54 protein-coding genes, 3 pseudogenes and 1 riboswitch (2 of these 58 only partly in view) are annotated in these 56,732 nt (G+C 68.1%); of the genes and pseudogenes, 28 read left to right on the top strand and 29 right to left on the bottom strand.

Going from position 1 to position 56,732, the window contains the following annotated elements; genetic code table 11:
• The 5 genes in view from ACQ95T_RS10770 to ACQ95T_RS10750 are tightly spaced (each overlapping or abutting the next) and all read left to right on the top strand, a layout consistent with a single transcriptional unit that may run on beyond the window.
• Positions 1-760 carry the 3' portion of a helicase-related protein gene (locus ACQ95T_RS10770; protein WP_431472913.1) on the top strand. It extends 1,055 nt beyond the left edge of the window, so only the last 760 of its 1,815 coding nucleotides appear in the window; the start codon falls outside the window, past its left edge; the stop codon is at positions 758-760.
• A complete protein-coding gene (locus ACQ95T_RS10765) occupies positions 757-2,331 on the top strand; it encodes a hypothetical protein (protein WP_431472912.1) in 1,575 nt (524 codons plus the stop codon). The genes ACQ95T_RS10770 and ACQ95T_RS10765 overlap by 4 nt, the downstream gene beginning before the upstream one ends.
• The gene (locus tag ACQ95T_RS10760; RefSeq protein ID WP_431472911.1) at positions 2,268-3,575 is read left to right on the top strand and encodes a hypothetical protein; all 1,308 of its coding nucleotides are present in this window, start codon (positions 2,268-2,270) and stop codon (positions 3,573-3,575) included. The genes ACQ95T_RS10765 and ACQ95T_RS10760 overlap by 64 nt, the downstream gene beginning before the upstream one ends.
• A complete protein-coding gene (locus tag ACQ95T_RS10755; protein WP_431472910.1) occupies positions 3,572-4,309 on the top strand; it encodes a hypothetical protein in 738 nt (245 codons plus the stop codon). The genes ACQ95T_RS10760 and ACQ95T_RS10755 overlap by 4 nt, the downstream gene beginning before the upstream one ends.
• The gene (locus tag ACQ95T_RS10750) at positions 4,264-6,513 is read left to right on the top strand and encodes a DUF499 domain-containing protein (protein ID WP_431472909.1); all 2,250 of its coding nucleotides are present in this window, start codon (positions 4,264-4,266) and stop codon (positions 6,511-6,513) included. The genes ACQ95T_RS10755 and ACQ95T_RS10750 overlap by 46 nt, the downstream gene beginning before the upstream one ends.
• 191 nt (positions 6,514-6,704) lie before the next feature.
• On the opposite strand, the gene ACQ95T_RS10745 is transcribed toward ACQ95T_RS10750, so the two are convergent.
• The 3 genes from ACQ95T_RS10745 to ACQ95T_RS10735 all read right to left on the bottom strand — a co-directional run bounded on the left by ACQ95T_RS10745 (position 6,705) and on the right by ACQ95T_RS10735 (position 10,486).
• Positions 6,705-8,465: an IS1634 family transposase gene (locus tag ACQ95T_RS10745; protein ID WP_425943877.1), complete on the bottom strand. Its 1,761-nt coding sequence runs from the start codon at positions 8,463-8,465 to the stop codon at positions 6,705-6,707.
• 198 nt (positions 8,466-8,663) lie between these two features.
• On the bottom strand, positions 8,664-8,975 hold the full coding sequence (locus ACQ95T_RS10740; protein ID WP_425943987.1) for an integrase core domain-containing protein: 312 nt from the start codon (positions 8,973-8,975) through the stop codon (positions 8,664-8,666).
• A 389-nt stretch (positions 8,976-9,364) separates the two neighbouring features.
• Entirely contained in the window at positions 9,365-10,486 is a 1,122-nt protein-coding gene (locus ACQ95T_RS10735; RefSeq protein WP_425943879.1) for a DUF5655 domain-containing protein, read from the bottom strand.
• 465 nt (positions 10,487-10,951) lie between these two features.
• On the opposite strand from ACQ95T_RS10735, the gene ACQ95T_RS10730 reads away from it, so the two are divergent.
• Both ACQ95T_RS10730 and ACQ95T_RS10725 read left to right on the top strand, forming a co-directional pair.
• On the top strand, positions 10,952-11,527 hold the full coding sequence (locus ACQ95T_RS10730; protein ID WP_425943881.1) for a hypothetical protein: 576 nt from the start codon (positions 10,952-10,954) through the stop codon (positions 11,525-11,527).
• Positions 11,528-12,393: 866 nt separating this feature from the next.
• The gene (locus ACQ95T_RS10725) at positions 12,394-13,809 is read left to right on the top strand and encodes a sugar ABC transporter substrate-binding protein (RefSeq protein WP_431472908.1); all 1,416 of its coding nucleotides are present in this window, start codon (positions 12,394-12,396) and stop codon (positions 13,807-13,809) included.
• Between the two features lie 494 nt (positions 13,810-14,303).
• Here the strand turns inward: ACQ95T_RS10725 and ACQ95T_RS10720 are convergent, their stop codons facing one another.
• From ACQ95T_RS10720 to ACQ95T_RS10710, 3 genes are all read right to left on the bottom strand, one after another.
• Positions 14,304-14,519, bottom strand: coding sequence for a hypothetical protein (locus tag ACQ95T_RS10720; RefSeq protein ID WP_425943885.1), 216 nt, complete (start codon positions 14,517-14,519; stop codon positions 14,304-14,306).
• Positions 14,520-14,631: 112 nt separating this feature from the next.
• Positions 14,632-16,122, bottom strand: coding sequence for a hypothetical protein (locus tag ACQ95T_RS10715; RefSeq protein WP_425943887.1), 1,491 nt, complete (start codon positions 16,120-16,122; stop codon positions 14,632-14,634).
• On the bottom strand, positions 16,119-16,469 hold the full coding sequence (locus ACQ95T_RS10710; protein ID WP_425943889.1) for a hypothetical protein: 351 nt from the start codon (positions 16,467-16,469) through the stop codon (positions 16,119-16,121). Before ACQ95T_RS10710 ends, ACQ95T_RS10715 begins: the two co-directional genes overlap by 4 nt.
• 259 nt (positions 16,470-16,728) lie before the next feature.
• Between ACQ95T_RS10710 and ACQ95T_RS10705 the strand changes: the two genes are divergently transcribed.
• A complete protein-coding gene (locus ACQ95T_RS10705) occupies positions 16,729-17,628 on the top strand; it encodes a hypothetical protein (protein ID WP_425943891.1) in 900 nt (299 codons plus the stop codon).
• Between the two features lie 130 nt (positions 17,629-17,758).
• On the opposite strand, the gene ACQ95T_RS10700 is transcribed toward ACQ95T_RS10705, so the two are convergent.
• From ACQ95T_RS10700 to ACQ95T_RS10690, 3 genes are all read right to left on the bottom strand, one after another.
• Positions 17,759-18,328, bottom strand: coding sequence for a hypothetical protein (locus ACQ95T_RS10700; protein WP_425943893.1), 570 nt, complete (start codon positions 18,326-18,328; stop codon positions 17,759-17,761).
• On the bottom strand, positions 18,325-18,936 hold the full coding sequence (locus ACQ95T_RS10695) for a hypothetical protein (protein ID WP_425943895.1): 612 nt from the start codon (positions 18,934-18,936) through the stop codon (positions 18,325-18,327). The genes ACQ95T_RS10700 and ACQ95T_RS10695 overlap by 4 nt, the downstream gene beginning before the upstream one ends.
• Before the next feature lie 515 nt (positions 18,937-19,451).
• Complete coding sequence (locus ACQ95T_RS10690) at positions 19,452-19,793, bottom strand: histone-like nucleoid-structuring protein Lsr2 (RefSeq protein WP_425943897.1); 342 nt, start codon at positions 19,791-19,793, stop codon at positions 19,452-19,454.
• Between the two features lie 557 nt (positions 19,794-20,350).
• Between ACQ95T_RS10690 and ACQ95T_RS10685 the strand changes: the two genes are divergently transcribed.
• The 5 genes from ACQ95T_RS10685 (at position 20,351) to ACQ95T_RS10665 (ending at position 26,457) form a co-directional block, all read left to right on the top strand.
• A complete protein-coding gene (locus ACQ95T_RS10685) occupies positions 20,351-21,658 on the top strand; it encodes an ISL3 family transposase (protein WP_425943899.1) in 1,308 nt (435 codons plus the stop codon).
• Positions 21,659-21,754: 96 nt separating this feature from the next.
• The gene (locus tag ACQ95T_RS10680; protein ID WP_431472907.1) at positions 21,755-22,567 is read left to right on the top strand and encodes a hypothetical protein; all 813 of its coding nucleotides are present in this window, start codon (positions 21,755-21,757) and stop codon (positions 22,565-22,567) included.
• 872 nt (positions 22,568-23,439) lie between these two features.
• Positions 23,440-24,789 (top strand): DEAD/DEAH box helicase, encoded by a 1,350-nt coding sequence (locus ACQ95T_RS10675; protein ID WP_431473821.1) that lies wholly within the window; start codon positions 23,440-23,442, stop codon positions 24,787-24,789.
• The gene (locus ACQ95T_RS10670; RefSeq protein WP_431473913.1) at positions 24,719-25,774 is read left to right on the top strand and encodes a hypothetical protein; all 1,056 of its coding nucleotides are present in this window, start codon (positions 24,719-24,721) and stop codon (positions 25,772-25,774) included. The genes ACQ95T_RS10675 and ACQ95T_RS10670 overlap by 71 nt, the downstream gene beginning before the upstream one ends.
• Positions 25,775-25,830: 56 nt before the next feature.
• The gene (locus tag ACQ95T_RS10665; protein ID WP_431472906.1) at positions 25,831-26,457 is read left to right on the top strand and encodes a hypothetical protein; all 627 of its coding nucleotides are present in this window, start codon (positions 25,831-25,833) and stop codon (positions 26,455-26,457) included.
• A gap of 146 nt (positions 26,458-26,603) precedes the next feature.
• On the opposite strand, the pseudogene ACQ95T_RS10660 reads toward ACQ95T_RS10665, so the two are convergent.
• The 9 genes and pseudogenes from ACQ95T_RS10660 to ACQ95T_RS10620 form a co-directional block, all read right to left on the bottom strand.
• A pseudogene (locus ACQ95T_RS10660) lies at positions 26,604-27,918 on the bottom strand (ISL3 family transposase).
• A gap of 237 nt (positions 27,919-28,155) precedes the next feature.
• Complete coding sequence (locus tag ACQ95T_RS10655; protein WP_431472905.1) at positions 28,156-28,599, bottom strand: hypothetical protein; 444 nt, start codon at positions 28,597-28,599, stop codon at positions 28,156-28,158.
• Between the two features lie 28 nt (positions 28,600-28,627).
• Entirely contained in the window at positions 28,628-29,524 is an 897-nt protein-coding gene (locus tag ACQ95T_RS10650; RefSeq protein WP_425943907.1) for a TIR domain-containing protein, read from the bottom strand.
• A 664-nt stretch (positions 29,525-30,188) separates the two neighbouring features.
• Positions 30,189-30,266: a hypothetical protein gene (locus tag ACQ95T_RS10645; RefSeq protein ID WP_431473820.1), complete on the bottom strand. Its 78-nt coding sequence runs from the start codon at positions 30,264-30,266 to the stop codon at positions 30,189-30,191.
• A gap of 223 nt (positions 30,267-30,489) precedes the next feature.
• The gene (locus ACQ95T_RS10640) at positions 30,490-31,200 is read right to left on the bottom strand and encodes an Imm52 family immunity protein (protein ID WP_425943911.1); all 711 of its coding nucleotides are present in this window, start codon (positions 31,198-31,200) and stop codon (positions 30,490-30,492) included.
• Positions 31,201-31,212: 12 nt separating this feature from the next.
• Positions 31,213-31,701, bottom strand: coding sequence for a DUF7668 domain-containing protein (locus tag ACQ95T_RS10635; protein ID WP_425943913.1), 489 nt, complete (start codon positions 31,699-31,701; stop codon positions 31,213-31,215).
• Positions 31,702-32,034: 333 nt separating this feature from the next.
• Positions 32,035-32,808: a DUF7668 domain-containing protein gene (locus ACQ95T_RS10630; protein WP_425943915.1), complete on the bottom strand. Its 774-nt coding sequence runs from the start codon at positions 32,806-32,808 to the stop codon at positions 32,035-32,037.
• On the bottom strand, positions 32,792-33,256 hold the full coding sequence (locus ACQ95T_RS10625) for a DUF7668 domain-containing protein (RefSeq protein ID WP_425943917.1): 465 nt from the start codon (positions 33,254-33,256) through the stop codon (positions 32,792-32,794). Before ACQ95T_RS10625 ends, ACQ95T_RS10630 begins: the two co-directional genes overlap by 17 nt.
• Positions 33,257-34,080: 824 nt before the next feature.
• Positions 34,081-34,776, bottom strand: a complete 696-nt coding sequence (locus tag ACQ95T_RS10620) for a GNAT family N-acetyltransferase (protein WP_425943919.1) — start codon at positions 34,774-34,776, stop codon at positions 34,081-34,083.
• A gap of 635 nt (positions 34,777-35,411) precedes the next feature.
• Between ACQ95T_RS10620 and ACQ95T_RS10615 the strand changes: the two genes are divergently transcribed.
• Positions 35,412-36,698, top strand: a complete 1,287-nt coding sequence (locus tag ACQ95T_RS10615) for an IS256 family transposase (RefSeq protein ID WP_425943921.1) — start codon at positions 35,412-35,414, stop codon at positions 36,696-36,698.
• A gap of 29 nt (positions 36,699-36,727) precedes the next feature.
• On the opposite strand, the gene ACQ95T_RS10610 is transcribed toward ACQ95T_RS10615, so the two are convergent.
• Both ACQ95T_RS10610 and ACQ95T_RS10605 read right to left on the bottom strand, forming a co-directional pair.
• The gene (locus ACQ95T_RS10610; RefSeq protein ID WP_425943923.1) at positions 36,728-37,624 is read right to left on the bottom strand and encodes a trypsin-like serine protease; all 897 of its coding nucleotides are present in this window, start codon (positions 37,622-37,624) and stop codon (positions 36,728-36,730) included.
• A 466-nt stretch (positions 37,625-38,090) separates the two neighbouring features.
• Positions 38,091-39,026, bottom strand: a complete 936-nt coding sequence (locus tag ACQ95T_RS10605) for an ornithine cyclodeaminase family protein (protein WP_425943925.1) — start codon at positions 39,024-39,026, stop codon at positions 38,091-38,093.
• A gap of 46 nt (positions 39,027-39,072) precedes the next feature.
• Between ACQ95T_RS10605 and ACQ95T_RS10600 the strand changes: the two genes are divergently transcribed.
• Positions 39,073-39,726 carry a VOC family protein gene (locus tag ACQ95T_RS10600; protein WP_425943927.1) on the top strand — a complete coding sequence of 218 codons (654 nt, stop codon included), beginning with the start codon at positions 39,073-39,075 and terminating at the stop codon, positions 39,724-39,726.
• Between the two features lie 18 nt (positions 39,727-39,744).
• Here ACQ95T_RS10600 and ACQ95T_RS10595 read toward each other — a convergent pair whose 3' ends face one another.
• Genes ACQ95T_RS10595 through ACQ95T_RS10585 form a run of 3 tightly spaced genes read right to left on the bottom strand, consistent with a single transcriptional unit; the run spans position 39,745 to position 41,997 of the window.
• On the bottom strand, positions 39,745-40,308 hold the full coding sequence (locus ACQ95T_RS10595; protein ID WP_425943929.1) for a hypothetical protein: 564 nt from the start codon (positions 40,306-40,308) through the stop codon (positions 39,745-39,747).
• Between the two features lie 10 nt (positions 40,309-40,318).
• Positions 40,319-41,773, bottom strand: coding sequence for a sodium:solute symporter family protein (locus tag ACQ95T_RS10590; RefSeq protein ID WP_425943930.1), 1,455 nt, complete (start codon positions 41,771-41,773; stop codon positions 40,319-40,321).
• Positions 41,770-41,997, bottom strand: coding sequence for a hypothetical protein (locus tag ACQ95T_RS10585; RefSeq protein WP_425943932.1), 228 nt, complete (start codon positions 41,995-41,997; stop codon positions 41,770-41,772). The genes ACQ95T_RS10590 and ACQ95T_RS10585 overlap by 4 nt, the downstream gene beginning before the upstream one ends.
• Positions 41,998-42,459: 462 nt before the next feature.
• Here ACQ95T_RS10585 and ACQ95T_RS10580 point away from each other — a divergent pair, with 462 nt between their 5' ends.
• From ACQ95T_RS10580 to ACQ95T_RS10570, 3 genes are all read left to right on the top strand, one after another.
• Positions 42,460-43,737 carry an IS110 family transposase gene (locus ACQ95T_RS10580; RefSeq protein ID WP_425943934.1) on the top strand — a complete coding sequence of 426 codons (1,278 nt, stop codon included), beginning with the start codon at positions 42,460-42,462 and terminating at the stop codon, positions 43,735-43,737.
• A 633-nt stretch (positions 43,738-44,370) separates the two neighbouring features.
• On the top strand, positions 44,371-44,610 hold the full coding sequence (locus ACQ95T_RS10575) for a hypothetical protein (RefSeq protein WP_425943936.1): 240 nt from the start codon (positions 44,371-44,373) through the stop codon (positions 44,608-44,610).
• Between the two features lie 65 nt (positions 44,611-44,675).
• Positions 44,676-45,335, top strand: coding sequence for an alpha/beta hydrolase (locus ACQ95T_RS10570; RefSeq protein WP_425943938.1), 660 nt, complete (start codon positions 44,676-44,678; stop codon positions 45,333-45,335).
• A gap of 123 nt (positions 45,336-45,458) precedes the next feature.
• On the opposite strand, the gene ACQ95T_RS10565 is transcribed toward ACQ95T_RS10570, so the two are convergent.
• Positions 45,459-46,256 carry an acyl-CoA thioester hydrolase/BAAT C-terminal domain-containing protein gene (locus ACQ95T_RS10565; RefSeq protein WP_425943940.1) on the bottom strand — a complete coding sequence of 266 codons (798 nt, stop codon included), beginning with the start codon at positions 46,254-46,256 and terminating at the stop codon, positions 45,459-45,461.
• A 75-nt stretch (positions 46,257-46,331) separates the two neighbouring features.
• Complete coding sequence (locus ACQ95T_RS10560; protein WP_425943942.1) at positions 46,332-46,841, bottom strand: GNAT family N-acetyltransferase; 510 nt, start codon at positions 46,839-46,841, stop codon at positions 46,332-46,334.
• 137 nt (positions 46,842-46,978) lie between these two features.
• On the opposite strand from ACQ95T_RS10560, the gene ACQ95T_RS10555 reads away from it, so the two are divergent.
• Positions 46,979-47,704 (top strand): class I SAM-dependent methyltransferase, encoded by a 726-nt coding sequence (locus tag ACQ95T_RS10555; RefSeq protein WP_425943944.1) that lies wholly within the window; start codon positions 46,979-46,981, stop codon positions 47,702-47,704.
• A 34-nt stretch (positions 47,705-47,738) separates the two neighbouring features.
• Here ACQ95T_RS10555 and ACQ95T_RS10550 read toward each other — a convergent pair whose 3' ends face one another.
• From ACQ95T_RS10550 to ACQ95T_RS10535, 4 genes are all read right to left on the bottom strand, one after another.
• Complete coding sequence (locus ACQ95T_RS10550) at positions 47,739-48,125, bottom strand: cytidine deaminase family protein (protein ID WP_425943946.1); 387 nt, start codon at positions 48,123-48,125, stop codon at positions 47,739-47,741.
• Between the two features lie 60 nt (positions 48,126-48,185).
• On the bottom strand, positions 48,186-48,428 hold the full coding sequence (locus tag ACQ95T_RS10545) for a DUF6290 family protein (RefSeq protein ID WP_425943948.1): 243 nt from the start codon (positions 48,426-48,428) through the stop codon (positions 48,186-48,188).
• Positions 48,412-48,702, bottom strand: a complete 291-nt coding sequence (locus ACQ95T_RS10540) for a hypothetical protein (protein ID WP_431472904.1) — start codon at positions 48,700-48,702, stop codon at positions 48,412-48,414. Before ACQ95T_RS10540 ends, ACQ95T_RS10545 begins: the two co-directional genes overlap by 17 nt.
• Before the next feature lie 100 nt (positions 48,703-48,802).
• The gene (locus tag ACQ95T_RS10535) at positions 48,803-49,051 is read right to left on the bottom strand and encodes a hypothetical protein (RefSeq protein WP_425943952.1); all 249 of its coding nucleotides are present in this window, start codon (positions 49,049-49,051) and stop codon (positions 48,803-48,805) included.
• Between the two features lie 128 nt (positions 49,052-49,179).
• A riboswitch (TPP riboswitch) is annotated at positions 49,180-49,289 on the top strand.
• Between the two features lie 535 nt (positions 49,290-49,824).
• Here ACQ95T_RS10535 and ACQ95T_RS10530 point away from each other — a divergent pair.
• The 9 genes and pseudogenes from ACQ95T_RS10530 to ACQ95T_RS10490 form a co-directional block, all read left to right on the top strand.
• Positions 49,825-50,031, top strand: coding sequence for a YkoF family thiamine/hydroxymethylpyrimidine-binding protein (locus ACQ95T_RS10530; protein WP_431472903.1), 207 nt, complete (start codon positions 49,825-49,827; stop codon positions 50,029-50,031).
• Positions 50,032-50,034: 3 nt separating this feature from the next.
• Positions 50,035-50,682: an ECF transporter S component gene (locus ACQ95T_RS10525; protein WP_425943956.1), complete on the top strand. Its 648-nt coding sequence runs from the start codon at positions 50,035-50,037 to the stop codon at positions 50,680-50,682.
• A pseudogene (locus tag ACQ95T_RS10520) lies at positions 50,679-51,152 on the top strand (ATP-binding cassette domain-containing protein); the annotation flags it as partial. The gene ACQ95T_RS10525 and the pseudogene ACQ95T_RS10520, both read left to right, overlap by 4 nt.
• 110 nt (positions 51,153-51,262) lie before the next feature.
• On the top strand, positions 51,263-52,429 hold the full coding sequence (locus ACQ95T_RS10515) for an energy-coupling factor ABC transporter ATP-binding protein (RefSeq protein ID WP_431472902.1): 1,167 nt from the start codon (positions 51,263-51,265) through the stop codon (positions 52,427-52,429).
• Complete coding sequence (locus tag ACQ95T_RS10510; RefSeq protein WP_425943960.1) at positions 52,426-53,241, top strand: energy-coupling factor transporter transmembrane component T family protein; 816 nt, start codon at positions 52,426-52,428, stop codon at positions 53,239-53,241. Before ACQ95T_RS10515 ends, ACQ95T_RS10510 begins: the two co-directional genes overlap by 4 nt.
• A pseudogene (locus ACQ95T_RS10505) lies at positions 53,199-53,666 on the top strand (LLM class flavin-dependent oxidoreductase); the annotation flags it as partial. The gene ACQ95T_RS10510 and the pseudogene ACQ95T_RS10505, both read left to right, overlap by 43 nt.
• A 155-nt stretch (positions 53,667-53,821) precedes the next feature.
• Entirely contained in the window at positions 53,822-54,562 is a 741-nt protein-coding gene (locus ACQ95T_RS10500; protein WP_431472901.1) for an LLM class flavin-dependent oxidoreductase, read from the top strand.
• Between the two features lie 355 nt (positions 54,563-54,917).
• Positions 54,918-55,388: an Hsp20/alpha crystallin family protein gene (locus tag ACQ95T_RS10495; RefSeq protein ID WP_425943964.1), complete on the top strand. Its 471-nt coding sequence runs from the start codon at positions 54,918-54,920 to the stop codon at positions 55,386-55,388.
• 57 nt (positions 55,389-55,445) lie between these two features.
• Positions 55,446-56,732: the 5' portion of a Clp protease N-terminal domain-containing protein gene (locus ACQ95T_RS10490; RefSeq protein ID WP_425943966.1), read on the top strand. It continues 282 nt past the right edge of the window; the window shows 1,287 of its 1,569 coding nt (coding positions 1-1,287); it begins with the start codon at positions 55,446-55,448; the stop codon falls past the right edge of the window.

Raw genomic sequence — 56,732 nt, 5'->3', positions numbered from 1 at the left:
ATGGGAGACGCTCGCGAACCTCACGCCCACGTCCGACCCCGGCAAACCGCCCCACCCCGCACGGGACCTCGCCGCGGACGACGAGGCACGCAGGGCCGCCGAACGCGCCAAGACCGATTCCCAGACGGCTCGGAACAGTTGGTTCGCGGACGCCCGCAGGGACCTGTCCAACCTGCCTACCGACCTGACCCCCGCCACGTCGTTCCCGAACCGGGAAGAACGCATACACCTGCGGAGCACGCTCAAGGCCAAGACCGAGGACCGGCTGGCTGAGCTCCAACGCCTGTCCGTGGTGGACATCACCACCCCACGTCTCGTCGCCCGTATCCACGTGACCGCCGCCGGTGTGCCCGCCACCGTCGAGGAGAAGGACTCCGAGGCCATCTCAATGCGGCTCGTCGCCAACACCCTCACGACCGAGGGATGGGTCGTCGGAGACGTTCACCACGACAACGTGGGCTACGACCTGTACGCCCGCCGGGGGCGTGAGCACCGGCTCGTCGAGGTCAAGGGCGTGTGGGGGTCCGCGAGCTCGACCGGGGTGAAACTCACCGGCAACGAGGTCCTCATCGCGACCCAGCACAGCAAGGACTACTGGCTGTACGTCGTGGACGGTTGCTCGGACGGGAAGGGTCGCGTCTTCGGGACCTACCGAGATCCGGTCAGGGTGTTCGCTCCCGACATCACCGCCGACGCGGTGTTCCGCGTCCCCGGTTCAAGCCTCGCTCGCGCCGCTAACAAGGAGAACGACCCCGTATGACCCGCATGATCGAACGCTGGTTCCCCTGCGCCGAAGTGAGCGCCAACAGCGGGTCTGGTTGGGGCAGCGGGAACGCCGAGGTCGGCGTGATGACATGGTTCGCCAAGCGGCCCACCGCCCAGGCAAAAGCCGCCACGATCTGCTCCCTCCTTCCTTGGCCCGACGACCCTGCAGAGCAGGCACGCCTCCAGCAGTTGGTCCGCGACGCCATGTCCGGCAGGTACGAGAAGGGCGCGCAGGTCCGCGCCGAGATCGTCGCCGCCAACGGCCCCGGTGCCAGCACGCTCGACCCGTTCTCGGGGCGGGGACTCATCCCGCTGGAGACAGCACGGCTCGGTCTCACTGCCCACGCGATCGACTACAGCCCCGTAGCCGTCCTCGCATCCCGGCTGCTGACCGACTTCCCCGCCCGCGACTGGTCCGCCGAACCGCACCTGCCATATCGCGACTCCGACACCCTCGACGTCGGTACAGAGCGCCTGGTGGGGGACCTGGAGGCCACGATCGAGGAGGTCGGGACTCGGCACACCACGCACATGAGGACGTACTACCCGTCCGTGGATGGACAGCACGCCTGGGGGTACCTCTGGGCTCTCGCGATCCCCTGCCAAGAGTGCGGCCACCGCTTCCCGCTCATCGGCCAGCTCGCGCTCCGCCACGCCGGAATGCGGCGGGACCCGGAGACGGGGGTCCAGGTCCACGACGCCGGCCAGTCCTACTATGTCGACCCCGACCGGGCTACCGGCACCTCTTCCGTGGTCGTCCATGAGGGTGCCCCACGTCGCCTCCCGACCCGTCAGGTGCCCCCCGGTAAGAGCCGGTACGACAGTAACGGGCGCATCGCCGTGTGCCCGTTCTGCGACCACCCCCACGACCGTCACATCCTCACCCGGCTCTTCGACCAGGGGGAGGGAGCGGACGTACCCCTTCTTGCGGCCGACCTCGACCCCGTTTACGGCAAGACATACCGGGCCCTCACCGCCGTAGAGACCGACGCCGTGCAGGCCGCCCACGACCAGCTCGCCCGCGAGGAGCGGTTCTCGCCGTTCCTGTCAGCCGTCCCCGTCGAACGCATCCCCGACGGGAACTCGTGGACCGTCCAAGCCACCGTGTACGGCGCTCGGACGTACGGCGACATGATGAACGCTCGCCAGACCTTGTCGTTCGTCCGGCTCGCGAGGATCATCCGCGACCTGGGGAACGAGCTCCTGTCGAACGGTAACTCTGACGAGTACGTGCGTGCCCTGACCGGGTACGCCGCCGCCGCCATGTCTCGCAAACTCCGACGCGCGACCCGTGGGTGCACGCTCGACGTCAGCCGCGCGGGAGTCCACGACATCTTCGCCACCGAGTCCAGCCTGAACTTCTCCTTCGACTACTTCGAGGTGGGCCTCGCTGACGGTCCCGGAAGCTGGGCCTCCGTGGCCAAGGGCACTCTCAGGTCGGTCCGCAACACCATGCCCCCGCCGCGCGCGTCCCAGCCGACGTGGCACAAGGAACGGCCACCATGCTCCCGTTCCGGGACCGGAGCATCAGCGCCGTCGTCACCGACCCGCCCTACGACGCGATGATCGACTACAGCGACGCCAGCGACCTGTTCTACGTGTGGATCAAGCGCGCGCTGACGGACGCCTGGCCCGAGATGGGCCTCACCTCCCACGAGTTCGGCGTGCAGGAGAAGGGCGACGAGATCATCGTCAAGAAGGGCGGCACGAAGAACCACGACCACCGCACCCGCGAGCACTACGACCGGCTCATCACGCAGGCGTTCAACGAGGCACAACGTGTGGTGAAGGAGGACGGCGTGGTGACCATCGTCTTCGGGCACGGGGAGCCTGAGGTCTGGCAGCGCCTCCTGTCCGCCATTCGCGACGCCGGCCTGGTCCTCACGGGTGCTTGGCCCGCAAAAACGGAGGCCGGAGGGAAGGTCGGCTTCACTAACATCGTCACCACCCTCACCATGTCCTGCCGCCCCGCCCCCGCAGGACGCCCCATCGGGCGTAAGGGGGCCGTGGAGTCGGAGATCCGCAAGGTCGTCAAGAGCCGGGTGCCCGACTGGGAGCGGTGGGGGCTGGCGCCCGCTGACATGCTCATGGCCGCTGCCGGCCCGGCCATGGAGGTCGCGGGACGGTACAGCGCGGTGCTGGACGCGAGGGGCGAGGAGGTGGACATCTCGACGTTCCTCCCCCTGGCACGCTCGACGGTCCAAGACGCCATGGCCGTCGAAATCGACCACCAGCCTCTGGAGACGTTCGACGCCCGCACACGATTCGCCCTATGGTGGGCCCGACTCTACGGCCGCAACGTCCAACCCAAGTCCGAACTGCGCTGGCAGACGCTCGCGGCGTCCATGGAACTGACCGACGTGCGAGACCTGGTCCCAGACGCGTCCAAGGGCTGCCGGCTGGTCGAGTCCAAGTCCGTCAAGCCCCGCATCGACGGGGAATCGGCAGTTATCGACGTTGCCCTAGCCATGGCCAAGGAATGGGCGCACGGGTTGGACGCCGTGGGCGACGTGCTCGCCGCGTCTGGCCGCAGCACCGACGATCCCTACCTCTGGGCGGCCATCACCTTCCTCGCGGATCGGCTACCCGACAGCGACGCCGACGCGGTCGCGTGGACCGGCATCATCCGCAACCGACGCAACGTCACATCCGCCGCAGCGGGCGCGGAGCGCACCCGCCAGGACGCCCGCAACAAGGCCGACCAGCCCACCCTCGACCTCGGCACGTTCGACCTGTTCGGAGGACCCGAGCTGGGGGCCACCATCACCTCGGCAGCGCCGACCGACTCGACCCGTAGGAGCAACGGATGAAGAACAAGCCCACGCCTTGGTGGGAGGCGTTGAAGCTCCGGCCGGAGATCGTGGACGCCTCCGGTGCGATAGACGACGTGCAGATGAGCCTGCACGACGCGGTCTACGGCAAGGGTGTCACGCGGCCCGAGTACGCCAAAGTCGCCTACTACGGGGAGATCACCCATCCGACCGGGCAGCTCGCTGACCTGCTTGCCCAACTCGCGATCCGCCTCGGAGCCGGGCCCGAGGATTACACGAAGGTGCGCGCGCTCACGCGGCTTGATCAAGGGATGGGCGGCGGTAAGTCCCACGCCTGCATCGGTGCCTGGCACCTGGCCCAGCACCCATCCGAGTTCGCGGCCACGGACATCGGCAAGGCCGTCCACAAGGTCGCCCGAGACGTGCTCGGCAAGGCACTCCCAGCCGACCTGGGCGACCCCCGCGTGGTCGTCTTGCCGTGTGACTCCATGACGCCCGGGGCTCCAGTCCAGGAGCTCGACGGGCCAGCCACGAACCTGTGGGAGCGTTTCCTGTGGCGTCTCTTCGAGCGCGACTACGCCCGCTTCGAGGACTACCGTCCCTACTTCAACGACAAGTCCAAAGTGGTCGCCGCACTGCGGTCGGTCGGCCGGCCGGTCCTCATCATCGTGGATGAGGTCGTCAACTACATCGGGACGGCCTCGACGGAGCAGGCAACCCCGAACTGGTGGCGCAGGACATGGGGTTCCTACAGGTCCTGCTGGACGCAGTGAACGACGCCCCCAACGTCGCCATGCTGCTCGTGATGATCGCCTCCGACCGGGACACGATGGCCCTGAGCGCCGCGGGTGAGAGGCGCCGCGAGTCTTTGCAGTCGTTCATCGACCGCAACGGTCGCCTGGCGACGGTGAACGAGAACGCCGACTTCGCCGCGATCCTGCGCCGGCGGCTGTTCGATGCTGCGCCTGTCAACGAGGTCGTCAGCGCCACCGTGCGCTCGTTCGACTCTGTGCTGAGGGACAAGGGGTGGAAGAGCAAGGTTCTTGACCAGCTCTCTGCCGCATGGACCACGGACTTCGCGGCGCAGGTGGAACGGTCCTACCCGTTCCACCCCCAGCTCATGCACATCGCCGAGAACGAGTGGGCGAACTTGGCCGGTTTCCAGAAGGTCCGGTCGACGATCCAGGTGTTCGCCGCGACAGTGTGGGCGCTGCAAGCACGAGGCCGCGCCGGTGACTGGGTCCCGACGCTCATCGGGCCCGGGGACCTCCCGCTATCCGAGGCGACGGTCCGCGAGGCCATCCTCGGCAGCGGCCTCATCTCTGACACCAAGACGCAGGCGAACTACCGCGCGGTCGCACAGAACGACATCGTCTCCCTCGACGAGACTTCCGGCGCAGCGCGCCTACTGGACCTCCGCAGGGACGCGCCCCTTTGGAGCACCCTCAATCCGCGGGCGGCTGAACGCGCGGCGACCATGATCTTCCTCGCGTCTATCGTCGGTGCGCGCGGGCAAGGCCGACGCGGAGCCTCTGAGCCCGAGGCGAAGGCTGCGACCATCGTTCCCGAGCTCAACTACGGGATCGCGGACGCCGACGGGGTTATCCGTGACCTCGTGGACCCGGACACGGGCCTGGCCGCGGTCGAGCCGATCAAGGGCAGCGGAGGCACGGCCCCTCGCTACTACCTGTCGACGCGGCAGACGCTGAACATGCTCGCCAGGGCCATGCGCGGCAGCATCACCGACTCCGACAGGGACCGGACCGTCGCAGACGCTGTCGAAGGGATCGTGCCCGCGCCGAGCCCGTTCCGCACGAAGATCCTCGTCCGCGCGGAAGAGGGCAGGACGCCGCTGGAACTGCTGGAAGCGGCAGGACTGGACGAGGCAAGGACGACCCGGCTGGTCGTTCTTGACCCCGCCGCGTTCTCCCTGCGCAACGGCATGGAGAGGGACACGGTCGAGGCGCTGGAAGCCGCGCTGGGACTCGGGCCTGACCGGCTCACCTCTTCGTGGGCCTCCTCCATGGTGTTCGCCGTCGTCAACACGCAACGTCGTGGGCACGCCCGTGCGATCGCCAGCGAGTTCATCGCATGGGAGCGGGTGCTCATGTCGCCCGACGTGCAAGCTGACGACACGATGCGGGACGAGGCGAAGAAATCCCGCGACGAGGCAAAACGTCGTCTCGACAGCGCGCTCAAGCGGGCCTACCAGCACGTCGTCTATCTATCCCAGCCGGACCCCGACTCCGTTCGGGAACTTGGGCAGGTCACGTTTGACGATGACGCCCAGACATCGCTGAACGGCGCTCTCGTCTGGAAGGCCCTGGTCGCCCAGGAGAAGGCGTTCGACCAGGGCGAGTTCAACGCCCGTGCCCTGCTGCACCAGCTCCGTGACAGCGACTACGGACGCCCTCTGATCGAGATCCGGGACTCGTTTTGGCAGGCGCCGCGACTGCCCCTTCTCCACGAGGGAGAGGCCGAGCTCCGGCACGCGATCTATGACGCGGTAACGGCTGGGGACATGCGAGTCGTGAGCCGCGACGGCAGCGAGGTCGTGGTCACAGGCCCGAACGAGATAAACCTCCAGTCAGCTTCGCTCACCCTGCAGAAGCCAGCTGAGGTTGTGCCCGACTCCCAGCCGGGACCGGATGACGCGCCCGGTGTCCAGCCCGGCACGGGCCGCGGGGACAGCCCTGCTCCGTCACCGGGCCCAGGAGGCGGCGGCACGACGTCTCCCGGACCGGACACGCTTGTGGAGAAGGAGGTCAGCCTCTCCATCCTCAAACGTTTCGAGGGCGACGAGGAGGCAAGCGACAGCACGGCGGCCATGCTCCGTCTCATCTACGAAGCAATCGAGTCGAATGGGTCGTCCTTCGCTCAGGGCCAGTTGCGCGTTGTCGCGCATGAGTCGTGGGCCGAGCAGATAGCGGACGCTGCGCGGCAGGCGGGAATCTCGGTTGTGCTTCGGGACATGTAGCGAGGCACGGCGTACGGGCCCCTTAGTCTTGATGCGGTTGTGGGCGTGGACGGTACGGTCGTCGCGCGTGTCTCTGGCCTGAGTTCCGCAGCTGAGTGACTGCTTGGGGGCGCGGTTGTGGGGGTTGACCTGCGGAAACGCGTGTTTGGCCGGTGACACGGCGTGTCACTAGCCCTGTCCCGGCGGGAGGATCAGCCCGCGGTGGCGAGGTCCAGGATCCGGGGCGGGGCGGTGATGTCGAGCTGGGCGAGGATCTTGGCCTGCTCGCTGGTGAGGTCGGTGCTCTGCTGGTAGGTGCCGGCCGGGCCGGTGAAGGTGCCCACGTACAGGCGCTGGAGTTCGGCGCGCAGGTTGTTCCAGGTGTCGCCGGTGGTGGTCTCGATGATCCGGATCAGCAGCAGCGCGAGCCAGCACAAGACGACGTGGGCGCGGATGCGGTCCTCGAGTCGGTGGTGGACCGGGCGTAGGTCGAGGATCTGTTTCATGTCGCGCCAGCCGCGTTCGACCTCCAGCAGCTGCTTGTAGCCCAGCGCGATGTCTTCAGCGGAGAGGTGGGGGTCGCTGGAGCGCAGCAGGTACTTGCCGTCCAGCTTGGCCTCCTCGGCGATCGCGGCCGCGTCGATGCGGAGTAGCCCGCTGGGGGTGACGCGCAGGTAGCGGTTCAGCCCGGGCTTGGTGGAGATCACCCCACGCAGCTCGGCCCGCTTGGTCTTGGTGAGCTTGTCGGAGTTCTTGATCATCTCGGTGAGCCGTGCGAGCAGTGCCGTCCGCACCAGCGCGTCACGGTCGGCGGCCTCGGGGTTGTGACAGATGACGAACCGTTCGCTCTCGCTGATCCGTACTTCCTTGACGCGCAGGTTGTCGGCGACGTCTTGGTAGCGGCCGGCCCGCCCCAACGCGGCAGTGGCTTCGGCCGAGCCGGAACGGAGCTTCTCGCCCAGGATGTAACCGCCGCCGGCGCGTTGGAGGTAGCGGCGGTTCTCCGCTGAGGTGAACCCGCGGTCGGCGACCCACACCACCCGGGCCAGGTTCCAGTCGCGCATGTCGTCCTTGACCTGGCGGATCAGCGCCGAGTCGGAGGTGTTGCCCGGCCAGCACCACACCCGTACCGGGATCCCCTCGCGGGTCACGGCCATCCCGACGACGACCTGCGGCAGGTCCTCGCGGTGGTCCTTGGACTTGCCGTAGGTGCGGAACCCGGCCTGCTTGACCGCACCGCTCGGCAGCTCGCCGCCGTCGTCGTCGCCGTCGCCGTCAGCGGTGGTGTCGATGGTGGTGGCCACGGGGTTGCCCTTGGCGTCGCGCCAGAGGGGTTCGTCGCCGGTCTCGGTTTCGAAGTAGGTGGAGGTGGTGTCGAAGAACAGCAGGTCGACCTGCAGGTTGAGCAGGTCCGCGGTCGAGGCGTACACGTCCTTGGCCAGGGCTGGTTCGACGGCCAGGAGCCAGTCCATCGCCCGGTAGCAGGCGTCGTCGCTGACTTCGGACAGGCCAGGAATGTGCACGTCACGGTTGACCCAGCCCGCGGCGGCCAGCTTCGAGGACGGTGCCAGTGCACGGTTGGCGACCAACGCGAAAAGGACCCGTTCAACGGTGGCGTCGCGGCGGGTCCCGCTCAGCAGGGTGCGCATCGTCTTGGCGATCCCGAGCCGGGTCCACAACGCGTCCAGCACCCAGGCCCCGCCCAGCGGCCGGGACTCGATGAAGGCCAGCCCGGGCAGCCCACCGGCCTGATCCTCGACCTGGCTGCCTCTCGAGGTCTCGCCGAGCAGCCGGGAGAGCGAACCGATCAACCGCTGCACCGCGGCCCGGTCCAGCTCCTCGGCCCGGCCGAAGTTGTACAGCACCTTCATCCGCGCGCTCTTCGCAGCCGGATCCCACTCGTTGTGCGCCAGCTGCAGGTACCGCACCACGGTGCCGTCCTTGTTCCGCCGCGACGTCGTCCTCACGAACATGTCACCAGACGCTACCCGGGCAACACGCGCCTAAGCGAGCCAAACACGCCCAGTCGTGTCACTAGGCATTTCGGGATGCGTCACCACCCCGCGAACCGCTGACCTGCACGTTCGTCCCCCGACATGTCCCAGAAACGCGATCAGCTGCGGAACTCAGGTCTGGCGGGACGGCACTCGCACTGCGGGTTGCTCGGCGCGTCACCCGACCCACCGAGGCGCGGCCATGCACGTGTCCCGTGTCAAGTTCTTGGCAGGTTTTCGGGCTCGGGAAAGGTGGGTGAGCAGGGGTCGGCTAGGTGCAGGTGCGCACCTCGAGGGCCGGTTCCAGGACAGGGCCTCGTGCGGGCGGACGGTGTTGAACTTGGTGTGGCACTCCTCGCCGTGAGCGACGAGGTCGTGCATGTCGTCGATCTGCTCGCGGTAGTGCCGCTCGTCCTTCAGCGACTGGAACGCCCGCTCCGGGACCCCGTTCTGGCCCGGGGTGGGGACCCTCGTGCGGACGTGGTCCAGATGCGGGGTGGCCTCCGAGAGAGCGGGGCAAGCCGATCCTCGCCGTCGCCGAGTTCCTGGCCTGGGCGGACAGCGCCGCGATGGCTGACCACGAGCCCGCGCCCGGCCCGAAACGTTCCTCGTGCGCGGGGGCCGATCCGGTCCTTGCCACCTGCCTCCGGCGCAGACGTCCGGGTAGGTCCGGCCGTGCGAAGAACCGCTCCCTCACAAGCTGCGCACGCTTGGGCTCCTCGGTCTCGATGGTCCAGACTCGGAGGAGGCAAGTACCGTGATCGGATACCCGATCCGATCACCGACGCCGCTGGCCTGCGAGGACGGCGTGCGGATCTCACGGCTCGACGGTTGGCTCACACCGCAGGTGATAGCGCGGACGCTGGCACTTAGCAGCATCAGCGCAAAGAATCAGGACTCTTGCTCCCCGCCCTGACGTAGGCCGCCTGAATCAGAGCTCGAACATCTGCCAGCTGGTCGGGATCGGTGAAGGAGTACTCAAGGTGTCCCATGCCGTAGTGCCCGATCTCACGAACGTCCCTCATCACGCCTTCGTTCCACGGCTTGGTCGAGTGGGGGTCTAGCGACAGGTAGAGCAGGAGGCGGCTCTTCTGGGTCTGGACAGTGAGGAACGAGCGTTTCCCCCTGTAGTAGCCCACGTACATCTTCTTCGTGCGGCGGGTCACGTCACCGCCCAGCGAGGCAGGGATGTCGTCGACGGCCTCGAAGAGTTCGCGGATCAGGCTGCTCTTGCCGCCCAAGTGGTGCTCGAGGGGGTACTCCTTGCCCGTGGGTGGCTTGGCCGGTCCCACCGGCTTGGTCTTGCCCTTGTGGTCGACCACGGGGCGGGGGCGGTCCTCCTGGTCGCCGTCCAGGACCCGTAGCAGGCTGCGGCGCAGGTTGTCAGGGGCCACGGCGGGGTGGCCGAGCCGGTCGTGGAGCATCTGTTCGAACTCGGCGGGCGGGTCGGTCGCCAGCTTCGACAGCGCCGCTCTGATCCGGGTGTCGGTGAACACCCGCTCGCCCAAGGAATCCAGCTCGCCCGCGGTCACCGCGTCGCGGCTCAGGGTGCGCAGTTGGCGCAGCCGGTCGGGCATGGACTGGGAGTCCTCCCGCAGATCGACCTCGAACAACAGCTTCTGATCCATCTGGACCGGCTCGTTGGTCTTGTAGACCCGGTACTGCAGTCCGTTGGTGAGCACGCACCACACGACGCCGTCGTTGTTGGCGTAGTTGACGGTCTGGGCGATGAACTTCTTGTCGTCCAACTTCTCGGCGATGCCCTTGGCCTCGACGTACAACTTGGTCCCGCCCGTGATGAGAAGGGCGTAGTCCAGGTAGGTGCCCTCGTAGACCTTGACCTCCCGCTGCACCGCGTCCAGGTCTCCGGTGTCCCATCCGAGGGCCTGGAGAACAGGCTCTATCAGGAGTGCCTTGGTGTTGGCCTCGTTGCCCTTCTTGGAGTCCTCCAGTTTGTGAGAACGTTCCGTGACCTTGTCGACGACTTCAGCAAGCCCCATGTCCGCATGTTGTCACAGGCGGCGCTTCCGGACGCGCCTTGCAGTCCCTGGGCGTACATTCGGCAGCAGACGATGACGCGCTGCTAGGAGACTTCGTGCCCGATGGTCAAGCGATGGCTGTGACCTGTCCGGAGTGCGGACGGGAAACCCACTTCAGCGTGGAGACAGGAAAGCTGTACGTCCACCCCAGAGTCGACCGAACGAAGAACTGCCGGGCCGGGGGCATGCAGGTTGCGGAGCCGACGGTCCCCCCCGAAACTCGGCGGCGACGGCGCAAAGTGCCTAAGAAGAAACCTGAGGACATCACTGAGATCCCCGAGGCGCGCCCCCGCTCGACCAGTGTGCGCGCCATGTCTGGAGGACTGCCTGGTCTGGGGCGTCGCTAGAGGAGAGCAGGAGCCCAGAGCAACACGCATTGGGCGCGTCCGATCTCAACACCCTCGGATACCCCGTAGGTTTCGGGGCGTGGTCGACACCAAGCAGACCAAGACCATCGGTGAGCACTGGGCGTGCTGCGAGCTGGCCCGCCGAGGGTGGGCACCTGCCCTCACCCGGGACGGCATCGAGCGGACCGACATCCTCGCGGTGAAGAACCATGGGGAACGTCTCATGGTCGAGGTGCAGGTGAAGACGACCGTGGCCGTCCCGGGGCGCGTGTCGTGGCACCTGGGCTCGCTCGCCCACTCGGTAGCGGGAGGAGAGCATGAATGGGTGGTCCTCGTGGCCGCCGATCCGGAGCCCCGGGGTCCGCTGCGCAGCTTCGTCGTGCCTCGGTCCCATGTCTCGGCCGCGGCCTGGATCTCGCACATGGACTGGTTGACCCACCCGGACGCCCCTGCGGGAAAGCGCACCGCCTCGGTGGAACATGCCCGTGTCAAGGTCGAGGTGTTCGCCGCGTACGAAGACCGCTGGGACATGGTGGAGCGCCCGACCGAGCAGGCCCCCGTCCTCCTGCCGACAGCTTTCCGGTCCCTGGCGACCGAGCAGCGGGTGGGTCTGCCTCCGGCCCACCCCTGGCACCAGGATCTGCCGAGCTGGTAGGCGGTGTCCCTGATTGAGGAGGGCTCGGGCTGGTGCGGCATCGGATGTCGTCTCCGATCACCCCGCCGCCGACCTGCAGGAACACCCGCCCGTCTCACCGCGCGACCCCGCGATCTCACACCGGGGGCACCGCTCGTCGAGACAGTTTCCACCGCGGAGACGCCGTCCTGCAGGTCTACCGCCCCCACCGATCAAGCTCCCTGGTGCACGGATGGCCAGTCGGTCCACCCGCCAGGAACCTGCTCGGTAACGAGACTGGGTGCGCGGTGTGACCATGTCACGCACCAAGCGTGTCGCGGCACTGCTGCCGGGCGAGAACACTCGAAAACTAGCCTGCAGAATCGAACGCTGTTGCCCCGGGGGAACCTCAGCTCTTCGGTCCAACGGCCGGACCTCCACTAGCTAGGCGACCGGCAACTGTAGGAGACCCAAGACATCTAACGGATCAGCGTGCGCCTCGGCGGTTCCAGCAGTAAGGTCCATCATGCGCCATCGGCCTGCAGTGACATCGGTGTCCACTGCACGAATTCGGTGGCTGTCGAAATTATACCGAAGGGTGCAGAATAGTGACCTTTGCAAATTGGGGTGGCCTCATGGTCTCTATTGGAAGCCTGAGTGACGCCGGTGGCGGCGCAATAGTGATCGCTACAGCAATGGGGTCGTTGGTGGCCATTGGGCTGCAGGCGCGTCGGGAGTACCGTGAGTCGCGGAGCGCTCAGGAACACAGGAGAGAACTGGAGCGTATCCACGCCTCAGGAGTTGCCAGTTGGGCAGAGGTTACGCCAGTGACCGATTCTCAGATCCAGCTGGATGTGAATGCGCACAACGGTTCCGCCTTGCCCGTTCGGCATGTTGCAATACGCGTATTGAACGATTCCGACAACACGATCTACTACTCTTACCACTCGGTGTTGCCTCCTGGTGTTACGTTTAATAACCTCGGAGAGCTCCATGGCGATGATGTGTTTCACGATCATTACAGAACGAGCATGACGTTCACGGACAGCTCCGGAAAGCGATGGAAGCGAGATCCAGCAGGCAAGTTGGGCCCTTTGCCTGACAAATTCACGCTGTACAGTGGAGTGGATGTAAAAAAGGGCCTGGATCGATATCGAAAATTATTCAGAGAACAGTTCTCCTTGGAGGTGGAGGTGAACACTAGCCACAGCGGTCACGGACTCCGCGAGTTCTTTGGGTCCAAAAGATATGAAGGCGGGAAATGTGACGCAATCGTCGGGCCTCACGATTGGCTAGGGACATTTCGGGCGAGGTCCCTTCTACGGTCGATTCCCATCCCTCACGTGGTACCTAAGGATTTTCTGACGCGCGAGGCGTTCGAGACGTTCAGGGCTGCAGAGGGGTCGGTGGAATCTTACGGCGTGCCCCTAGCCTACGATACCGCGGTCTTGTTTATTAATAGGAAACTGTATCAAGGCGAGATTCCGAAGTCGGTGCCGGAGATGTTTCGTGCAGGCCGTGCGTGTAGACATGCCGGAGAGGATGATGTGAACATTCCAGGCGTGAGCGTCAGCATGGGGGAACGGTTACATGAAGGGGACCCCTTCATGATGTGGCCACTATTGGCGAGCCTGGGGGGTTACCTTTTCGAACCGCAGGGAGACGACGCCTGGCTTCCTAGCGCGAACGCGCTACGAGCGCCTCAGCTAGCTGAGGCGTTGATCGCCTTGCAGGGGATCGCCGCCCGCGAATACCCCGAGAGCTTCGATCCGCGGACGACTCATGCCACAGCTCGGCAGATCTTCTCCGAAGGTTCGACGCCCTTTCATATCGACACGGCTGGTGCGCGATCTGAAATGAAGTGTGATTTCGAGCCAGAACTCGCTCCCGTTCCGATCGAGAGCGAAATCGCGCGTCCTGGGCTAAGCCTGATATACGCTTTCTATTTTCGCGATATTCCATCCCCTGAGAATCCTGGCAATCAGGACTTTGAGAGGAATGAGTACACGAGGAACGGCGAAGATTTTCTGCACTATCATCTCGGTAGCAGGATCGTCTGCTCCCAGCTATCCGGGGATCTTGGCATGCCGGTCGTTAGCCGATCGGGCCTAGTGGATGAAGGTGCATACGCGGCGGTCGTTCAGCAATGTTGCTCAAATTCTCGCCCCATGCCATCCCTGCCGAACATGGCTGATGTGTGGCGCATCCTTGGTGAGCTTATTAACCAGTGCGTCAGTACGTCCGGAGACTCAAGATCCGTACGGGCTGCTCTAGACGTAGCAGCTGATAATATGGATGGAGCTTTGGGCGTGAGCAAGAGGTGATCGTTGAGCGACGCGCCGGTCAAGTCCGCACCCTCAATATTGGGGCAGAATAGGCTTGGTGGGGAAATCACGGTGGGCTAGGGTAACACCTATTCAGGACCTCGCCCTCAGCCGTAAGGACGGCTCGAGGGTGTCCTCTTGCTGCCTCGTTGATCCATCGAGGACGGCAGTTCTTGGCAGGTGTCGACGGCGTGCAACAACGGGCCCGAAGCGCTCCGTCGAGGTTGTGCCCAACTTGACCCGGGTCGGTGTGTACCGGGTGGCACTTCGTCTAACGAAGTCTGGCCCGCACACCCGTCGGTACTCGCGGCAGCGAAGCAGGAAACTGACGCTCATTCGCGACGGGCCGTTCTCGCTCCGGGGTGCATGGGACTGCATCTCCGATGGGTGGCGCCTTGACCGGGGCGGCTCTGCGCGGTCTCACGGCAATCTCACACGCCAGCTGGACACAGGTGAACGTACCAGCGGGCCTCTCTCCTGCCCGTCCGCGGTCTTCAGCTGGGCGTCTCGCGTTCGCGCGCTATCAGCCAACGACGTAGCGTCGCCCGGTCAAGACCCGCGGTCTTCGCGACGACCTTGAGATCGAGGTCGGCGGCGATGGCTACCGAGGCACGGGCGACGAGCAGGGCACGGGCTTGTTCGAGGTTGATTGCGGCGTCGGCCACCAGCTCGAGCGCGCGCTGCTGCGGCGGGACGTCGTCGGTGCTCACACTCGCGGAGGTTACCCGCCCCTACGAGCCTCGTCCGAGGAGACGCCCTGCTGGACAGCCATGCTGCCGAAACGGATACGGCTGCCGGCGAGCGTGCAGAGCGGTCGGCTGATCAGCGTCCCGGGGTGGTGACGGCGCCGGGTCCCGGGACCGAGGCGGATCGGTGACGTTCGGTGGCCTGGGAGCGGGCCAGTCGCGTGGGGGCGGGCTTGTCCTTCGTCCAGCTGGGTGGAACCTGCATGGAGTCGACGTTCCGGTCGTCGGCGCCGATGGTCGCGCGTAGAGCTGCTCTGGAGGCGGCCGCTGCCTGTCCGGAGGGGCGTTCCAGGAGGGGCCGCAGGGGTTCGGGCAGCGGGACGGGGCGTCGGAGCAGGATGTCGCGGGGGGTGATGAGGGGGTTCTCGGTCGGCTCGGTCTCGGGCCATCCGCGGGGCACGGAGCGGGGTTTGTTGGTACTGGGGTCCAGCTGTCGGGCGAGGTCGTTGGCGGGTCTGGCGTTGACCACGAAAGGGGCGCGTCGGGCGGTGTCGTGGAAAAGCTCGCCGAGGCTGGCGAGGGTGGCGTGGACTCGGTGCAGGGATCTGAGCACTGTGGGCATGTGCACGCGTTGGGCGATGTGCTGGCCGGTGGCGGCGCCGATCCGGTCCCGGGTGACTTCGAGCATGGCGTTGACCAGCTCCCAGGAGGCTTCGCGCAGGTCGCCGGCGGTGGGGACCTGGGGGTGGTGCAGGTTGTGCCACACGGTGTTTGCCTGTCCCCAGCGTTCGATCATGGTCTCCAAGGCGGGGGCGATCTCGTGGGTGTAGGCGTGGGGGTCGACGTGCCCGGTGTCGGCGGCGGCCCGCCACAGCCGGTGTGCGTGGACGGTGGTGGCGAAGGCGGCGCCGGCGACCTGGGCCATCGCGTCGGCGGTCGGGTCGCGGGTCAGGGTCCGTTGGGCGTGCACGTCCCAGGTGGCGACAGCCGCGTCGATGCGGGTGTCGTCCACGGGTTGTCGGTGCCGCCCGTCAAGGCCGGTGGGGTAGTGGCCGCGCAGGTAGGAGTGGGCGATCTGCTCGGCGTCCAGGACCCGTGCCCGTAGGTCGTCGGCAGGGACGGTGTACACCTGCAGGCGTTCGTCGCGGTTCTCGGCCCGGGCGGTGGTGGCCAGGGCGACGGAGACGGCGTGGGAGGTGACGTAGAGGGTGTGCATGATGTTCAGGCGGGCGGCGAACGCGTCCTGGTTCTGCCGGGGGGTCCACCGGGTGCCGGTCCGGCCGATGCCGGAGTCCTCGATCATGGCGGCCGCGCGGGTGAACAGGGTTCCGATCTCGTGCAGGGTGGGGTCGACCTGGCGGGCCTGGCCGGCGCTGCGGTGCAGGGTCCTGGCGGTGCTAGCCAGCTGGATGATGACGTCGTGCCCGGTGCCGGGAACGTCCGAGGGGCGGGGCAGGTGGGACCAGAGCTCGACGGCGCCTTCGACGACCTCGCCCCAGGCGCGGACCATGGCCCGCCCGTCCCGTTCCGGGGCCTCGTAGAGCAGGCGGCGGGCCAGCAGGTCGGCCCGGTCCATCAGCTCCCCGGTGCTGGGCGGGTAGATGCTCGGGGGCCGGCGCCTGGTCACCAGAACCGCCGCAGGGTCTCGGTCAGCCGGCACAGGAGGGTGCTCGTGCCCGGGGGCATCTGCTCCAGCGGCACGGTCCGCAGGACCTGCTCGGCGGCGGCGGCCAGGTCGACCGGGTCGAGCCCGGCCGGGTCCGGCACGTGGGACAGCAGGTGACGCACCGGCGCGGGGATACGGTCCAGGACCTGACCGCGCAGGCAGGACAGGGCGAACGCCAGGTCCACGTCGTCCATGCCTCGGGTGCGGGACGCCGTGCGGGTGGCCTCGGCGTCGGCCTGGGCCAGCAGCCTGTGTGCCCGCAGCAGCACCCCGACGGGGGACAGGACCTGGTGCTCGTGCATCGTCATCGAGGTCGCTCCTGGGGTCGGTGCGTCGGTTCCCTCCCTGGGTAGGGCTTCCGATGACACGGGTGCGGCGGCTCCGCACAGGGGCGGGGACGCATCGGGGAGCGCGGGGGTGGTTGTGGACGACGTGGTGGGCAGGGCCGGCAGGTGGGGCAGGGTGGTCATGACCCCCGGACGCGGGCCGGCGTGGCCTGCGGGGTCCACGAAGTCCGGACACCCGGGTCAGGACGCCGGGGTTGCGGCGGGTTTGGAGGTGGTGGTCGTGCACGTGCGGGTCGCGCGCGAGGCCCGGGCCAAGGCCCTGCTCGTGCCTGCCTTGTGGAGCCTGACGGGGTGGGCTCTCGCTTTCGAGACCGCGCTGGCGGTGGACGCGTGGCCGGTGGCGGCCGGCGGCATAGCTCTGGTGGTGCTGTCCTGCACGGGGGTGGGGGAGCGGTGGACGGCCCGGGTGCTGCTGCGGGGTGGTGTCCCGCGGCTGCACCAGCGGTGCACGTTGGCGCCGGTCGCGAAGGTGCTGCTGGGCCATGGCGTCGTCGTGGACGGCCTGCTGCTGCTCGTCGGACCCGGCGCCGGGGTGGGTGTCATGGCGGTGGGGGAGCGGACCCTCGTCGTGACCAGGGGCCTGGTCGAGGCGGTCCGGTCAGGATGCCTGGGGCCGGTGACCGCGGCCGCGGTGATCGCCCACGAGCTCGGAATTGTCCGGGCGGGGCTGACACGGACGTCACAGGCCTGGGCGGTCTTCCTGCTGCCGTGGTCGGCCCTGGTGGGGTTCCTGACGCTCCTGTGGGGAATCGTGACCGTGTTCGTGTCCGCCCGGGTCCTGGTGGCCTCCATGGTGATCTCCGCCGGCGTGGGGCTCTGGCTGGGGGCCACCGAGCACCCGGTCCACCTGGCCAGCACCCTGGTCATGGCCGTGGTGGCGTGGACGTGGTGGTCGTCCTCGGGCTGGCACCGGGCCCGGAACCGGGTGGCTGACGACCACCTGGTCCAGGTCGGCCTCGCCGGGTCTTTCGCGGACTACCTGCGCACCACCGGCAGCGACGACGCGACCCTCGACCGGGTCGTCCGTCTGCGGCAGCAGGACTCCTGGCACCCGGGTCGGTCCGGTGACGGGCCTGCGGCCACGGGAGCAGGCGCCTGCCCGGTGTCATGGTCCCGGTAGCAGAACCTGGCCTCTACCTCGACAGGCCCAGCCCAGGAGCTGGCGCCGCAGAGGAGACGGCCCGTTGTTCAGTGTCGGATGACGCGCGGCCGGGGCCGTGGCCGTGGGGCCGGTGCGGGGCGAGGCCGACCTATGGTTCCTCGTCGGTTGCGTGGACGAGCCGCAGACGAGGGGTGCCGTCCTCCTGTCCGACGTCGTGGGCCGGGTGGTCGGTGATTGTGCGGGCGGCGTCCTGGGTCGCGTCGGCCGCGGCGGCCAGGAACCGGCGCGCAACCATCCCGGAGGTTCTCAGGGTCGTGGTCAGATGGTCCTGTCGGCAGAGGGCGGACGCGGCCGGGCTCATCGCGTGGTTCGCCGCGTGCAGCGATGTCGCTGCGGACACCAGCGCGCCCACGCATGGCGAGAGCGGGAGGACCCCGTGGTCCGGTCCGCCGGGGACGGGTGGCCGGGCCGCCTCGCAGAGCTGTCGTGCGTCGGCCCCGGTCTCGCGCAGACGCCGGCGCAGGTCTTCGGCCTGGTCGATCAGCACCCGCGCGTCCGTGGAGGTGCCCACGAGCAGGATCCACGCCCGCAGATCCCGCGCGAGGCGGTCCAGCGCCGTGCTCAGCGCGACGAGGTCACCCCGCAGGTCCCCAGGACCGGGACCGGTCGACCGCTCGGGTCGGGTCGCCGGCAGGACGAACCCGTGGCCGGTGCTCATCGGGGCGTCCCGTTCGACGGCGCGGGTGGCCCGACGGCGTGCCGCAGCGCCCGGGTCCGCAGGCCGCTGTCACGGGCCTGCGCCCTCACCTGGGTGACGAGCTCGCTGGTACGCGCTTGGGCACGGTCAAGGTCCTGGTCGCCGTAGCGTGCCTGGTTCGCGGCCGCCTGGACCATCCCGTGGAGACGTTGCACCGTCCTGCCATCGCCCACGCCGCCACCATTGCCGGCGATTGTGGGTGAGACGGTGCGTGCGCGGTCGGCAACCTCGCGCAGCGATGTCGCCACCCCGGCCAGCGCCGTGCCGGTGGCCCCCAGCTGGGTGCGCAGATCCTCCAGGTCACGCAGTAGACGTACCTGTGCAAGTTCCTCGTGCGTCCCCACCGCACGACCCGCCCCTGCCAGGACGGCCGCGGCCTTCAGTCCGGCGATCCCGTCCTGCAGCTTGCGGTCGACCTGCGCGCCGGCTGCTGCACCCTGCTCGCATGAGACGACGATCCCACGCAGGAGAACACCCCGCTCGGCAGCCGGTGCGCCGCGACCGCCTGAGAGGCGTGGGGCGGCGAGCCGGGCCAGCCTGAGGTGGGCGTCGAGCATGTCGAGCCGCATGCGGGACAGCTCCCAACGGACCCGGGGAAGGACCTGGGACACGTGGACCAAGACCGATCTGGCCTCGTCCCATTCCGGACGAGCGCTCACGGACATGAGAGCGTCCGCCCTGGCAGGGTCGCCGCTTTGAGGTCCCGGTATGGCGGACATACGCTCCTGCAGGCGGAACCAGGGCTGGGCCGCGCATCAGCCCTCGGACAGGGCCAACCCGATCGAGGGGTCTGCCCGCTGACGGTGTTCGGTTGCACAGCGCCTCTCCCATCCACGGTCCGCCAGGTCCTCGCGTTGTGGCGGTCCCTCACCACAGGCCCGGGGAACCCACCCCGGGGGTCCACGAACTTTCCTCGACAGCGGTGGGGGAGGGCGCGCACCGGTCGAGGTGTGGGTGCGCGGCCCTCGTACGGGCGCACGGGACGCCTCCGGCGCGGCGCAACGACCCAGATGGAGGGATCTCGAACACGTCGTCCGGACAGAGGAGGACCCCTGGCCGGGGGCCAGGGGTCACTCGGGGGGTCTCAGGACCTGTGGGCCTGCTCCCACTGGTCGATCAGGTTCTGCGGGAGACGTCCCCGCTTGGGGTAGTCGATGCCCTGCTCGTCCAACCAGGACTTGATCGCCTTGGTCTGCGAGGGGGCGCGCTTGGCGGAACTGGCCGCGCCCGTCTGACGGCGGCCACCGACCCGACGGCCCGCCTCGACGTACTTCTGTATCGTGTTGGCGAACTCGTCGGCTTCCTCCTGGGAGAGATCGATCTCATAGTCCACCCCGAGAAAACCGAACTTGACGGTTTGACCGTCCTCACCGAGCTCGGTCCCGGACAGGTCCGAGACGAGAATGGTCTGTACCTTCTGCGCCACTGTGGCTCCTAAGCGAGTTGGGATTGTCGAGACCAGCCTACGACCATTTGGCCTGGGCTGGGTACACATCAGGGCCGATTGCACTCGCGAGACAAGATTCGCTGCCCATATCACCAGGGCAGTCTCGCGGATCGGCTTCCAGCTTGCTCACTTGAGTATCCGACGGGCCTCAGGATGCAAGCAAGCGTCAAGTCGAGGTAAAGTCGCGCGGCCCGCGGCACAGTACTGGGCCATGCGTGGCGATGCGATGTGCCTCGGATCCGACGACCCAACCAGCGGTTCCGCGCCCCAAGCGGGCAGAGTGCCGCTGGGGGTGGGTGCCGATACGGTCTAGTCTGCGGAGAGTCGGTGCCCAACCAGGAGATCAGTGCGATGACTGCCACCAACCGAACGCCTGCCAAAGACGTCCCGGGTGTCATTGAGATCACGGACGGCTTGCGGCAATGGGGCTCTTCACAGATGAGGGTGTAGAGAGCGCTGGCGCGTCGGTCACGGGGTAGGCGTCGAGGTCTTCCGAGGATGGAGGTTCCTACGCCAGCCATCCGAAAGACCTCGACATGCCCGACGCTACCTTCACGCGCCCCGACCTGACGACCTTCACCCGCCTGGACGACCTCGGCCTGGAAGTCACCGGCCAGCTGCTTGAGCCCGACCGTTCGGTGCTCGCCTGCCGGGTCCTCGAACCCGACGACTGGTGCAAGCGGTGCGGCTGCCAGGGCGTCCCGCGCGGCACCGTCACCCGGGAGCTGGCGCACGAGCCGTTCGGGTGGCGCCCCACCACGCTTCTGCTCACCGTGCGCCGCTACCGGTGCACCGACTGCTCGCACGTGTGGCGTCAGGACACCACCGCCGCGGCCGAACCGCGGGCCAAGATCTCCCGTGCCGGCCTGCGCTGGGGCCTGGTCGGCATCGTGGTCCAGCACCTGTCCATGTCCCGTGTCGCCGAAGGGCTCGCCGTGTCATGGAACACCGCCAACGACGCCGTCCTGGCCGAGGGACAGCGCCTGCTCATCGCTGATCCGACCCGACTGGACGGCGTCCGCGTCGTCGGTGTTGATGAGCACGTGTGGCGCCACACGAGGCGCGGTGACAAGTACGTCACCGTCATCATCGACCTCACCCCGGTCCGTGACGGCACCGGTCCATCCCGGCTGTTGGACGTGGTCGAGGGCCGCTCGAAGAAGGCGTTCAAGGACTGGCTGGCCCAGCGTGACCAGGCCTGGCGCGACGGCATCGAGGTCGTGGCCATGGATGGGTTCGCCGGGTTCAAGACCGCCACCACCGAGGAACTGCCCGACGCTGTCACGGTCATGGATCCGTTTCACGTCATCCGGTTGGCCGGTGACGCCCTCGACGGGTGCCGCCGCCGGGTCCAGCAGGAACTGCACGGCCACCGCGGCCGCAAGGGCGACCCCCTCTACGCCGCCCGGCGGACCCTGCACACCGGCGCCGACCTGCTCACCGAGCGCCAGCAGGAGCGCCTCGACAAGCTCTTCACCGGCGAGCGACACCTGCAGGTCGAGCTCACCTGGGGCATCTACCAGCGCATGATCTCCGCCTACCGAGACCCCGACCGGGCGGGCGGCCGGATCGAGATGCGCTCGGTCATCGACGCCCTCACCCAGGGCGTGCCCAGACCGTTGGTCGAGCTGCGCACGCTCGGCCGCACCCTGGCCCGCCGCGTCTGCGACGTCCTGGCCTACTTCGAGCGCCCCCGCACCAGCAACGGCCCCACCGAAGCAGTGAACGGTCGCCTTGAGCACCTGCGCGGCCTGGCCCTCGGCTTCTGCAACCTCACCCACTACATCGCCCGAGCACTCCTAGAGACCGGCGGATTCAGGCCCCAACTACACCCTGGATTGTGAAGAGCCGGCAATGGGCTCAACGCTTCAGCGGCGATCCCACGGCGATTGCTGCTTCGCGGGCGATGACCCATCACAAACTGGCATGCCGCAGACACGATGCCCTCCGCTGGCCGTTACAAATCCTCGGCGGCGCAAGCTGCTTTGAAGGCTGTCCGGGAGGGCGTTCTCCCGCGCGAGGCCTTCAACAATGCCGATGATGGCACCAACCCACGCACCACAACTGGGGAACAGGCAGCTGTGACATTGAGAATGCTGCATGACGCGGGAGCGCCCATCGAGTTCATGACGGTGCTGACGGACGCCTACGGCGTGGACCTCAACGACGTCAGGCTGGCCTGGGCCCGTCTTGGGTCCGATGAGCAGGAAGCCGTGGAGCAAAACCGAATCGAGGGCACAGGTTCAAAGGGATTCGCCCAAGGCGGAAGGCCCTACGTGGGGCCGTCCCGAACTCTCCAGGATGAGGAGTCGAGCGCGGAGCCCGCGTTCGTCCTGTGGAACGCGGACGCGATCGACCGCGGTACCCAGGCCCACAAGGACCTCGAGGTCGAGCTCGCCGAACGCATCCGCCAGTCCGGCTTCGTGCCCCTGTCCCCCCGCGGCGGCGACGAGCCGTTCGACGTCGCTTGGGTGGCCGATCACGTGCTCTACATCTGTGAGGTTAAGAGCACCACGAGCGCCAACGAGGAGTCGCAGTCGCGTCTCGGCCTCGGACAACTGCTCAGTTACCTCCACCGGACCAACATCGAGCACTGGCCGCACGTTCAGGCCATGCGGGGCGTACTGGCTATCGAGAGTGCACCCGCGCAGAGCCGTTCCGACTGGGTGGACATCTGCGCGGCGAGCGGGGTCAGGCTTGCCTGGCCGGACCGATTCCCTGACCTCTTCGAGGGGGTGGGGACCGACGGCTGACGGAGCATCGGGTGGCGTCGAGTCGGTCGCACCCCCGTGCTGCCCGCCGGGCGGTCACCAGGTCGACCGACTCCTGGTCCTCAGTCGGTAGCCGTACTGGGGATGAACTCACCTATCCGCGACAACCTCGCTAGGCGCATCGCGTCACGCGCGGCGAAAGGACGCACCTCAGTCGTGCCGATCGGCGGCAGAGGAGGACCCCCGACGGCGTTATCACGTGCGACAGATCGCCTTGACAACCTCTCTCGGAGACAAAGGGCCGCCACTTCTCTTCCTCAGCACCGAAGCAACGGAACGGTCCGACACGCCGATCGCGGCAAACAGAGGGCTTGCGCCGGCGGATCAAGGGATGCTTGCGAGCTTTCGACTCTTCACAAGGAATGGAACGTGCACACCAGTGCGGCATCCAGCCTACCGTGGCACGCGCTGGCCCAGAAGATGGCTCTGAGCCGTACTAGTACGTTCGCCCTGCGGCGTTCGCCCTGCGGCTGGGGCTGCGGCCGGGCACTCGGGACTCCCATCCGTAGTAGTCCATGCCTGTGGTGACCTTCACCGATGTGGCGTGCGTGAGCGCCCCTCCACGCCATCGAACGCGGACGGGACAACACGCGTTCGAATCTGCTGAGGACTTACACACGTGAGATACTCCACACGTGAGCGACGCTGACTGCCCAGGGGACGATGCGCGCGGGGGGTGGCGCGCACCGAGCGTGTGGGCTCGAACGGAGACCTTCGGGGGAAACCAGGTCAAGCAGCTCATCGCGCCGGCAAGCACTTTTCAGCAAGTCGTCGCCGTTGACGGCGGACTCCAGGTAAAGAATAATTACGGTTCCTGGCCGGCGGCAACACCTGACCGACCGTTAAGCCGCGAGATGCTCTGGGTTCGGTTGCCTTTAGGCACTCAAGCCGATGATGACGTTCGCCGGGCCTCATGGAACAGGCCACCCACGGTTCCACGCGTCATGCCCGTAGAGGTAAACGAAAGCTACCGTGACGCCATCGGCTTCACTGAAGGCCGCCCCGACAGGCCTGGTCTCCGCTCACCGCAGCTCGGAGCTCTGCACGCTGTCCTGGGTTACTGGACCACAAAGCGCATGACCCCGGCAACAGTCGTTATGCCCACGGGTACGGGTAAGACTGAGACCATGCTGGCCCTGCTCGTGGCAGCCCGGCCTGAGCGGCTGCTCGTGTTGGTGCCGTCGGACTCGCTTCGAGAACAGGTAGCAACGAAGTTCGAGACCCTCGGTGTGTTGCAGGAACTTGGCATCGTGTCAGCCTCAGCCCTTCGACCGACGGTGGGACGGCTGTCGCACGGACTTTCTGACACGGACACAGCTACCGCCTTTGCCGAGACATGCAACGTCATAGTGGCCACACCGTCGGCGCTCAACGCCTGCGCGCCCGACGCTCTGGAGGTGTTGCTTGGCGCGTGCTCGCACTTGTTCATCGATGAGGCACACCACGTCGCTGCCCGGACCTGGTCAGAGGTTCGCCAAGCGTTTGATCAGAAGCCGGTGGTGCAGTTCACCGCCACACCCTTTCGCGAGGACGGCAAGCACCTTCAAGGTCGCAGCATCTACTCATTCCCGCTGCGCGAGGCGCAAGCTCAAGGCTACTTCTCGAGCATCAACTACACGGCCGTGATCGACTTCGATGATGTTGATCAAGCGCTCGCCGACCAGAGCGTGGCTCAGCTTCGCGTCGACCTCGCCGCAGGGCATGACCACGTGCTCATGGCACGAGTTCGCGGCGTAGAACGGGCCAAGGCGATTCTGCCGCTCTACGAAGCGATCGCCCCAGACCTATCACCGGTCATCATCAACAGCCGAATGCCGAAGACCCAGCAGCGTGACGCCTTGAAGGCGCTGAGCGAGCGCACATCGCGAATCATCGTATGCGTCAACATGCTCGGCGAGGGATTCGATCTGCCCGCTCTCAAGATCGCCGCAGTGCACGACCCGCAGAAGAGCCTCGGGGTGACTCTTCAGTTCATCGGACGGTTTGCCCGCACCTCGGCGTCGGGCAGTTTCGGCGAGGCGTCGATCTTCGTGGCGCGCGCGGAGATCGAGGTCGACAAGCGCCTACGCGAGCTTTATGCCGAAGACTCGGACTGGAACCTCATCCTTCGCAACCTAACTGAAGCCGCAGTCGATGAGCAGCAGGCTGTCGCGCGACTTCGAGGAGGGATTCACCAGCCTCCCGGAGGAAGTAGCCCTTCGTAGCCTGCTGCCTAAGATGAGCACGGTGGTCTACCGCGCACCGTCGATGGAGTGGGAACCACAGAACATCGTCCACTTCTTCGGCGAGGAAAACTTGCTCACTTCCCCTATCGGGCTCAACGCCGACGCCGGGGTGGCCTGGTGCGTGGTAGAGCGCAGAACTGACGTCCGCTGGGGCGATCTGAAGACCATCGAGGAGGTCGCCTACCAACTCTTCGTCCTGTACTTCGACCGCGTCCACCGGCTGCTGTACATCAACAACTCGGCTAACGACGGCGTCTTCGAGGACCTCGCAGACGCCGTGCTGAACCCCGGCGCCGAACGGTTCACTGGGTCGACCGTGTACCGCGTCATGGCCGACATCGAACGCTTGGTCCCGACTAACGTCGGTGTCCTCGACGCCCGCGACCAGTTTCGACGCTTCTCGATGCATGTCGGCTCAGATGTGGCCGCCAGCTTCTCCCAGGCCGAGGCCGGGACCAAGTCGCAGACGAACATCTCAGGCGGCGGATACCGCGACGGAGAACACGTCAGCATCAGCGCCTCACTCAAAGGCCGCATCTGGTCCCACGCGACGGCCACCAGCCTCAAGCACTGGCAAGACTGGTGTGACTCCATTGGCGAGAAGCTCCTCGATGACACCATCAGCATCGACAAGGTCATCGGCCAGTTCATTCTCCCCGAAAGACTCACCGGGCGACCGGAAGGCGTGCTGCTGGCCGTCGAATGGCCATGGCAGCTCCACACGCTGCAGGCCGAACACGTGCGCCTCTCCTATCAGGAACAAATCCACGAGGCCGTCTACACGGATCTCATCCCAGACACCGCGTCAACGACCGGACCGTTCCGGTTCACCGTCAAGACCGGCAGTTGGGAAGTGACCTACGAAGCAGCTGTCGAGAGGGGACGGCTTCACTACCGCTGTACCGGCGACGACGATATCAAGGTCGTCGCCCACGATCGGAATATCCCCTCAGCGATTGGCTGAACGACAACGGGCTGCTTCTGATACTCGACGACGACCGGATCATCGAGGACAACCTGTTGTACAAGCCCACTTGGGACCGACCGCCCTTCGACCCGTCCCAGCTCGTCCCGCTCGACTGGGGTGGGACAACGCTCACAGTCGAGTCCCAGACCAAAGACAAACTCGTCCAGTCAATCCAGTTCCGTGCCATCTCCGAGCTCAAGGCCGAGCCAGAGCCGTGGGACATCATAATTGACGACGACGGCACCGGCGAGATCGCAGACGTCGTCGCTCTTCGCCTGGACCACGAAGGACTGCTCATCCGGCTGGTTCACTGCAAGTACTCGCGCGCCGACACCCCCGGGGCGCGCGTCGCGGATTTATACGAGGTCTGCGGCCAAGCACAGAAATCGATCATGTGGCGTCGCGGCGATCTACGTCCGTTCTTCCGAACCCTCGAAGCCCGTGCCCGGCAGAAGCAGCGCCGAGACGGTGTCAACCCGTTCGAGGTCGGTGATATCAAGAAACTCTACGAGATGCAGGACAAAGCCCTGGTCCTTCGCCGCCGGATGGAAATGGTGATCGTGCAACCCGGCCTGTCAGCCTCGAAGGCAACCACCCAGCAGCTCGATCTCTTGGCGTCAACCCAGGCATACCTGAAGACCACGATCAACGCGCCACTCACCGTCTGGTGCAGCGAGTAGTTTCCTCAGGCACTCGGGGCTGTAGCACAACAGAGATCTTCCGAGAAAGACGCCTGCCCGAGCACCGCCTCAGCGGGACGGGGTACAATTACCATCTCGGGTGCGTCAGTTTGCAATGAAAATGCGCCCCGAGTTATTCCGGCTCTTCACAATCCAGGGTGTAGTTGGGGCCTGAATCCGCCGGCCTCCAGGAGTGCTCGGGCGATGTAGTGGGTGAGGTTGCGGAAGCCGAGGGCCAGGCCGCGCAGGTGCTCAAGGCGACCGTTCACTGCTTCGCTTCGGTGGGGCCGTTGCTGGTGCGGGGGCGCTCGAAGTAGGCCAGGACGTCGCAGACGCGGCGGGCCAGGGTGCGGCCGAGCGTGCGCAGCTCGACCAACGGTCTGGGCACGCCCTGGGTGAGGGCGTCGATGACCGAGTTCATCTCGGTGCGGCCGCCGCCCGCCCGTCGGGGTCTCGGTAGGCGGAGATCATGCGCTGGTAGATGCCCCAGGTGAGCTCGACCTGCAGGTGCCGGTCGCCGGTGAAGAGCGTGTCGAGACGGTCGTGCTGCTTCTCGGTGAGCAGGTCGGCGCCGGTGTGCAGGGTCCGCCGGGTGGCGTAGAGGGGGTCGCCCTTGCGGCCGCGGTGGCCGTGCAGTTCTTGCTGGACGCGGCGGCGGCACCCGTCGAGGGCGTCACCGGCCAACCGGATGACGTGAAACGGATCCATGACCGCGACAGCGTCGGGGAGTTCCTCGGTGGTGGCGGTCTTGAACCCGGCGAACCCATCCATGGCCACGACCTCGATGCCGTCGCGCCAGGCCTGGTCACGCTGGGCCAGCCAGTCCTTGAACGCCTTCTTCGAGCGGCCCTCGACCACGTCCAACAGCCGGGATGGACCGGTGCCGTCACGGACCGGGGTGAGGTCGATGATGACGGTGACGTACTTGTCACCCTTCCTCGTGTGCCGCCACACGTGCTCATCAACACCTACGACGCGGACGCCGTCCAGTCGGGTCGGATCAGCGATGAGCAGGCGCTGTCCTTCGGCCAGGACGGCGTCGTTGGCGGTGTTCCAGGACACGGCGAGCCCTTCGGCGACACGGGACATGGACAGGTGCTGAACCACGATGCCGACGAGTCCCCAGTGCAGGCCGGCGCGGGAGATCTTGGCCCGCGGTTCGGCCGCGGCGGTGGTGTCCTGACGCCACACGTGCGCGCACTCGGCGCACCGGTAGCGGCGCACGGTGAGCAGAAGCGTGGTGGGGCGCCACCCGAACGGCTCGTGCGCCAGCTCCCGGGTGACGGTGCCGCGCGGGACGCCCTGGCAGCCGCATCGTCGGCACCAGTCGTCGGGTTCGAGGACCCGGCAGGCGAGCACCGAACGGTCGGGCTCGAGCAGCTGGCCGGTGACTTCCAGGCCGAGGTCGTCCAGGCGGGTGAAGGTCGTCAGGTCGGGGCGCGTGAAGGTAGCGTCGGGCATGTCGAGGTCTTTCGGATGGCTGGCGTAGGAACCTCCATCCTCGGAAGACCTCGACGCCTACCTCGTGACCGACGCGCCAGCGCTCTCTACACCCTCATCTGTGAAGAGCCGTTATTCCGACGATCCTAGCCCGCCCACCTCGCTACATCCTTAGCTGGCAGCCAATTGGTGATAAGCATCTCGGCAGCATACGGTATCCGAATCCAAACATTCGCGGCGGTAAGGGGCACTGCCGCTTCACGCGGCGAACGGCGTTCCGCAGATCATGCAGTGGACACGGCCGGTAGCGGTGTCGGGAACCTTGAGCGGCTCGTTCGGATGGCAGGGCGGCTCGACGATCACCATGTCGCTCGGCTCGATCAACGGGTCGGGAGAGGCGGAGTCAGAGTGCCAGTTCTGATTCACCTTGAAGTCCATGCCCTTCACACCCTTGAACGCGTCGGTGAGCGAGTCCTTGACGTACTGGTCGATCTGGGGCTGGGCTGCGGCCTGCGCGAACTCGAGTTGCGCCGGTGTCCACCATGTGTCGAGGCCGGACGGCTCTCCACAGCGTGGGCAGAAGTACTGGCCGACCTGCTCGGCGTCCGGGTCACCTTCTTCGTGGTTGAACCACTTGAACTCCTGCTCACAGGTGGGGCATTCTCGGCGCAGGAAGCCGTCTTCGTCGAGCGGGATGCTCACGGGGATGCTGAACTCTTCGGTCACTGGATCATCCATTCATGTCGATGAACACGTCCTGAGTTACCGTCTCGCCAGCGTCGGTGCGGGCGGTCACAGTGATGTCGAACTGATCGATGGTGTGGGCGCCGCCGAAGAAACGGTTGAGGTTCATGACGTCGACGGTCACCGACTTGCCGCCCCCAGGGATCTTGGCGATCGGGGCGGCACGTTGCAGGTCCAGCGATGTGCCTTCTTGGACGGACAGGGTGACGTCGTACGCGGTCTCGGTGCCGCGGTTGATGACTTGCAGTTTGTCGCTCCGGCTGCCGCCCTTGTTCAGGTACTTGATATCGAAGTCGACTGGAGGCCGCTGGGTGTTTGCAGCGGGGATCCGTCGCCCGAGAACTAACCCGTCGCCCGCGGGACGGGGCGCGGTGAAGTCACCCCTGCTATGCCAGTGCGTCCCAGTGAGGTTGACCGCGCAGCCGGCGGTCTGTAGGCGGGTCGCAAGTGCTTGCCGCGACGCCGGCGAGTTGTTGATCCGTATGACATGACGACCTCCGACGTCGCTGAACGGCCTGACGTCGCCGATTTCCACCAGGACGGTCCGGTCGGGGTGTCGACCGAACGCTAGGCCCGCCTCGAACAGTACGTTGGGTCGGGCCTGCTCGGCCGGCTGCGTTTCGACGTCGTGCGGGCCGTCGCCGTAGCGAGGCTGGAGGTAGGAGACCTCGTCAGGCGTGAGCAGGACGACGACTGCTGCGACCCTCTCGAAGGCTGCATCGAGAATCTGCCCGACGTACGGGCTTCCGGTGGCAGTCAGTTGGACTGCCTGGTCCCACTCCATCGGCGCGAGGTCGATGCTGCGCAGGAAGTCGAACATGGCGTCAGCGAGGGCACGATTGCGTCCGTGCACGACGAATACGGCGCGGTCGTCCTGGGTCATAAGTAGTTCTGCCTCCTTCGGATTGCTCGAAAGTGTGGTCGAGTCCGAAGGTAGCAACTACCACTGACAGTGAAGAGGTCGTCGCGCGGACAGCCTGGAACTCCGCGCCTCCAAGTCATCACACGGTGAGCTGCTCCCGCGGCGTGAAGGTCGTCTAGGTTTGTGATGGCTAGCCATCCTGTACACCCCGGTCACATCATTCTGGGCGGAATGACGCCACGACGCGGCCGCCGACCGGAGGACCGCTGAGCGGCGGGCGTCGTGCTGTCACGTACATCAGCGTTCCGGTTCACAGCGCCAGCCGTCTGGGGGGCCGGAAAGGGGAAGCCACGCGCAAGACACGAACGCTCGAGGGCTGGGGTCGCCGCCTGAGCTGCTGTTATGTGTTGACGGCGATCTCGAAGGTGTGTGTCCCATGTGGGCAAGTCCCCCTCCGGACACCAGGCAGTGCTCTGACCTGCGGAAACGCGGTCATACTTCTCTATCGGCGACTTGAACCCCCACGTGGTGAGAGGCTTGGCCCCGAGCCTGATGCTTGGGGGACTTCCCGCCGACCTCAAGCGCGACCAACGGCTCTGTCCCGAATCCCTGCCGGCGCGGGAGTCCACCACGACCAAGTGGTCGGTGCCTCGACTGTGACGATGCCGCACAGGCCATGATCCGCCTATTTCCCCCCGGGGCAGTCGAGTCTCTCGGCCGCTCGTTCGACATCTGTGCCTTGGCAGCAGGGGTCGAGCACCACGGCCTGGACATCGCGGGCGGTGGAGACCTGACCGTGGACGCATGCCTCCTCTTCCAAAGACCCCGGCCCCTAGCCCCGGACCGGCGCGCCAGCACTGCCTACACCCTCATCCCGTGAGGAGCCGGCAGCCCCAGCGCTGCGACATACCCCACGTTAGGCGGCATCACCGACAGATCCGCTGACCCGCGACAACGACAACGGCGCTGCTCGAGAGATGTGCAGGTCAGGAGCCGACTTCAGAGCCCCCGCCCCGCAGGTCCAGCGCACCAGCGCCGCGCAGAGCCTCCCGCACCGACAGGATTCGCTCCTCGGTTACTTCAGAGAAGGTCGGTGCCGCACTGACCAGCACGCCGCCGGCCATGGCGACGCTCGCCAGCTCATCGGGTATGCCGTATGCCGGCACCCCTCGCAGGTAGGTGAGCCAGCCGACGACAGGTCGCCCCGGCTCAGCTCCCTGGGCATTGCGCCACGCGTCGGTCGTCCACGTGACCCAGACCGGCTCCCACGCATTCACGAGGCTGTCGAGGACGGCCCGGGCAACCGCAGGCTCGGTGAGGGTCTCACCCTCCCCACCGCCCGACAGCTGCAGCACCACGTTGTTGCCGATGGGCATGAAGGTCGCTCCGCATTGGAAGGTCAGCCCGACCGACGGTGTCTGGCCGTTCCACATCCCGCCGGTGAAGCCGAGCTCGTCGATCGTCTCGTCGTCGACGTCCCTGCGGGCCCGTCCGCGCTCGACCAGGGTCGTCAACGACCCCGGGTCCACGTCGACCGGACGGCGAGCGCCTGCGCGTGAGCGTCCCTTGTGGCACCACGAGGTCAGCGCGGGGTGCGCCCCGTGGAGGCTTTCGAGGCACCGTGCCAGGCGTGCGGCGCAGGTCGAGGCCGGCTCGGCGCGGGCTCCCCAGTAGGCACCGACGTACATCGCGCTCATCGCCCCTCCCGGTCACAGCACATGGGCGCCGATCACCTGCACGCGCACGTCGTCCGCACCTCGGTCGTCGATGTCGGCCTCCAGCGACAGGCGGCTGGGACTCTGACCGGCTGTCCAGAGCGACAGGAGGACGGCATACCGGCCGGGGCCGTGGTCCGCCGAGGCGAGGTCCGACCATCTCCACCAGTCCTCCGGCAGGTCGACGAGCCGGTCGGGGTAGGCCTCCAGCCCCTCTCTGACCATGGTGTGTGAGGGGTGCCCGACCAGGGCCAGGACACCGTCCCGGGCCAGGCCGTCGAAGTCACCCCGGGCGAACCGGGAGACCACCTCGCGCAGGGCGGGTCGCCAGCGCTCGGGCACCGCATTGTCGCCAGGCATGGCGAGACTGGCGGCCGGCTCGTCCGCCGACACACCCGTGAACCCCGCCCACTCCGGGACACGGTCGACATCCTCGACACCGACGATCCGGGCGTCGAGGAACCCCCGCGTGCCGACCGGCACGAGCCGCAGGCGCAGACCGCGCCGCGCCGCCCCCCTCGTCGGTCCACACCGGCACCACGGTCTCGTGCTCCACCGGCGAGGTGCCCTCGACAGCGACGAGGACCAGATGCTCGTCCAGCCACGACCACAAGGCGTCTGGGTAGGGACGCAGCCGGCCCTCGAGGCCGACCAGACCGTCCCGGAGCTCGTCGAGACCCAGGCCATCCCGGCCGGTGAAGAGAGACAGCTCGCCGGCCGAGAGCGCGCCGATCACCCCGCCGAACGCCGAGACCACCTCGGGTCTGCTGTAGGCCACTCTTCCCCCTCTCCCCGGACGACGGAACCGCCGCCGACTCACAGGGTATGGATCCTCTCGATGCGCAGGGTGACCGCGCTCCCGTCATCCCGGACCTGCCCCTCGAGGGTCAGGTCGCTGCGTCCTTCCTCCGCGGTCCACAGGTCGACCGACACGTCCCAGACCTCCGCCTCGTCCGTCGGTTCGTGGTCGGTGAAGGGCCAGGCCTCGTCGGGAAGGTCGACGAGGGTGGCGGGATACTCCACGAGCCAGTGCTCGAAGCCGAGGTCGTCGGGGCCTTCACGGGTCGGCGCGACCCCGTCCCGCACCAGGCCGGCGAAGTCGCCGGCCGCCAGGCGGCAGACGGCACCCGCGACGACCGGTCGCCATCGCTCGGGCACCGGCCGAAGACCCTCCTCGGGAGTGCCCGGCGGGCCGGGAGGGGGAACCACCGTCGCGCCGCGCACGTCACCCGGACGAGTCTGCGCCTCGGTCGGCTCAGCGTCGACGAAGGAGAGCACCTCGGGCCGGTAGCCAGACCCGTGCTCCGTGACGCGGACCAGCAGCCCGGCCCCCGTCGGGCCGTCAACAGTGACCAGCGGGACGACGATGTCGACCTGGTCCGGACGCCCGCCGACCGGGCGCGCCGTCAGCTCGCGGACGGACTCGGGCGAGAGGGGCAGCAGCCGGCCACCAAGGTCCGCCAGCCTCTCCCTCAGGTCCGCCTCGTCCACCCGCGAGAACGGCCGCACGGCGCCGAACGCCTCCTTGACGAGGATGTTGAGCGGGAACACGGCCGCCTGCCGCATCCCCCCGTCAGAGGACGTGGACACTCGTGACCACGACCCTCACGCTCGTGTCGTCGTCGTGCACCTCTGCTGTCAGCGTGAGGTCGCTGACCCCTTCCACCGCCGTCCACAACGGCAGCGTCACGTGATAGACGCCTGGCCCGGCATAGACCGGCAGGTGATCCGACCACGCCCAGGCCTGGGGTGGGAGGGGCACCAAGGAGTCGTGATAGGCCTTGAGGTTGCTCCTGACCATGTCACCGGGCCCACCGACGTGAGTGATCACGCCCTCCCTCTCGAGACCCTCATAGTCACCGGCGGCCAACCTGTCGACCATGCGACGGATCAAGGGACGCCACCCCTCGGGTACGGGGTGCTCCATCGGCACCAGCGGCTCCGTCAGACGAACCTCCGGCGGGCGCGGCTGACGGGCCGGATCCGGGACCATGCCCGTGACCTCAGGCGGTGCCACGACATCCTCGAACCCGATCACGTGACGTCGAAAGGTCGACTCGAACCCCGACGGGACCAGCCGGACGCGGGCAGCTCTCCCCGCCATGCCGGTGTCCGTCCACAAGGGCACGAGGGCCTCGTACTCGACCGGGTCCGTCCCCGGCACGCTCCGAGGTCGCACCGAGCTCTCGAACCAGGGCAGCGCCTGCTCCGGGAGCCTGCGCAGCGGTGCACCCACTGCCTTGACCCCGGCCTCCAGCTCCACGCGGGACAGTCCGCCGGCGTGCGCGATGGCATCCAGGTCGTCGCTACCGAAGAGATTGGACAGGACGGCGAGCGGCATGAGCATGTCCCGCCGTTCCTCACGTCCACCCCCCCTGCGTCGCAGCCGTGCACACAAGCACCATACAAGGGACACCGGCAGGGGGTACCGGCACCGCGTGGATGAAGCCGATTTGAGCGGTCACGAACCGTCAGATCACCGCGGTGGAACTTGTCACCATCGCGGCAAAGTCGGACGAGCGTAGCCGTCCTCCACGCGGCCGTACAGGGCGCTGAATGCCCTACTTACGCCGCGACGCGTACGGACGGCCGAGCGCCATGACGCCGAGAATAACGAGCACCATGGTCAGGATTCGGAGGGCGACTGAGCCTGTCACTTCGTCGATCACTGCGCCGGCCACCACAGCCAGCCCCGCCCCGAGTCCCCCGAATACTGGAACCCTCCAGTTGTCCGGCAGTATGCGTGCCTTCGCGGCGCGCTGCGGATTAGTGGTCACAGGGGTGAGCCTGCCATACCTAGACGCGACGAGGCGTAACCGCTCGGCGGCAGAACCGGACATTCATCCTGTTCAGGCGGCCGCCTCAGAGTCGGATGGCGAGCTGTCGGCAGTCGTCCTGGAATGAGAAACTCTTAGCGAGCTGGCGTGATGGCTGGTTGGCATCAAGAGAGCGCCAGCGGACGATCCCGTGCAGGTCGATGGCGTCATGTACCGCCGCAGCTGCGGCGTGCTTTCCGTGGCCACGTCCGCGAGCGTCGGCAGCGACGATCACACCGACGTCGACGGGGTCGCCATCGAAAAGCGTGAGGCCTGCAGCGGCGACTGGTTCTGCGTCGTTGTCGCGCACCAACCAGGTCTTGTGGACGTCATCACTGTCGAAGCCGCTCTCGACCCACTCCTCGGCGGTAACGCGCCCCTTCAGGGCGTGGACCACCTCCCCTGCGTCAGCACGGCGGGCCCGCTGTGAGCGGGGAACTGTGTCAGCCGTGTCGAGGAACGCATGGACGCTTGGCCCGAGCACCGTTCCTTCCGGAACTCGGTGACGCCACCAGGCCGGGTCGGTCACCGTGGCCGCGTCGACGCCCCAGGTGCGCACCGTGGCAGCCATCTCAGGCGGAGATGAGACGTACGCGCGACCGTCCCGGAGGATGGCGTAAAGGCCGTGGTATCCCTCCAATACCGACGTGTGGCTGACAACGACAGAAGACCAGTCGGCTGGAATCTCGGGAAAGAAGGCGGCCCAGTAGCGGTTGATCCTCCGTCTGGTCTGATCCCGCACTCCGGGTCCCATCCTCTCGCAGCGATACTTCATCGTCGGCCTCAGGCAGGCGCAGCGCCGGCACGACGCCCGCCATCGGTACCAGCCGAAAAGCGCATCGCTGCGTCCCTGTCCGCCGGCGGCCCAGCGCGACCAAGTTACGTTACGCTCGGCGGGCTGCTCAATGCACGCAGGGCGGCAAATGAGTGCGTCTCTTGTTGCTCCGGGAGAGTGTTGGACCGGATTTAGGCAGTAATCGCGCGTCTGCTTCAAGGCCAACTGCGTGGGCGCTGTCAGGGACTGCCGAGCTTTCTTCTCGAAGGTCTAGTCCTTGTAGGTGCCGCTGGCGCCGGCACGGTCGAGGCGCCGGCGGCCGGCCTGCGCACGTATGTCTCATCGCTGCCCCGCCCGGTTATGAGCGCCGCAAAGTGGAACGGTCCTGGGAGCGTGCGTTAGTGGATGTCGAAGGGCCGGCACCCGCGGGTGCCGGCCCTTCGACATCGCTGTTGCGTCAGCTGACGAGAGCAATGATCAGAACCTGTGGATGGCTCTCGGCGGGGTGACGTGAATGTGGCGTACCTCCCGAGCAAGATCTGAAGCCCATAGAAGTTCTGATCAGGGTCGGCGTTGGCGCGCCGGCTCGGGAAGGTACGCCCATGCTCAAGGTAGTCCAGGAGAACGACGGGTCCAACGTCGACGCGGCCACGAGTGGTGGGTCGCTGCTGGATCAGATCGTCCGTGACGGCGCGAGGCAGATGCTCGCGGCGGCGCTGCAGGCCGAGGTCGCGGCTTACATCGCGGCCCACGCCGAGGAGGTCGACGAGCACGGCCACCGGCTGGTGGTCCGCAACGGCTACCACCAACCGCGGGAGGTGAGCACCGCCGCGGGTGCGGTGCCGGTGCGCCAGCCGCGGGTCAACGACCGCCGGATCGACGAGGCCAGCGGGCAGCGCAAGCGGTTCACCTCGGCGATCCTGCCTGCGTGGGCGCGCAAGTCCCCGCAGCTGGCCGAGGTGCTGCCGCTGCTGTACCTGCACGGCCTGTCGAGCTCGGACTTCGCTCCGGCCCTGGAGCAGTTCCTCGGCTCGGCCGCCGGGCTGTCGGCCAAGACGATCACCCGGCTCACCGAGCAGTGGCAGGACGAGGCGGTCGCGTTCAACCAACGCTCCTTGGCTGGCACGGACTACGTCTACGTGTGGGTCGACGGGATCCACCTCAAGGTCCGCCTCACCCAGGACAAGGTCTGCCTGCTGGTCATGGTCGGGGTCCGCGCCGATGGCACCAAGGAGCTCGTCGCGCTCGAGGACGGGCACCGCGAGTCCACCGAGTCCTGGGCTGACCTGCTGCGCTCGTGCAAGCGCCGCGGCATGCGCGCCCCCGTCCTCGCGGTCGGCGACGGTGCCCTGGGGTTCTGGCGTGCGCTGCGCGACGTCTTTCCCGCCACCGCCGAGCAGCGCTGCTGGTGGCACAAGATCGGCAACGTGCTCGCCGCGCTGCCCAAGTCGGTGCACAAGGACGCCAAGGCCGCCCTCGCCGAGATCTACAACGCGCAGGATCGCGAGCACGCCCTGGCCGCGGCGAAGGCGTTCAGCACCGCCTACGGCGCGAAGTGGCCCAAGGCGACCGCGAAGGTCACCGATGACCTCGACGTTCTCCTCGCGTTCTACGACTTCCCGGCCGAGCACTGGATCCACCTGCGCACGACCAACCCGATCGAGTCCACCTTCGCCACCGTCCGGCTCCGGCAGCGCGTCACCAAGGGACCCGGCTCGCGTGCGGCAGGCATCGCGATGGCGTTCAAGCTCATCGAGTCAGCGCAACGACGCTGGCGCGCGGTCAACGCACCCCACCTCGTCGCCCTGGTCCGTGCCGGCGCCACCTTCGAGAAGGGCAAACTCGTCGAACGACCCGAAGAGTCAGGAGACCACCAACACGTGGCGTGACACGCCGATCCACAGGTCTTGACAATTACTCAGCTGACGAACTGGCTGAGCCAGGCGAGGTCGTCCTCGGTGTCGATGCGGTAGACGCCGCTGGTGCCGGCGCAGGTGGAGTTGACGCCGAATGAGGTGACGGCCACGACGGTGGTCTCGTCCTCGATGAAGGTCGGGCCGCCGGAGTCGCCGAAGCAGGTGCCGCCGGTGTTCGCGTTGTTGGTCAGCACGACGTAGGCGTCGTTGGCCTTGCCGCCCCCGAACTGGCGGTAGCCGATGAGGTCACCCCCGGCCTTGAGCTTGAGCCAGTCGGCCTGGTCACCACGGCCCTGCCCGTTGCTGTCCGGTGTGGCCCACTGCAGCCCGTAGCCGACGGTGGTGTAGCTGTCGCGGTCCTTCTTCCGGGTCGCGAGCTGGGTGTCCCAGTAGTTGAGCGTGGGCAGGGTGCCGTAGTCCTCGAACGTGGTGTCCTCGGCCAGGATCATCTGGTCCACGATTCCGACGTCGTGCAGGTAGAAGGCGCCGTCGGTGTAGTCGGGGTGGGTCAGCGCGTCATAGCTCCAGGCGTCGGCCGCCAGCTCGTTGGTCTGGTCGATGGCGTCGGCGAAGACGACGAACTCGCGGGCGAAGCGGACGTCCTGCAGGTCATCGGCGTACCAGACGGCGACCGCGTCCGCGCCGGAGGTGCAGTGACCGGCGGTGAGGTAGGTGTCGGCGTCGAGCTGGGTACCGGTGCAGCGCCACCCTGCGAAGAGCTCGTCGTCGGTCATGTTGCCGTCCTCGTCCAGGTCGTCCCAGACGTAGGCGAGCATGAGTCCCACGTACGGGTGTTCATTGTTGTCCGGCTCGCCGTACTTGACGGCTGCGGCGGGGACTACGGTGGTGGCTACGAGGGCCAGGCCGGCGGCGCCTGCCAGAAGGGTGCTCTTGCGCATCGTTGCGTCATCCTTATTGGGAAGTGGTGTGAGGTAGTACACACTAGGTCTTCGTTTCCGGCTGCGCCACAGGCCGGAACGACGTCGGGCAGACTCCCGGGTGCACGTAGGCCGTCCACCTGCTCATCTACGGTCGTCCATCGATACACCGGAGCCGTCGTGACTGCATGTGGCGAGCTACTCGCTCCCTGCGCTCCTGTGCTTTCGCTTCCGTTCCGCGATCGGGGGCCTCGGGCGCGAGCACAACCGGCGGCATGGTCGGACGCTACGCGTTCACGGCGGCAGATGAGTGTGTCAGCCGCGGAGGCCATGTTTCACCCATCATGGACGTGTGCGCAGGGTGCGGTGGAACCGCTCATCTTGCCGCCGGTGACGGATGGCCGCCATATCCCCCAGGTACGGGTCCGTACTGCGGCCGGCCACCGGTCACCCGACTGACCAACCTCCCGGACACCACACCTAGCGCTTAAGCGTCCCCCGCCTCGACCACGAGGACCGCGGCGACCAGGTCCTCCAGGGCACTGCCTACCGACTTGAACAGGGTCACCTCCGCTGCGGCGCGTCTTCCGCCGTGTCGCCCGGTCACCAGGTCGGCCAGGGTGCCGTGGACGTCCGTTTCGGTGAAGGTGCCGCGCTCGAGCGGGCCGGCAAGGTCCCCGGCGTGCAGCGCCTCGGGCCCGTCGATGAACACCTTGGCGGAGGTGACCAGCGCCTCGTCCGCCTCGACCATCTGTGGGGAGAAGGCCCCGATGAGGTCGACGTGGGCCCCGGGGCGGACGTCCTCGGCCAGGATCAGGGGTGTCGTGGAGGAGGTGGCAGAAGTGATGACGTCGGCGGTCCGCACGGCGGCCCTCAGGTCGGCGACAGGCTCGGCGGCCCGACCCTCGGAACGAAGCTGATCGACCAGGGCGGCCGCCCGTTCGGGGCGGCGTGCCCAGACCCGCGTCAGCTCGACCTCACGGACCACGGAGTAGCAGGCGGGGACGGCAGCGGCTACCTTCCCGGCCCCGATGACCAGGTGCTCATTGACCTGGTCCGGCCCCAGGTGGTCGGCGGCGAGGGCACTGGCCGCCGCGGTCCGCCAGGGGGTGAGCTCGGTGGCGTCCAGGACAGCGACGGGCTGTCCTGTCCGCGCCTCGAGAAGCAGGTAGCTGCCGAGGATGCTGGGCAGGCCCTCCGCCCCGTTGCGGGGGTAGTGCCCGACGACCTTGACGCCCACGTAGCGGCCGCGTTCCCAGGCGGGCATCACCAGCAGGGTGGACTCGAGGTCCTCGTCCATGGGCAGGTGCATGCGCGCCGGTGCCTCGATCCGGTTCTGACCGGCGAAGGCTTCGCGCAGGGACTGGACCAGCGCACCGGGGTCGACACGAGCCCGGATGTGGTCGGCGTCCAGGACTCTCATCGATCTACCCAAGCACACCGGCGCGGGGTCCAGCATGATGGGCATCATGCCTGTCCAGCTGGACCACCTGGTGCTCACCGTCCGCGACCTTGACGCGGCGGTCTCGGACTTCGCCACCAGGACGGGGGTGGAGCCGGTGGCTGGCGGGAGCCACCCGGGTATGGGCACCCGCAACGCCCTGGTCGGGGTGAGCTGGCAGGGCGCCCGACGCGCCTACCTGGAGCTCCTGGGGCCTGATCCGGACCAGCCGCCGGTGCCTCCCGAGCGGACGATGCTGGGGGCGGGCGACGTCTGGGGTCAGGCCCCTCGCCTGCACGGGTGGGCCGTCGAGGCCCCCGGGACCGCACTGGATGAGGCCGTGGAGCGGGCGAGGCAGGCGGGTGTCGACGTGGGCCGGCCGGTGGCGACCCAGCGTCGCAGGGCGGACGGCACGCTCCTGTCGTGGCGGTTGGCCGCCCCCTACCCTCTGGGGCTCGGGGGGGTGCAGCCCTTCCTCATCGACTGGCAGGGCGGGGCCCACCCTTCGGACGCCGACCTGCCGTGGCTGGAGCTCAAGGAGCTACGGGCTGAGCACCCCGACCCGGTCCTCGCGGTCCGCGTGATCCGCGCCCTGGGGGCGCAGGTCGACGTGGCAGCGGGGCCGGCGCCGCGCCTCATCGCGGTGGTCGGCGCCCCCGCTGGTGACCTGACCCTGACCTGACCGGTGCACGGTGGAGCGTCACCAGCGCGAGGCAAGGTACGACTCGTCCGCGCCCGTGACCGCGTTGACGGTGGCCACGTGCCCGGTCCGCGTCTGGAAGCGCCACAGGGGCAGGTGCTGGATGACGACGTCCAGGATGCGGTGGCGGGGCTTCCTCAGGGCGTAGGAGCGGTTGATCTGCCGGACCTGCACGTCCTGCACCAGCTCTACCGCGCGGTCCCGGTCGACGACGGTGCGGTGCACAGCCACCAGCTCGCCGTCCATCCGGGCCCGGTACTCCCCGGCCCGGCCGGCGTGGCTGCCCCACGCCTCCTCCTGGACCGCAACCTGACGGACCGGGGGGACCGCCTCGAGCAGGCCGCGATACTCCGAGACCCCGTCCACGAACACCAACCTGCGTCGGACCAGGGGCGCGAAAGGAGGGCGGTCGGCGATCACCTCGACCCGCGCCACCCAGATCGGGTGCAGGAGCAGCTGCCCGGCCGTCTGCGTCAGGCTGCGGCGGACGCGGCGGCGCACGCCGGCGCGAGCCGCCTCCTCGGTCAGGATGTCGTCGCCGACGACCGTCAGCGCAGCGGTCACCGAGACCTGCTCACCGTCCGACGGTCTCGGGCTCGGCGGCGTGGTACCGGGCCACCAGGTCCTGCTGCCGCGGCGTCGTCGGACCGGTCACCAGGCTCACGACGATGACGAGTGCCAGGCTCAACGGGGTGGCGATGATGGGCTCGGCGTTGGTGGGGAACCAGCCGCCGATCATCAGCACCACGAAGGTCGCAGCCCCTCCGACCATGCCGGCCAGGGCTCCCGCGGTCGTGGCCCCGCGCCACCAGATGCCCAGGACCAGGGGGGCCCCGAAGCTGGACAGCAGGAACCCGCCGACCCATCCCACCATGACGGCGATCAGCCCCGGCGGGTCCAGGGCGAAGACGATGCCCAGGCCCACGGCCAGGAACATGACGGCAAGGCCCACACCGGTGACTAGACGCTCCGCCGCCTGCCTGTTGATGACCCCCTTGTAGAGATCGTGCGCAACACCAGCGGATATTGCCAGCAGCATGGCATCGGCCGAGGACATGATCGCAGCGAGGAGGCCGGCCAGGATGATGCCGGCCAGGATGCTCGGGAGGTACTGCTCGATGGCCAGGATGAAGATGAAGTCGCGGTTGTCCAGCTCGTCGATCCTGCCCATGGCAGCCCCGGCGGTCGCGACCACGGCACCGGCGGCGAACAGCACGGCATAGATGAGGGTTGCCCACATGGAGGAGCGTCGGGCCACGAACGGGCTGCGGGAGGCGAAGTTTCGCATCACCACCGAGGGGGAGATGATGCCGAACCAGATGAAGGCGATGAAGATCCCGAAGTAGGACATCCAGGGTTGGGTGACCTCACCGAAGGCGGGGTCGACCGTCAAGGCCTCGTCCAGCAGACCGGCGAAGTCCCAGCCGCGGGAGAACAGGATCGCCCCGGCGAGCACCACGATGCCGACCAGCATGATCATGCCCTGCACGAGGTCGGTGTAGGTGATGGCCCACATCCCGCCGAGGGCGGCGTACAAGGTGAATCCCAGCCCGAGGACGACCACGGCGGTGCCGTAGTTGATGCCCAGCACGTAGGACCCGATGAGGCCCGCGGCCGTCAGCTGTGGCACGAGGTAGAAGGTCATGGCCAGGACCACGATGACGGCCGCCACGATCTGCACGCTGACGCCGAACCGCTGCCGGAAGAAGTCCGGCACGGTGCGGACACCGGACTTGCTCAGCTGCCCGGCGACCAGAAAGATCACCAGCGGCAGCGCCCCGACAACGCCGAAGGCGTACGTGACGAAGTAGGGCAGCCCGAGCGCCACGCCTCCGCCGACGGCACCCATGAGCGAGCTGGAGCTGGCGATCGCAGCGAAGATGGCGAAGGCGCCGACGAAGGTCCCGATGCTGCGACCGGCCGTGAAGTAGTCGTCCTCAGAGCTGCGCGCCCGCTTGTAGAAGTAGATACCGACAACCGTCATACCGACCAGGTAGAGGCCGACCAGGACCGACTCGGTGACCCTCATCGCACAGACTCCTGCGACTCGAGCCGCTCCACCCAGAAGACGAACACGAAGGACAGCACCACCCACAGCGCCACGCCCAGGGACATCAACGGGATGACCAGGGAGATGCGCCCGATCAGCACATCGGCCGGCCACCACGTCCAGACGAAGACGCTGTAGAGGATCACGACGACGAAGGAGATGAGGCCTGGCTCGTTCCGGAGCCGCCGGCGGGTCGTTGACATAGAAGATTGCCTATCACCCTCAACGTATGGACACAAGACGAAGTCGTGACAGATGCAACGCAGATCGACGGAATGCCCGGGACAGCGAGGCGTGGTCGGGATGGCGCACGCTGGCCCCTGCAGCTCGTGGACCAGTCGTTCCTGTGCACACGTGCAAGGTCGCCGCGTAGCCATCGTTCACCAGCGCTGGGCGGCGCATCACCCGTTGGGCGCAACGTCACTCCACGTCAACACGCCCATGGGCAATACCTGCGACCACGCCCCTGCGGCCTGTCGGACGGCCGCCAGGACAGCGGCATAGGAAGACGTTAAGCGCTGGGGTCTGGACGTGTTGACGTCCTCCTGATGCGCTTGTCGGGCTTGGTTTCCCATCGCTGTCAGGAGGACGTCATGAGTAGCGGTAGTGGTGTTTCGCGTGGTGACCGGAACAGGAACGCACGGCTGGCTCGGCTGCGTGCTGCGGTGCCGACCTCGAACGCGATCGTCGGGATCGACCTGGCCGACGTCAAGCAGATGGTCGTGGTGTGCGACCACGACTCCCGGGTGCTGGCCCGGCGCACCTTCCGGTGCAAGGCCTGGGACCTGGGCTCGGCGCTGGACTGGGCCGCCGCCCACGCCGCCCGGCACGGGTTCGCCGGGGTCACGCTCGCCTGCGAGCCGACCGGGCACCGGTGGCGGATCCTGGGCCAGCTCGCGGCCGACCGTGGGATGAGCTTCGTGTGCGTGCAACCGACGATGTCTGCCTGGGCCCGCAAGTCCGAAGACCTGACGTTCGACAAGACCGACGACAAGGACGCCGTGCTGATCGCGCGGATGACCGCCCAGTTGCGCTGCTACCTTCCCGAGCCGGCTGATGAGACCTGGGGCCGGCTGCGTCACCTGGGGAATCGACGCGATGAGCTGCTGGAGATCCACGGCTCCTCGGTCCACCGGCTGCGCGACCTGCTCGAGTGCGTCTGGCCCGCGGCCCTGGCCACGGCGGCCTACCCGTTCCGGTCGACCACGTGGGTCGCCGCCCTGGTGGTTATCACCGCCCGTGACGGCGGGGACCTGGAGCGGACCCGCCGCCTGGGCGCGGCCCGGTTCGAACGGATGGTCCGGGTCGAGGTGACCAGGAGGGGCAAGACGCGCCCCTGCCTGCGGATCGTGCGCAACCTGTTCACCGCCCTGTCCGACCCCGCCGGCGTGCACACCCACCGTGCCGGCGCGTTCGAACGCATCGCCTGGGTGCTCGACGACTGGGACCGGGCCCGCACCCAGCAGGGCGACATCGAGGCCCAGATGACCGCCGTCCTCGACGAGCTCGAGCTCACCGCCTTGGTCACCACCATCCCCGGCCTGTCCCCGGTCGGCGCGGCCGCGATCCTGGCCCACACCGGAGACCTGAGGCGGTTCACCTCCGCCCGCGCCGTGGTCAAGCACGCCGGCCTGGCACCACGGGAGCGGATGTCGGGCACCTTCACCGGCAAGGCCCGCCTCAGCGGCGCCGGGCGGCCCGAGCTACGCACCGCCGCCTGGCGAGCGGTGTGGGGCTGCCTGCAGACGAACAAGGTCTACGCCGCCCGCTACCGACACCTGACCACCCGGGAGACCAACAGACTCAAGGCGACCCAGGCCCAGACCGTGATCGCCGCAGCGATCCTGCGCCAGCTGCACGCCGTCGTCGTCCACCGCCAGGCCTGGGACCCCGCCATCGCCACCGGCCACGCCCGCGCCCAGGAACCGCTCGTGGCCGCCTGACCCCAACGCGACCTCGCATCAGGCGTCGCGCGTCACCAGCAGGGCCGGGGCGAGCCCTCCGCGGCATTGAGAACCCCTAGGTATCTCGTCGCACATCATGGGCCGCCCCCGGCCCGTCGTCACCAAACCCGATCACACGCTGCAGAGCCACCAAGCTCCATCACCTATGCAGGGACGACGACGGGCACAGGGCACCGGCCCCCTCTTGACGTACAACGCCTCACGCTCATGGTCGGACGCTACGCGTTCACAGCGGCATGGTCGGACGCTACGCGTTCACAGCGGCATGGTCGGACGCTACGCGTTCACAGCGGCATGGTCGGACGCTACGCGTTCACAGCGGCATGGTCGGACGCTACGCGTTCACAGCGGCATGGTCGGACGCTACGCGTTCACAGCGGCATGGTCGGACGCTACGCGTTCACAGCGGCATGGTCGGACGCTACGCGTTCACAGCGGCATGGTCGGACGCTACGCGTTCACAGCGGCATGGTCGGACGCTACGCGTTCACAGCGGCATGGTCGGACGCTACGCGTTCACAGCGGCAATACCGGATGGATTCGGGTGCCGCTCCCGGCCGGCCTCGCGCTGCGCGACTAGACACACTGCAGCTGTTGAAGCGAGGCTGAGGCATGTCCGATCCGCACCTGCTGCGCGCAGTCGCTCAGGCACTCGCTGATCCCCACGCGTTCCTTGCAGTCATCGTGGAAGCGGAGGATCGACGAGCCGCCGTTCACGCTCTCCAGGAGAGATATGGCTGGGATGAACACCAGTCAGAGATGGTGATGGACATGTCGTTCAAACGCGCCACCCGGGCCGACCGCTCCAGCATCATGCAGGAGCTCCGACTCGCGGGCGGCGCGGAAGCATAGCCGTGATCGCGGCAATAAAGGGAGCGCCTGGGTCGCTGACGAATGACTCGTCTACTGTCCCTTCAGTGAGGTACTACGTGCACGGAGCGGGTCGCTCCGGCGAGCAGGCATGGCTTGCGCAGGCGGCTGAGACGGCGGTCTTCGCCGACCATGGATCGGTGCGCAGCGCCGCCGAGAAGGCAGCCATGGTGGGACAACAGGCACCCGCTGGTCCGTACGCCGTGGTCGCTCACTCCCTTGGCGCGGTGATATCCGTGCTGGCCATGCGCGGCCACAATCTGTCTCCCTCGCACCTTGTGCTCGTGGAGCCGGCGCTTTACGACGTCGCACGTGGGAACGCAGCCATTGAGGCGCATATCGAAGCGATGACCCGTGCACGCGACAAGGCCAAGGAGGGAGATCTGTTCGGCTACTGGCAGATCGTCAAGCCGATGATGTTCGGCCAGACCGCCACGAGCGACGCCTGGACCGAAGACCAAGAGATCGCGGCACGGTTCGCGAGCTTGGAGGCGCCGTGGGGCCACCAGATCGACCCAGCCTTCGTGCGTTCCGTGCCGACGCTTGTCCTCACTGGTGGCTGGAACGACGAGTACGAAGCCATCGCCACGGTCCTGGCACAGGCGGGTGCGTCCGCGGCGGTCCTCGACGGCCAGGGCCACCGAGTCCAAGACCACCCCGACTTCCACGCAAGTGTCGAGAACTTCTTGTCGAGCAACCACCGGTGACCGCACCCAATCCGCTGGGAGCGGCTGGGCCTGTCCATCAGGACCGCGACACCCAGCAGTCCCTAGCGCACCGCACGCCAGCGTGCTCAAGGCGGCATCTCCGGATGCATTTTCGTCGACACTTCAGTGGAGCCGGAGAATTGTCAAGAGGTGGGGCCAGGCCAGTCGGCCGAGCGCCGAATCGGCCTCGGTGGTGCCTCCGCGGGCCATAGCTCGCCCGCCGTCAGGTGCACGTTCCCCGGGGAGAACAGTGCGGTGTCCGGCCTCAGGCACGTGCACATGGGCGGTGTCGAGACCGTGGGACGCGCGCCGGCTACTGATGGCGCGCGCGAAGTCGACGGAGGGCCAGACCTGGTCATCGCCGCCGCTGATCAGGAGCAACTCGGGGATGTTCTCGACGCGGATGGTCGCCTGTTCGAGCACTTCCGCGGATACCGCACTCAGGGACGCCCGGTACACAGGCAGGTAGCTGGGCGGCCCCTGGTCAAGTTCGGGAGTGGATGGTCGTTGGATGGGGACGAAGGGCAGGCAGCGTCCCTGCCAGCTCCAGTGGGAGGTCCACCGTTGTTGGTTCTCGTCATAGCCAGCCCAGATCACGTGCGAGGGGGCGAAGGCGGCCACGGCGCGTACGCGCGGGTCGAGGGATGCGGTGGTCAGGGCTGCCTCGGCCCCGAAGGAGACCCCGACGATCGCGAGCGAGTCAGCTTCCTTCGCGAGGTGGTCCAGCGCCGAGGTGAAGGTCTCGATGGGGACCTCCCATGGCCCGGAGGGTTGACCAGGTCCGCCGAACCACTGCAGAGGGAGCGCGAGCGCCCCATGCTCTGCCAGCAGCATGGCCCGCTGGGTGTCGACCCGGCCGCTCGACCCGGCCAGGACGAGTACACCCGTGCCGGTCGGGTGCGCTGGCCGGAAGATCTCCACGCCCGTCACCGTAGCCGCGCTTCACTCCCCGCAGGGCAACCATGCCGATGTCATCGCGGCAGTTGAGTGCGTCGCTCACCTGACCATGCGCACCTCAACGAGATCGTGCAGCCTGGTTTCAATCTTCTCGGTTCCATCGAGATCGAATCCATGCTTGCGGTAGAACGCGATGGCTCTGGCGTTCTGCTGAGCGACCCACAGTTGGGCAGGTTGCTCGCGCAGGGAGCCCTCCAGGAGTGCGGTCGCGACGCCGGTGCCGTACCAGTCGGAGAGAACGTACAGGGAGTACAGCTCCTGGTCCCGTGCGAGGTTCTCGTCCTGGGCGGGTCCGGCGAAGCTGAACCCAATCACGTGACCGTCGGCCACTGCTGCGCGGACAGTTTGATTTGCACCTAGGGTGCTCAGAAGTGCCGCCCAGGAATTGCGACGGCGTTCCAGTGCGGTGTCGTCGTAGAAGGACTCGGGCAGCACCATTCCGTAGGCGTCACGCCAACCTTGCACGTGAACGTGGGCCAGGCCATCGACGTGCTCCATGGCCGGCGTGACGACCTCGAAGCGGGGCGGAGGCGTCCGCATGAGTTCCATCCTTGCATCCCGCTCCAACCAAGGCACGACGCGGCACCGTCGCACGACGCGCCCGCAGCGGCAAGTGAGTGAGTGCAGAATGCGGTTGCCCCTCCTCGCCTTGCACACTGGCATCTTCCACTCGCGAAAGGAACTGCGTGACCTACGACGATCCACGCCTGGCAGTGCTGTACGACCTCGACAATCCCGCTGGCCCCGACCACGACTTCTTCCGACGGTTCGCGGAGAACCTCGGCGCCGAGCACATTGTCGATCTCGGCTGCGGCACTGGCCTGCTCACCGTGACCTTGGCCGAACCGGGTCGGACCGTGACGGGTATCGACCCCGCGGCAGCGATGCTCGAGCGGGCGGCTGCCCGGCCCGGGGGTGAAGCTGTGAACTGGGTACTGGGCACGGGGGACGCGATCGCGCCTGACACGGCCGACCTGGTCATCATGAGCGGGAATGTCGCCATGCACATCATCGGCGACGACTGGCACACAACGCTGGCCGCGATCGCGCGCGGTCTGAGGCCCGATGGGCGCCTGGTGTTCGAAGCACGCAATCCTGCAGTGCGCGCCTGGGAGACCTGGAACGACCCGGTCGCCGAGCGAGAGACACCCGTTGGGTTGCTCCGGGAGTCCCTCACCACGCAACCACCGGACGAGGATGGCGTCGTTGTCATGTGCTGCCACAACGAGTTCGTCGATACTGGTGATGCCCTCGACGTGGCGCAGCCACTCCAGTTCCGCAGCCGCGAGCAGATCGAGGCCGACCTGCTCGCCGCCGGTCTCGTCACCGTCAATGTGTGGCGCGATTGGGCACAGACGCCGTTCGGCGGCGCCGAAGCCCTGATGGTATTCGAGGCAGCGCGCCCTGACTAAGCGCGGCGGGGTGACCAGCTGCAGTAGCGCGTGTTCAGTCCACGGGCCAGCGGTAGGGCATCAGGTCGCCGAGACGCACGACCTCTGTCTGGTTGACCAGCACCTCCGCGTCGAAGTTGTGCGGTGACAGTTGAAGGATGAACTCGCGGCACCGACCGCACGGTGCGAGTACCTTGTGGTCGGCGCCGACAGCAACCATGCGAACGACGACGTTCTGGCCGTGTGTAAGCATGGCGGCCGCGGCGGCGTGCTCGGCACAGAAGCCAAGTGATGATGCCGTATCGACGCAAACTCCCACGAACACCTCTCCCTGCACGGTCTCAAGAGCAGCGCCGACCGTTCCACACGATGCTGACGGTGATAGTTGGCGTGGCGCCACCACATCGGTCGCTCGTTCCCGAAGATCATCGAAGTGCGCCATGTGACCACCCTCGCACGCAGGCTGCACGACAGGATCGACCAGCGGCAGATTAGTGCGTTTTCAGGCGCTCTCTTGGTCTAGCCGTTCGAGGATCCAGGAACGCACCAGCGTAGACGCAGGTAGGTGCTTGGCCTCGGCCACGCTTTGGACCCGCGCCTGCTCGTCGGCGCTCAGCCGTACGGAGTACACCTGCGACCGGTTCGGGCGTTTGCCCTCGGTTCCTGCCGGGTAGGGGTCGTCCTTGGTCCGCTCGGACTCCTCGCGCAACCCGGAGATCAGCTGGGGGTCAACAGTCTTGGCCATCGTCGAGTCCTTCCTGATAGATCTGCAGGTCGGCCCCGGTGGCCGGCCAGGCATTCACTCCGTGCAGCTCGCCGTCGAGATCGCGGTAGGCGATGAGAACCAGGACGCGGCCGGCAGAGGGTGAGCGGCCGATGAACCTGGAGGCGCCCATGCGTGACTTGGGATCCGGCTCCAACGCCACCATGTCGGCGTCGGCCAGGAGCTCGCGGGTCCAGTCGGGGTCGATGTCCAAGGCGTCGGCGTAGCGACTGGAACGGGAGCTGATGTAGTCCATCGACTCGACGTCCCAGTGAAGCTCTGCACTCACTACCTCAGTATGTCACTGAACGACGATGTAGTACAGAGTTTCAGTGGGGCGGCCCACTGCCGATCGTTCAGGAGGTCAATGACGTTGACGCGACCCGCGGCAGATGAGTGCATACGGCGGCGCTGCCCGAAGTCCTGATCCTCAGCTCCGCCGCTGCAATACTGCGGCATGCCACTCGCTCCTCCCGGTCCGCGGCGTCGTACTCGGCCAGGATCGCCGCCTTGAACTCGGCGGTGAACGAGCGCCGCTTGGGACGGTCAGCACGAGGAGCCATGGCCCCATCATCGGCGCCGACGTCAGCAACCGTCATCGTCATCTCAAAGTGTCCATTTCTCGCCCCGTGCGAGGTCAGTAGCAGATCAGCGGTGGTGTCTCACCTCATCCTGACGCACAGGGCTTGACGAACGCCGTGTGGACAACCGAACGCCGCCTGACTAGTCTTGTCACCGACCCCCGGGGAGCGCTGGGAAGAGCGCTGAGAGTGCGGAAAGTCCGCAGACCCGTACACCTGATCCGGTTCGTACCGGCGTAGGGAGCAGGGCACTCGCCGTCGTCGGACGATGGCGGGTCTCGTCGAGGTACCCTCGGGCCCGAGAGAGGGACCGTGATGAGCACGTCGACCACCCGGCCGAGCCGGCCGGCCACGACCACCGCTGGAACCACCGCAGGCGCCACCCCGGCCGAGCTCGGGATCGGCTTGCGGTTCAGCATCCATCCCCACACCGACGACTTCGTCGACGTCATCCTGGGCGCGCTCGCCGACGTCGCGGCGGCAGGCCTGACCAAGGGCCTGGTTAGTGAGACCGACGAGGTCAGCACCTACGTCGGCGCCAAGGACTGGCCCGCCGAGCAGCGCCTGGCCGCCTACCTGTCCGCGGTCATCGCGGCGGCCTACCGCCGCTCCGGCGGCGGGCACGTCGTCGCCCACGCGCTTTTCTCGCGTGGCTGCCCGGGCGAGGTCGCCTGCGACCTGTCGGTGACCGGCCTGCCCAGCCCGCGCCCGTCGAGCTGGAGCCGACCGGCATCCGGGCCGCGGCCCAGTGGTCGCTGTACCCGCTGCTCGACGGCGGCAGCGACGCGGGGGACCACATGGCGCACATCGAGTCCGCCATCGCCGCCGCCCACGATCGCGGGACGGCGGCGTTGCCGAACCACTACGCCACCAAGCTCACCGGTGACGTGTCCGAGGTGCTGGCCACCGCCGTCGACGCGTGGGCTCAGGTCGGGGCCCACGTCCCGCACGCCGTCACCCACCTGACGATCTCGGTCGGCTCGCCGAGCCAGGCAGAGGGCTGAGCGATGACCAGCACCGACAAGACCGGCGACGGCAGCGTCGGCGCCGGCGCGCCGCGCACCGGCCGGACGCCGAGCGCCCGCCAGGGCTGGGCCATGAAGGACCTCGTCCTCATGGTCGTGCTGGGCGTCGTCTTCGGCTTCGTCTACTGGGCGCTCGTCCAGGCGTGGAACGGCCTGGCCGTGCTCATGGGCCCGGCTGGCGACCTGGCGCAGCACGTCCTGCTCGGCGGGTGGCTGATCGTCGCGCCGATCGCCATCGCGATCATCCGGCGCCCGTTCGCCGGCATCATCGCCGAGGTCATCGCCTCCGTCATCGAGGTCGTCTTCCTCGGCTCCCCCGTGGGGCCGCTGCTGATCCTCGCCGCCGCGATCCAGGGCGCGGGCAGCGAGCTGCCGTTCGCGCTCACCCGGTACCGCCGCTTCGGCTGGGGCGTCTTCGCCCTGTCCGGGCTGCTCGGCGCCTTCCTGGTGTTCTTCTACTCGGCCTTCCGCTCCGGCTGGTACGGGCAGGACATCTTCCCGTTGCGTCTGATCATGCAGTGCGTCTCCGGCGTGGTCCTCGGCGGCCTGCTCGCCAAGGTGGTGGTCGACGCGCTGGCGCGCACCGGCGTCGTCGACAACTTCGCCATCGGCCGCGCCGCGCACCGATGACGACGCCGCCCGGGCCGCCCGTCGTCACGCTCGACGGCGTCAGCGTCCGGTTCCCGCGCCGCGCCACCCCGGTGCTGCGGGACGTCTCCCTGCGCCTGGCGCCGGGCGAGCAGGTGGTGATCCTCGGCGCGTCCGGGTCCGGGAAGTCGACGGTGCTGCACACGATCACCGGCGTCGTCCCGCACACGGTCCACGCCGAGCTGGACGGCGAGGTCACCGTCGCCGGGACGACGACGGCGGCGACCACCGTGGTCGAGCGGTCCCGGTACCTCGGCGTGGTGGCGCAGGACCCCTCCTCGGCGGTGTGCCTGCCGGACGTGGAGCAGGAGCTTGCCCTGCCGCTGGAGAACCACGCGGCCGACCGCTCGACGATCGACCGCCGCATCGGCGATGCCCTCGCCGCGGTCGGCGCCGGCCACCTGCGGCGGCGGGCGACGGCCGCGCTCTCGGGCGGGGAGTCGCAACGGGTGGCGCTCGCGGCCGCCCTGGTGACCGAGCCGGACGTGCTCCTTCTCGACGAGCCCACCTCCATGCTCGACCCCGACGGCGGGCCGCGGTCCGCGGTGCCCTCGTCCAAGCGGTGCAGCGCTACGGCCCCGCGGTGGTGCTGGTCGAGCACCGGCTCGACGAGTGGGCGGGGGCCGACGGGGCGGCCGGGCTGCCCGCCCGGGCGCTCGTGCTCGACGAGTCCGGGACCGTGCTGGCCGACGGCCCCACCGCCGTCGTCCTGCGCGACCAGGCTGCACGGCTGCACGCAGCCGGCTGCTGGCTGCCGCTGGACGCCGAGCTGCGGGCGCTCACCGGGGCCGACGGCGGCCTCAGCAACCGCGAGAACGTCGCGTTCCTGGACTCGCTGGCCGCCGACTCACGAGAGCAGGCTGCGGAGGCAGACGAGCCGGTGCTGGCCGCGCGCGGCCTTGCCGTCACCCGGTCGACGGGCCGACGGCGCCGCCGGGACCCAGAACCGCCGCCGCTGCTCACCGGCATCGACCTCACGGTCCGGGCCGGCGAGGTGGTCGCCGTGCTCGGCGCGAACGGCGTCGGGAAGTCGACACTCCTGCTGACCCTGGCCGGGCTCCTGCGGCCGCGGACCGGCACGGTGACCGGGCCGCGCCCCGGCCTGGTGTTCCAGAACGCCGAGCACCAGCTCGTCGCAAGCACGGTCCGGGCCGAGATCGCTCACGGCCTGGCCGCGGACAGGAGCGAGCCGATCGTCGACCGGCAGCTCGAGCGACACCGCCTCACCCATCTCGCCGACCAGAACCCGTTCCGGCTATCCGGCGGGGAGAAGCGCCGCGTCAGCCTGGCCGCGATGCTCGCCCACGACCGGCCGGTCCTCCTCGCGGACGAGCCCACCCTCGGCCTCGACCGCCGCGACGCGATCGCCACCGCCGAGACGCTCCGCGACGTCGCCGACGCCGGTGGCGCCGTCGTGCTGGTGAGCCACGACCTGCGCCTGGTGGCCTCCCTCGCCACGCGTGTCGTCGTGCTGGGCGAGGGCGGCGTCCTCGCCGACGGCCCGACCGCCGACGTGCTGCGCGACGGCGAGACCCTCGCCCGCGCGGGCCTGCGGCTCCCAGCCCTGGTCTCCTGGCTCCTCGAGCACCACCGCGACCACCTGCGCACGGTGCTGCGCCGGCTGGACGACGCCGTCGGACGCCGAGAGCAGCGAGTTGCGCCAGAAGCAGGCGCCCAAGCACCTGCTTCTGGCGCGGGAGCCTGCTCTCGGCAGGAGGTGGCCGGATGAGCACCCTGACCGCGCCGGCGGTCGCCGACTCGCCCCTCGCCCACCGCAACCCCACCGTGAAGCTGGCGCTGCTCCTCGCGATCTCGGTCGTCGCCGTATTCCTGCTGGACCCGGTGACGCCCGCCGTCCTCTACCTGCTCGCGCTGGTCGGCGTCGCCGCCACAGTGCGCGCCCCGGCCCGCACCCTGGCGCTCGCGCACGTGCCGTTCGTGCTCTTCGCGCTCGGCGTGCTGATCGTCAACACCCTGGCCCGGCCCGGGGAGGTGCTGTGGCAGGGCGGTCCGCTGCGCGTGACGGTCGAGGGCCTCGAGATCGGCGGGGCGCTCGCCGCCCGGACGCTGCTCATCGGCATCCTCGCCATCGGCTTCCTGCTCTCCACCGACGGCGTCGCCCTGATGACCAGCCTCCACCAGAACGCCCGCCTCGGCCCGCGGATCACCTACGCCGTGCTCGCCGGCTACCGCATGCTGCAGGAGATGCCGCGCGAGTGGGCGACGATCCGGGCAGCCCATACGGTCCGCGCCCCGCTGCGCCCCGACGCGACCGACGGCGCGGTTGCGCCGCGCGGACCCCACCACCTCGCCGGGGTGATCTTCACCCTGCTGGTGGTCTCGGTCCGCAAGGGCGAGCGCATGGCGCAGGCGCTCGAGTCCCGGGGCCTGGGCCTGACCCCGCGCACCACCTGGCGGCCGGTCCGGGTCACCGCGGCCGACTGGCTCATGTTCGCCGGCGTGAGCGCCGTCGTCGCCCTGGTGGTCTCGGCCAGTGCGTGGCTCGGTCACCTGGAGGGCCCCGGTGCGCTCTTCGCGTGAGATCCCGCTCGTCGCGATGGTCAACCCGCCGACGAGCCAGTACTCCGAGAAACTGGCGTCATCCGCTGGCGCGTACCGACTGGTTCGACGCGCGCTTCTACGCCGACCTCGGCCGCACCCTCGAGCGCGGCGGCTTCGCCATGATGTTCATGCCCGACGCGCTGGCGATCCCCGAGGACGGCACCGGCAGCTACGCCACCACGGTCCGCACCGGCGGCAAGGGGACGATCTACCTCGACCCGGTCGTGGTCGCCTCCGTCGTCGCCGCCTCCACCTCCCACCTGGGGATCGGCGCGACCATGTCGACGACCTTCCTCCCGCCCTACGCCATCGCGCGGACCATGCTCAGCCTCGACCACCTCTCCGGCGGCCGCACGGCCTGGAACATCGTCACCTCCACCACCGACGCCGAGGCGCGGAACATGGGGATGGCGGCGATCCCGGGCAAGGCCGAGCGCTACGACCACGCCGACGACGTCGTCCGCACACCGTCCTCGACCTGTGGGCGACCTGGTCGCCGGACGCGCTCCGGCTCGACGGCGACGCCCGCGTCTTCGCCGACCCCGCCCTCGTCTCGCGCGTGCCCGACCGGGGCGGCCGTCAGCTCAGCCGGGGACCCATCACCCTGCCCCGCCGCCCGCAGGGCCGACCGGTCCTCATGCAGGCCGGCGCCTCCGAGCGCGGCCGGACCTTCGCCGCACGCTGGGCCGAGCTGGTCTTCGTCGTCGCCGACAGCCCCGACACGATGCGGTCCCTCCGCGCCGACCTGCGCGAGCGGGCGCGCGCGGCGGGCCGTGACCCGGACGCGATGCTCGTCCTGCCCGCCGTCCAGCCGGTCGTCGCCGCCACGGACGACGGCGCGCGCAACCGGCTCGCGGAGCTGGAGTCCTTCCTCGACGAGACCGAGGTCCTGACCATCCTCGCCCGGCTCCTCCACGCCGACCCGGCCACGGTGGACCCGGACGGGGACGCCGTCGCCCTGATCGAGGCGCACCGGGGCGCGACGGGCAGCGACGGCTTCGAGGAGATGCTCATCCGGGCGTCCCGGGCCGAGGACCTGACGGTCCGGGGGCTCGCGTTCCGGCAGGCGATGAGCCAGCTCAAGCCACAGCCCACCGGCTCACCCGCCACCGTCGCCGATTACCTCTGCGACCTGGTGGACTCGTGTGCGGCGGACGGGTTCGCCATCATGCCGGCCCTGTACCCATCCTCGGTCGAGGACTTCGTCGACGGCGTCAGCCCGGAGCTACGCCGGCGCGGCCGGCTGCCGACGACGCCGACGGCCGGGACGTTGCGGGACCGGCTCGGCCTGCCCGCGTGACGACGACGGACGTCGCCGGCCACGGCCGCGACCACCACCCGACGGCCTCCTCAGGCAAATACACCGTGGCGCTGTCAAGCTGGCGGTGCAGCACGCTGACGAACCCCGGTACTCCGGCGCCTGATGAGTGGTCCGGAGCGCCGACGTTCCGTAGGGATCCTTGAACGGAACACGTCTATAAGCGCTGAACCGCGAAGCTCGAGGTTCGGTCTGAAGGGCCGGAGGGGCCACCGGCTACTTACACCACTCAGTGGGGCGTCACCCGGCGAGCTCCGGTCGAGATGCGCGCTGCGGGGCAGTCGTGGTGCCCCGGATGTCCGGCCGGGGACTGTCCTGGCACCAGCACAGAGAGGTGATGAGCGCGATGACCGTTCTCGATCCGTTCCGTGAGGTCGAGCGCCTGCTCGGCTCGGCGTTGCGTCAGAGCCCGTCCGCTGCGCTGATCCCGCTGGACCTGTACCGCTCCGGAGAGGAGTTCGTGGTCAAGATCGACCTGCCCGGCGTGGACCCCGGCTCGATCGACATCGACGTCGAGGACCGCACGCTGACGGTGCGCGCCGAGCGGCGCCCGCAGCAGGAGGGCGAGGCCCAGTGGCTGGTGCGGGAGCGCCCCGCGGGGACGTTCGCTCGCCAGCTCACGCTGGGTCAGGGCTTGGCGGTGGACCGCATCCAGGCCAACTACGCCGACGGTGTCCTGACGTTGACCATCCCGCTGGCGGAGGAGTCCAAGCCCCACAAGATCCAGGTCACCGCCTCCGGCGGGCAGAAGAGCATCGAGCAGGGCGGCCAGCAGGGTTCTGATGAGGGGTCCGGCCAGGCACAGTGACGTCGTCGCGGGCGCCGGCGCCAAGCGGCGGCGCTCGTGGCCGGTTCGGAGGTAGCCATGACCAGTGGGTTCGGGTTCGACTCCCCCTTCGATGACCTGATCAACCAGTTCTTCGGCGGACGGGACCCCTTCAGCTTGCTCGGCGCCCGCCAGACCACGGCGCCGTCGATGCAGCGGGTGGACCTGTCGCGGTCCTTGTCGGCGGAGGCGCGCGCTTTGATCTCGCGAGCAGCGGCGCAGGCGGCGCAGTGGGGCAACGGCGACGTCGACGCCGAGCATCTGCTGTGGGCGGTGACCCAGGAGCCTGCGACCCGGACGTTGCTCGAACAGGCCGGGGTGGACGTCGCCGCGTTGGCCTCCCAGTTGGAGCAGGCGGTTCCGCACGGTGAGCCGGCACCTCAGGGTGAGGGGTTGTCGCTGACGCCGGCCGCGAAGCGGGCGCTGCTGGATGCGTACCGGCAGGCGCGGGGTGCGGGGTCGGCGTCGATCAACCCAGAGCACCTGCTGCTGGGGCTGGCAGCGAACACCGAGTCCGTGGCTGGGAGGCTGCTGGCCCGGGCGCTGCCGGACACCGACGCGGTCCGCCCGACCAGCCCGGCCGGCGCCGAGGGCCCGGCCCGGTCGGGCCGGGCGCAGTCGAGCACCCCGACCTTGGACGAGTACGGCCGGGACCTGACCGAGGCCGCCCGTGAGGGCCGCCTGGACCCGGTCGTGGGCCGGGACAGCGAGGTCGAGCAGACCCTGGAGGTGCTGTCCCGGCGCACGAAGAACAACCCGGTGCTCATCGGGGACCCGGGGGTGGGCAAGACGGCCATCGTCGAGGGCCTGGCCCAGCGGATCGTCAACGGCGACGTCCCGGACACCCTCAAGGACCGGCGGGTGATCGCCCTGGACCTGGCCGGGATGGTGGCGGGCAGCAAGTACCGCGGGGAGTTCGAGGAGCGCCTCAAGGGCGTGATCGATGAGGTCACGGCCGCCGAGCGGGAGGTGATCGTGTTCATCGACGAGCTCCACACGGTCGTCGGCGCGGGCGCCGCGGAAGGCTCGATGGACGCCGGCAACATGCTCAAGCCGGCCCTGGCGCGCGGTGAGCTGCAGGTCGTCGGGGCTACCACGGTCGATGAGTACCGCAAGCACATCGAGAAGGACCCGGCCTTGGAGCGCCGCTTCCAGCCGATCCTGGTGCCCGAGCCGTCGGTGGAGGACACGATCGCGATCCTGCGCGGCCTGCGCGACCGGTACGAGGCGCACCACCAGGTCCGGATCACGGACGAGGCGACCGTGGCCGCAGCCACGCTCTCCGACCGGTACATCACCAACCGGTTCCTGCCCGACAAGGCGATC

It is taken from the genome of Ornithinimicrobium carbonis, assembly GCF_050703245.1.
In the GTDB taxonomy this organism is placed as follows: Bacteria; Actinomycetota; Actinomycetes; order Actinomycetales; family Dermatophilaceae; genus Ornithinicoccus.
This window is presented reverse-complemented; position numbering and strand designations above follow the sequence as displayed.

Excerpts from the sequence above, each read along its gene's own strand:
- ACQ95T_RS10585 (WP_425943932.1), bottom strand. The coding sequence starts at position 41,997 with ATGTCAACGACCCGCCGGCGGCTCCGGAACGAGCCAGGCCTCATCTCC.
- ACQ95T_RS10745 (WP_425943877.1), bottom strand. The coding sequence starts at position 8,465 with ATGTTCGTGAGGACGACGTCGCGGCGGAACAAGGACGGCACCGTGGTG.
- ACQ95T_RS10765 (WP_431472912.1), top strand. The coding sequence starts at position 757 with ATGACCCGCATGATCGAACGCTGGTTCCCCTGCGCCGAAGTGAGCGCC.
- ACQ95T_RS10550 (WP_425943946.1), bottom strand. The coding sequence starts at position 48,125 with ATGGCGCACTTCGATGATCTTCGGGAACGAGCGACCGATGTGGTGGCG.
- ACQ95T_RS10575 (WP_425943936.1), top strand. The coding sequence starts at position 44,371 with ATGTCCGATCCGCACCTGCTGCGCGCAGTCGCTCAGGCACTCGCTGAT.
- ACQ95T_RS10640 (WP_425943911.1), bottom strand. The coding sequence starts at position 31,200 with ATGAGCGCGATGTACGTCGGTGCCTACTGGGGAGCCCGCGCCGAGCCG.
- ACQ95T_RS10545 (WP_425943948.1), bottom strand. The coding sequence starts at position 48,428 with ATGGCCAAGACTGTTGACCCCCAGCTGATCTCCGGGTTGCGCGAGGAG.
- ACQ95T_RS10495 (WP_425943964.1), top strand. The coding sequence starts at position 54,918 with ATGAGCGCGATGACCGTTCTCGATCCGTTCCGTGAGGTCGAGCGCCTG.
- ACQ95T_RS10510 (WP_425943960.1), top strand. The coding sequence starts at position 52,426 with ATGAGCACCCTGACCGCGCCGGCGGTCGCCGACTCGCCCCTCGCCCAC.
- ACQ95T_RS10600 (WP_425943927.1), top strand. The coding sequence starts at position 39,073 with ATGCCTGTCCAGCTGGACCACCTGGTGCTCACCGTCCGCGACCTTGAC.
- ACQ95T_RS10680 (WP_431472907.1), top strand. The coding sequence starts at position 21,755 with ATGCCCTCCGCTGGCCGTTACAAATCCTCGGCGGCGCAAGCTGCTTTG.
- ACQ95T_RS10610 (WP_425943923.1), bottom strand. The coding sequence starts at position 37,624 with ATGCGCAAGAGCACCCTTCTGGCAGGCGCCGCCGGCCTGGCCCTCGTA.
- ACQ95T_RS10685 (WP_425943899.1), top strand. The coding sequence starts at position 20,351 with ATGCCCGACGCTACCTTCACGCGCCCCGACCTGACGACCTTCACCCGC.
- ACQ95T_RS10560 (WP_425943942.1), bottom strand. The coding sequence starts at position 46,841 with ATGGAACTCATGCGGACGCCTCCGCCCCGCTTCGAGGTCGTCACGCCG.
- ACQ95T_RS10735 (WP_425943879.1), bottom strand. The coding sequence starts at position 10,486 with ATGGGGCTTGCTGAAGTCGTCGACAAGGTCACGGAACGTTCTCACAAA.
- ACQ95T_RS10615 (WP_425943921.1), top strand. The coding sequence starts at position 35,412 with ATGCTCAAGGTAGTCCAGGAGAACGACGGGTCCAACGTCGACGCGGCC.
- ACQ95T_RS10590 (WP_425943930.1), bottom strand. The coding sequence starts at position 41,773 with ATGAGGGTCACCGAGTCGGTCCTGGTCGGCCTCTACCTGGTCGGTATG.
- ACQ95T_RS10525 (WP_425943956.1), top strand. The coding sequence starts at position 50,035 with ATGACCAGCACCGACAAGACCGGCGACGGCAGCGTCGGCGCCGGCGCG.
- ACQ95T_RS10675 (WP_431473821.1), top strand. The coding sequence starts at position 23,440 with ATGCTCTGGGTTCGGTTGCCTTTAGGCACTCAAGCCGATGATGACGTT.
- ACQ95T_RS10540 (WP_431472904.1), bottom strand. The coding sequence starts at position 48,702 with ATGGACTACATCAGCTCCCGTTCCAGTCGCTACGCCGACGCCTTGGAC.
- ACQ95T_RS10670 (WP_431473913.1), top strand. The coding sequence starts at position 24,719 with ATGAGCAGCAGGCTGTCGCGCGACTTCGAGGAGGGATTCACCAGCCTC.
- ACQ95T_RS10530 (WP_431472903.1), top strand. The coding sequence starts at position 49,825 with ATGGCGCACATCGAGTCCGCCATCGCCGCCGCCCACGATCGCGGGACG.
- ACQ95T_RS10650 (WP_425943907.1), bottom strand. The coding sequence starts at position 29,524 with ATGACCCAGGACGACCGCGCCGTATTCGTCGTGCACGGACGCAATCGT.
- ACQ95T_RS10605 (WP_425943925.1), bottom strand. The coding sequence starts at position 39,026 with ATGAGAGTCCTGGACGCCGACCACATCCGGGCTCGTGTCGACCCCGGT.
- ACQ95T_RS10755 (WP_431472910.1), top strand. The coding sequence starts at position 3,572 with ATGAAGAACAAGCCCACGCCTTGGTGGGAGGCGTTGAAGCTCCGGCCG.
- ACQ95T_RS10700 (WP_425943893.1), bottom strand. The coding sequence starts at position 18,328 with ATGAGCACCGGCCACGGGTTCGTCCTGCCGGCGACCCGACCCGAGCGG.
- ACQ95T_RS10760 (WP_431472911.1), top strand. The coding sequence starts at position 2,268 with ATGCTCCCGTTCCGGGACCGGAGCATCAGCGCCGTCGTCACCGACCCG.
- ACQ95T_RS10710 (WP_425943889.1), bottom strand. The coding sequence starts at position 16,469 with ATGACGATGCACGAGCACCAGGTCCTGTCCCCCGTCGGGGTGCTGCTG.
- ACQ95T_RS10695 (WP_425943895.1), bottom strand. The coding sequence starts at position 18,936 with ATGCGGCTCGACATGCTCGACGCCCACCTCAGGCTGGCCCGGCTCGCC.
- ACQ95T_RS10535 (WP_425943952.1), bottom strand. The coding sequence starts at position 49,051 with ATGACGATGACGGTTGCTGACGTCGGCGCCGATGATGGGGCCATGGCT.